Annotated in this window: 52 protein-coding genes, 2 tRNA genes and 1 pseudogene (1 of these 55 cut by a window edge); 32 read left to right on the top strand and 23 right to left on the bottom strand. The window is 62.9% G+C overall.

Going from position 1 to position 54,817, the window contains the following annotated elements; genetic code table 11:
* Positions 1-162 precede the first annotated feature (162 nt).
* Positions 163-3,540, bottom strand: coding sequence for a hypothetical protein (locus NKJ40_RS07850; RefSeq protein ID WP_352465590.1), 3,378 nt, complete (start codon positions 3,538-3,540; stop codon positions 163-165).
* A 96-nt stretch (positions 3,541-3,636) separates the two neighbouring features.
* Between NKJ40_RS07850 and NKJ40_RS07845 the strand changes: the two genes are divergently transcribed.
* From NKJ40_RS07845 to NKJ40_RS07780, 14 genes are all read left to right on the top strand, one after another.
* Positions 3,637-4,104: a peroxiredoxin gene (locus tag NKJ40_RS07845; protein ID WP_352465589.1), complete on the top strand. Its 468-nt coding sequence runs from the start codon at positions 3,637-3,639 to the stop codon at positions 4,102-4,104.
* 115 nt (positions 4,105-4,219) lie between these two features.
* Positions 4,220-5,500, top strand: a complete 1,281-nt coding sequence (locus NKJ40_RS07840; protein ID WP_352465588.1) for a M23 family metallopeptidase — start codon at positions 4,220-4,222, stop codon at positions 5,498-5,500.
* 222 nt (positions 5,501-5,722) lie between these two features.
* Positions 5,723-7,159: an FAD-binding oxidoreductase gene (locus NKJ40_RS07835; protein WP_352465587.1), complete on the top strand. Its 1,437-nt coding sequence runs from the start codon at positions 5,723-5,725 to the stop codon at positions 7,157-7,159.
* Positions 7,156-7,896 carry a FadR/GntR family transcriptional regulator gene (locus tag NKJ40_RS07830; protein ID WP_352465586.1) on the top strand — a complete coding sequence of 247 codons (741 nt, stop codon included), beginning with the start codon at positions 7,156-7,158 and terminating at the stop codon, positions 7,894-7,896. The genes NKJ40_RS07835 and NKJ40_RS07830 overlap by 4 nt, the downstream gene beginning before the upstream one ends.
* 2 nt (positions 7,897-7,898) lie before the next feature.
* Positions 7,899-8,336, top strand: coding sequence for a VOC family protein (locus NKJ40_RS07825; protein ID WP_352465585.1), 438 nt, complete (start codon positions 7,899-7,901; stop codon positions 8,334-8,336).
* A gap of 90 nt (positions 8,337-8,426) precedes the next feature.
* A complete protein-coding gene (locus NKJ40_RS07820; RefSeq protein WP_352465596.1) occupies positions 8,427-9,455 on the top strand; it encodes an ABC transporter substrate-binding protein in 1,029 nt (342 codons plus the stop codon).
* Positions 9,455-10,228: an ABC transporter ATP-binding protein gene (locus NKJ40_RS07815; protein WP_352465584.1), complete on the top strand. Its 774-nt coding sequence runs from the start codon at positions 9,455-9,457 to the stop codon at positions 10,226-10,228. The genes NKJ40_RS07820 and NKJ40_RS07815 overlap by 1 nt, the downstream gene beginning before the upstream one ends.
* Positions 10,225-10,980, top strand: coding sequence for an ABC transporter permease (locus NKJ40_RS07810; RefSeq protein WP_352465583.1), 756 nt, complete (start codon positions 10,225-10,227; stop codon positions 10,978-10,980). Before NKJ40_RS07815 ends, NKJ40_RS07810 begins: the two co-directional genes overlap by 4 nt.
* Before the next feature lie 120 nt (positions 10,981-11,100).
* Positions 11,101-12,267, top strand: coding sequence for an ROK family transcriptional regulator (locus NKJ40_RS07805; RefSeq protein WP_352465582.1), 1,167 nt, complete (start codon positions 11,101-11,103; stop codon positions 12,265-12,267).
* Positions 12,264-13,028 carry an ATP-binding cassette domain-containing protein gene (locus NKJ40_RS07800; protein ID WP_352465581.1) on the top strand — a complete coding sequence of 255 codons (765 nt, stop codon included), beginning with the start codon at positions 12,264-12,266 and terminating at the stop codon, positions 13,026-13,028. The genes NKJ40_RS07805 and NKJ40_RS07800 overlap by 4 nt, the downstream gene beginning before the upstream one ends.
* A 39-nt stretch (positions 13,029-13,067) precedes the next feature.
* Positions 13,068-14,108: a sugar ABC transporter substrate-binding protein gene (locus NKJ40_RS07795; protein WP_292663104.1), complete on the top strand. Its 1,041-nt coding sequence runs from the start codon at positions 13,068-13,070 to the stop codon at positions 14,106-14,108.
* Positions 14,109-14,270: 162 nt separating this feature from the next.
* On the top strand, positions 14,271-15,266 hold the full coding sequence (locus NKJ40_RS07790; RefSeq protein ID WP_031193507.1) for an ABC transporter permease: 996 nt from the start codon (positions 14,271-14,273) through the stop codon (positions 15,264-15,266).
* Positions 15,263-16,048: an SDR family NAD(P)-dependent oxidoreductase gene (locus NKJ40_RS07785; protein WP_352465580.1), complete on the top strand. Its 786-nt coding sequence runs from the start codon at positions 15,263-15,265 to the stop codon at positions 16,046-16,048. The genes NKJ40_RS07790 and NKJ40_RS07785 overlap by 4 nt, the downstream gene beginning before the upstream one ends.
* Positions 16,045-16,692: a GNAT family N-acetyltransferase gene (locus NKJ40_RS07780; RefSeq protein WP_352465579.1), complete on the top strand. Its 648-nt coding sequence runs from the start codon at positions 16,045-16,047 to the stop codon at positions 16,690-16,692. Before NKJ40_RS07785 ends, NKJ40_RS07780 begins: the two co-directional genes overlap by 4 nt.
* A 195-nt stretch (positions 16,693-16,887) precedes the next feature.
* Here the strand turns inward: NKJ40_RS07780 and NKJ40_RS07775 are convergent, their stop codons facing one another.
* Both NKJ40_RS07775 and NKJ40_RS07770 read right to left on the bottom strand, forming a co-directional pair.
* Positions 16,888-17,211, bottom strand: a complete 324-nt coding sequence (locus NKJ40_RS07775) for a hypothetical protein (protein WP_352465578.1) — start codon at positions 17,209-17,211, stop codon at positions 16,888-16,890.
* Between the two features lie 815 nt (positions 17,212-18,026).
* A tRNA-Val gene (locus NKJ40_RS07770) sits at positions 18,027-18,102 on the bottom strand.
* A 216-nt stretch (positions 18,103-18,318) separates the two neighbouring features.
* Here NKJ40_RS07770 and NKJ40_RS07765 point away from each other — a divergent pair.
* A tRNA-Asp gene (locus NKJ40_RS07765) sits at positions 18,319-18,395 on the top strand.
* Between the two features lie 228 nt (positions 18,396-18,623).
* On the opposite strand, the gene rbsK is transcribed toward NKJ40_RS07765, so the two are convergent.
* The 3 genes from rbsK to NKJ40_RS07750 are packed head-to-tail and all read right to left on the bottom strand — an operon-like array spanning position 18,624 to position 21,126.
* Positions 18,624-19,565, bottom strand: coding sequence for a ribokinase (rbsK, locus tag NKJ40_RS07760; protein WP_352465577.1), 942 nt, complete (start codon positions 19,563-19,565; stop codon positions 18,624-18,626).
* A 4-nt stretch (positions 19,566-19,569) separates the two neighbouring features.
* The gene (locus tag NKJ40_RS07755; protein ID WP_352465576.1) at positions 19,570-20,022 is read right to left on the bottom strand and encodes an RbsD/FucU family protein; all 453 of its coding nucleotides are present in this window, start codon (positions 20,020-20,022) and stop codon (positions 19,570-19,572) included.
* 30 nt (positions 20,023-20,052) lie between these two features.
* Positions 20,053-21,126, bottom strand: a complete 1,074-nt coding sequence (locus tag NKJ40_RS07750; protein ID WP_352465595.1) for an ABC transporter ATP-binding protein — start codon at positions 21,124-21,126, stop codon at positions 20,053-20,055.
* 294 nt (positions 21,127-21,420) lie between these two features.
* Between NKJ40_RS07750 and NKJ40_RS07745 the strand changes: the two genes are divergently transcribed.
* The 3 genes from NKJ40_RS07745 (at position 21,421) to NKJ40_RS07735 (ending at position 25,266) form a co-directional block, all read left to right on the top strand.
* Complete coding sequence (locus NKJ40_RS07745) at positions 21,421-23,085, top strand: ABC transporter substrate-binding protein (protein ID WP_352465575.1); 1,665 nt, start codon at positions 21,421-21,423, stop codon at positions 23,083-23,085.
* Positions 23,086-23,213: 128 nt separating this feature from the next.
* Positions 23,214-24,335: a carbohydrate ABC transporter permease gene (locus tag NKJ40_RS07740; RefSeq protein WP_292654234.1), complete on the top strand. Its 1,122-nt coding sequence runs from the start codon at positions 23,214-23,216 to the stop codon at positions 24,333-24,335.
* A gap of 13 nt (positions 24,336-24,348) precedes the next feature.
* Entirely contained in the window at positions 24,349-25,266 is a 918-nt protein-coding gene (locus NKJ40_RS07735) for a carbohydrate ABC transporter permease (protein WP_352465574.1), read from the top strand.
* 50 nt (positions 25,267-25,316) lie between these two features.
* Here NKJ40_RS07735 and NKJ40_RS07730 read toward each other — a convergent pair whose 3' ends face one another.
* Together NKJ40_RS07730 and NKJ40_RS07725 are read right to left on the bottom strand one after the other, a co-directional pair.
* On the bottom strand, positions 25,317-26,060 hold the full coding sequence (locus NKJ40_RS07730; protein ID WP_023674660.1) for a creatininase family protein: 744 nt from the start codon (positions 26,058-26,060) through the stop codon (positions 25,317-25,319).
* Between the two features lie 5 nt (positions 26,061-26,065).
* A complete protein-coding gene (locus tag NKJ40_RS07725; protein WP_352465573.1) occupies positions 26,066-26,632 on the bottom strand; it encodes an SIS domain-containing protein in 567 nt (188 codons plus the stop codon).
* 183 nt (positions 26,633-26,815) lie between these two features.
* Between NKJ40_RS07725 and NKJ40_RS07720 the strand changes: the two genes are divergently transcribed.
* Complete coding sequence (locus NKJ40_RS07720) at positions 26,816-27,838, top strand: aldo/keto reductase (protein ID WP_352465572.1); 1,023 nt, start codon at positions 26,816-26,818, stop codon at positions 27,836-27,838.
* An 88-nt stretch (positions 27,839-27,926) separates the two neighbouring features.
* Here the strand turns inward: NKJ40_RS07720 and NKJ40_RS07715 are convergent, their stop codons facing one another.
* The 4 genes from NKJ40_RS07715 to NKJ40_RS07700 form a co-directional block, all read right to left on the bottom strand.
* A complete protein-coding gene (locus tag NKJ40_RS07715; RefSeq protein WP_023674657.1) occupies positions 27,927-28,199 on the bottom strand; it encodes an HU family DNA-binding protein in 273 nt (90 codons plus the stop codon).
* A gap of 196 nt (positions 28,200-28,395) precedes the next feature.
* On the bottom strand, positions 28,396-30,807 hold the full coding sequence (lon, locus tag NKJ40_RS07710) for an endopeptidase La (protein WP_023674656.1): 2,412 nt from the start codon (positions 30,805-30,807) through the stop codon (positions 28,396-28,398).
* A 283-nt stretch (positions 30,808-31,090) separates the two neighbouring features.
* A complete protein-coding gene (gene clpX / locus NKJ40_RS07705) occupies positions 31,091-32,365 on the bottom strand; it encodes an ATP-dependent Clp protease ATP-binding subunit ClpX (RefSeq protein ID WP_006332719.1) in 1,275 nt (424 codons plus the stop codon).
* Between the two features lie 304 nt (positions 32,366-32,669).
* Positions 32,670-33,299 carry an ATP-dependent Clp protease proteolytic subunit gene (locus NKJ40_RS07700; protein WP_023674655.1) on the bottom strand — a complete coding sequence of 210 codons (630 nt, stop codon included), beginning with the start codon at positions 33,297-33,299 and terminating at the stop codon, positions 32,670-32,672.
* 347 nt (positions 33,300-33,646) lie between these two features.
* Between NKJ40_RS07700 and NKJ40_RS07695 the strand changes: the two genes are divergently transcribed.
* Positions 33,647-34,237, top strand: coding sequence for a hypothetical protein (locus tag NKJ40_RS07695; protein ID WP_023674654.1), 591 nt, complete (start codon positions 33,647-33,649; stop codon positions 34,235-34,237).
* A gap of 3 nt (positions 34,238-34,240) precedes the next feature.
* Here NKJ40_RS07695 and NKJ40_RS07690 read toward each other — a convergent pair whose 3' ends face one another.
* Positions 34,241-35,344 carry an NAD(P)/FAD-dependent oxidoreductase gene (locus tag NKJ40_RS07690; RefSeq protein ID WP_023674653.1) on the bottom strand — a complete coding sequence of 368 codons (1,104 nt, stop codon included), beginning with the start codon at positions 35,342-35,344 and terminating at the stop codon, positions 34,241-34,243.
* 97 nt (positions 35,345-35,441) lie between these two features.
* Here NKJ40_RS07690 and NKJ40_RS07685 point away from each other — a divergent pair, with 97 nt between their 5' ends.
* The gene (locus NKJ40_RS07685; protein ID WP_023674652.1) at positions 35,442-36,689 is read left to right on the top strand and encodes a cytochrome P450; all 1,248 of its coding nucleotides are present in this window, start codon (positions 35,442-35,444) and stop codon (positions 36,687-36,689) included.
* A gap of 25 nt (positions 36,690-36,714) precedes the next feature.
* On the opposite strand, the gene NKJ40_RS07680 is transcribed toward NKJ40_RS07685, so the two are convergent.
* From NKJ40_RS07680 to NKJ40_RS07660, 5 genes are all read right to left on the bottom strand, one after another.
* Entirely contained in the window at positions 36,715-37,065 is a 351-nt protein-coding gene (locus NKJ40_RS07680; protein ID WP_023674651.1) for a cupin domain-containing protein, read from the bottom strand.
* 5 nt (positions 37,066-37,070) lie between these two features.
* Entirely contained in the window at positions 37,071-38,351 is a 1,281-nt protein-coding gene (locus tag NKJ40_RS07675) for an O-acetylhomoserine aminocarboxypropyltransferase (protein WP_352465571.1), read from the bottom strand.
* A gap of 151 nt (positions 38,352-38,502) precedes the next feature.
* Positions 38,503-39,024, bottom strand: a complete 522-nt coding sequence (locus NKJ40_RS07670; RefSeq protein WP_023674649.1) for a CoA-binding protein — start codon at positions 39,022-39,024, stop codon at positions 38,503-38,505.
* 74 nt (positions 39,025-39,098) lie between these two features.
* Entirely contained in the window at positions 39,099-39,521 is a 423-nt protein-coding gene (locus NKJ40_RS07665) for a VOC family protein (protein WP_023674648.1), read from the bottom strand.
* 9 nt (positions 39,522-39,530) lie between these two features.
* Entirely contained in the window at positions 39,531-40,352 is an 822-nt protein-coding gene (locus NKJ40_RS07660) for an enoyl-CoA hydratase (protein WP_023674647.1), read from the bottom strand.
* A gap of 151 nt (positions 40,353-40,503) precedes the next feature.
* Here NKJ40_RS07660 and NKJ40_RS07655 point away from each other — a divergent pair, with 151 nt between their 5' ends.
* From NKJ40_RS07655 to rpsI, 3 genes are all read left to right on the top strand, one after another.
* Positions 40,504-40,968 carry a PaaI family thioesterase gene (locus NKJ40_RS07655; RefSeq protein ID WP_023674646.1) on the top strand — a complete coding sequence of 155 codons (465 nt, stop codon included), beginning with the start codon at positions 40,504-40,506 and terminating at the stop codon, positions 40,966-40,968.
* A 214-nt stretch (positions 40,969-41,182) separates the two neighbouring features.
* On the top strand, positions 41,183-41,647 hold the full coding sequence (gene rplM, locus NKJ40_RS07650; protein ID WP_023674645.1) for a 50S ribosomal protein L13: 465 nt from the start codon (positions 41,183-41,185) through the stop codon (positions 41,645-41,647).
* Position 41,648: 1 nt separating this feature from the next.
* Positions 41,649-42,131: a 30S ribosomal protein S9 gene (rpsI, locus tag NKJ40_RS07645; RefSeq protein ID WP_023717316.1), complete on the top strand. Its 483-nt coding sequence runs from the start codon at positions 41,649-41,651 to the stop codon at positions 42,129-42,131.
* 110 nt (positions 42,132-42,241) lie between these two features.
* Here the strand turns inward: rpsI and NKJ40_RS07640 are convergent, their stop codons facing one another.
* Entirely contained in the window at positions 42,242-43,144 is a 903-nt protein-coding gene (locus NKJ40_RS07640; RefSeq protein ID WP_352465570.1) for a LysR family transcriptional regulator, read from the bottom strand.
* A gap of 94 nt (positions 43,145-43,238) precedes the next feature.
* Here NKJ40_RS07640 and NKJ40_RS07635 point away from each other — a divergent pair, with 94 nt between their 5' ends.
* Positions 43,239-44,123: an aldo/keto reductase family oxidoreductase gene (locus NKJ40_RS07635; RefSeq protein ID WP_352465569.1), complete on the top strand. Its 885-nt coding sequence runs from the start codon at positions 43,239-43,241 to the stop codon at positions 44,121-44,123.
* 30 nt (positions 44,124-44,153) lie between these two features.
* Here the strand turns inward: NKJ40_RS07635 and NKJ40_RS07630 are convergent, their stop codons facing one another.
* A complete protein-coding gene (locus NKJ40_RS07630) occupies positions 44,154-45,212 on the bottom strand; it encodes a glycerophosphodiester phosphodiesterase family protein (RefSeq protein ID WP_352465568.1) in 1,059 nt (352 codons plus the stop codon).
* A 306-nt stretch (positions 45,213-45,518) separates the two neighbouring features.
* Between NKJ40_RS07630 and speB the strand changes: the two genes are divergently transcribed.
* From speB to NKJ40_RS31870, 3 genes and pseudogenes are all read left to right on the top strand, one after another.
* Positions 45,519-46,526, top strand: coding sequence for an agmatinase (gene speB / locus NKJ40_RS07625; protein ID WP_352465567.1), 1,008 nt, complete (start codon positions 45,519-45,521; stop codon positions 46,524-46,526).
* Positions 46,527-46,555: 29 nt separating this feature from the next.
* Positions 46,556-47,482 carry an N-acetyl-gamma-glutamyl-phosphate reductase gene (argC, locus tag NKJ40_RS07620; protein WP_352465566.1) on the top strand — a complete coding sequence of 309 codons (927 nt, stop codon included), beginning with the start codon at positions 46,556-46,558 and terminating at the stop codon, positions 47,480-47,482.
* Between the two features lie 54 nt (positions 47,483-47,536).
* Positions 47,537-47,694, top strand: a pseudogene (locus NKJ40_RS31870) (aminoglycoside phosphotransferase family protein); the annotation flags it as partial.
* Between the two features lie 148 nt (positions 47,695-47,842).
* On the opposite strand, the gene NKJ40_RS07610 reads toward NKJ40_RS31870, so the two are convergent.
* A complete protein-coding gene (locus NKJ40_RS07610; protein ID WP_352465565.1) occupies positions 47,843-48,937 on the bottom strand; it encodes a COX15/CtaA family protein in 1,095 nt (364 codons plus the stop codon).
* Between the two features lie 151 nt (positions 48,938-49,088).
* Between NKJ40_RS07610 and NKJ40_RS07605 the strand changes: the two genes are divergently transcribed.
* Positions 49,089-49,316, top strand: a complete 228-nt coding sequence (locus NKJ40_RS07605) for a DUF2842 domain-containing protein (protein ID WP_352465564.1) — start codon at positions 49,089-49,091, stop codon at positions 49,314-49,316.
* Here the strand turns inward: NKJ40_RS07605 and NKJ40_RS07600 are convergent.
* The gene (locus NKJ40_RS07600; protein ID WP_352465563.1) at positions 49,313-50,371 is read right to left on the bottom strand and encodes a polysaccharide deacetylase family protein; all 1,059 of its coding nucleotides are present in this window, start codon (positions 50,369-50,371) and stop codon (positions 49,313-49,315) included. The two genes, NKJ40_RS07605 and NKJ40_RS07600, sit on opposite strands and share 4 nt — an antisense overlap.
* An 89-nt stretch (positions 50,372-50,460) precedes the next feature.
* On the opposite strand from NKJ40_RS07600, the gene NKJ40_RS07595 reads away from it, so the two are divergent.
* Positions 50,461-51,690, top strand: coding sequence for a GNAT family N-acetyltransferase (locus tag NKJ40_RS07595; RefSeq protein WP_352465562.1), 1,230 nt, complete (start codon positions 50,461-50,463; stop codon positions 51,688-51,690).
* 21 nt (positions 51,691-51,711) lie between these two features.
* Here NKJ40_RS07595 and NKJ40_RS07590 read toward each other — a convergent pair whose 3' ends face one another.
* Entirely contained in the window at positions 51,712-53,961 is a 2,250-nt protein-coding gene (locus tag NKJ40_RS07590) for a GumC family protein (RefSeq protein WP_352465561.1), read from the bottom strand.
* A 255-nt stretch (positions 53,962-54,216) separates the two neighbouring features.
* Here NKJ40_RS07590 and NKJ40_RS07585 point away from each other — a divergent pair, with 255 nt between their 5' ends.
* A complete protein-coding gene (locus tag NKJ40_RS07585) occupies positions 54,217-54,780 on the top strand; it encodes a polysaccharide biosynthesis/export family protein (protein ID WP_254817578.1) in 564 nt (187 codons plus the stop codon).
* A gap of 12 nt (positions 54,781-54,792) precedes the next feature.
* On the top strand, positions 54,793-54,817 hold the beginning of the coding sequence (locus NKJ40_RS07580; RefSeq protein ID WP_352465560.1) for a glycosyltransferase. 1,100 nt of this gene lie beyond the right edge of the window; only the first 25 of its 1,125 coding nucleotides appear in the window; the start codon lies at positions 54,793-54,795; its stop codon lies off the right edge, out of view.

The following is a 54,817-nucleotide window of genomic DNA, read 5'->3' as shown; positions in this document are numbered from 1 at the left end:
GTCATCCGATGCTGGCCTCCACTCCAGCCAGCATCTTGAATCACAAAACAGATAAATCTGGAATCCCCTTTGATTCCGTCAAAGGGGGAACCGCTCTAGGCGCCGCTACGCTGAACAGCACCTCACCGGGCCTTTTCGCCTCACCCGCCTACCCTACCCGCCTCAGCGATACTCGAAGATCGACCGGAATATCCCGGGCGCGATTACCGATAGCGGATTGACGTCGAGGATTGGCTTGTTGGCGTTGCCCCTGAGCCTGTAGGTGACGCCGATCAGGCCGCGGTCGCGGCCGTTGCCGAGCAGCGCGCCGATCAGCGGCAGTTCGCCGAAGATGCGGTTTACGCCATAGGCCGGCATGAACGTGCCGGTCATGTCCATATTGTTGTTCTGGTCGTAGAGCGTGCCCTGGAAGGTGGTGCCGATGCGCGAGCCGCGCAGCACGCCGTTGCGCAGCTTGAGATAGCCGCTGCCCTTGTCGATCTCGCTGAAACCGCGCTCGAACTTCACCCTCGACGTGTCGAGATTGCCTTTGACCGCCTCGTTGAGGCTGCGGCTGTCGCCGGCCGGCGTCGTCGATACGATCGAAGCGAGCTTCGGCTCGTTGACGACAAAGAAATTCCTGGCATCGACCTGGCCTTTCATCGGCCCGTCGCCGGCCCCGGTGAGCGCCAGCGTGATCGAGCCGCCTTCCATATGCTCGTAGATGTTGAGGAAGCGCAGTATGGCGCCGGCGTCGGCCGACTTCATGTTGAGCGTGCGCATGCCGCCGCCGGTCGTGTTGCTGACGGTGATCGCGGCCCCCGAACTTGCGGTGGCGCTCACCTTGAGCCCGTTTACCCGGGAGCCGGCGGCGCTGTAGTCGAGCTTCAGATTCGACAGCACCTCGTCGTGGAAGCCGGTCAGGGAGCTGACGTCGGCGCTGACCGAGATCGCATCGACGCCGGTGGTCTTGGTGGCGGTATCGACGTCGGACGTGAATTGCTTGATCAGCGAGCGTGCGTCCAGCGCGCTGCCGCTGACCTCGACCGCATAGGCCTTACCTGATCGCTTCACCGAGACGGCGACGTCGTCGCCCCTGTTCAACGTGACCTTGCTGAACCGGGCCGAGGACAAGGCGCCGTTGACCAGCACCGCGCTGCCGTCGATGGAGAAGGTCTTGCCGTCGAGTTCGAAATTGGACAGCGTCGTGGTGTCGCCGGTCTTCGCCATGGCGAAGACGACCTTGGCGGGAATGCCGGGGCCCTTGCTCCAGCCAGCCCAGGGAATGTCCAGCCTGGCATTGGTCAGGTCGGCCGACACGTTCTGGTTGCCGGTGCCGCTCTTGTCGATTGCCACCTTGATGGTTCCGGAAAGCAGCGTCGACAGGCCAGGCATGGCGGTGGCGCGCGTCTTGTCGTCGAGCACCAGCGCCACTTTACGACTGCGCGGCGGGCCGCCATCCCTGAGCGGCTCGATCAGGTCGAGCTCGGCCGGAATGCCGTTGAGCAGTGCCTTGGCCGAGATCACCGCCCGGTCGGGCGCGACCGTGATCGAGCCGTCGGCATGGCTGACCGTCTGGCCCTCGAACGGCTTGCCCAGCGACAGGTCCTTGTAGTCGAGCGCCACCAGCCAATCGAGTTTGGACGAGTCGACACCGGACTGCAGCGGAATATCGGCCTTGACGTGGCCGGCCACCGTGCCGGACAGGTCGTCCGGCAGCAGGCCGACATGGCGCATGGCGTTGATCGGGTCAAACGATGCCAGTTCGGCGATTGCCGGCGCCTCGCCGGCGACATCGATATCGAGCGCGCCGATCACCGGCGGATGGTTCGCCGCCTTGACGGTGAGCGTGCCGTTGCTCGCCGCCACGGTGCGGCCGCTCGGCATATAGACGCTGCCCGAGGACAGCGTGACGTCGACGTCGTTGCCGTGGAAGCCGACGACGCCGACGGCATCGCGGATCGGCGGAATGCGGCCGGCCGTGTCGAAACGCGATCCTTCGACCTGGAATCGGCCGAACACTTCATCGGCGGAAAGCGGCACGCCGTTGCCGAGCCGTCCGGGTACGACCTGGAATTGCAGGCTGCCATCGACGACGCGGCCGCCGAACAGGTTCTTAAGCACCCACAGCCTGGCATTGCGCGCCGAAAACCATGGCCATAATTGCTTGACGTGCGAGACCGGCATGTCGTGGACGTTGAGCGCCACCGATATGCCCGGCGCCTGGTTGGCCACGAATGAAACCGAAGCCGTGCCCAGCACTTCGCTGCCCGGTCCGGACCGGACGCCGATCTGCTCAGCGACCAGCTTTTGGCTCGTCGGCTGGTAGACGCCGGCAATACGGGCAATGAAGCTGAGCGCCGGCTCCGGCGAATCCGAAGGCGCCAGGGTCGAACCGTCGCTGGTCAGGTCGTAACGATAGGATGGCTCCTCGCCCGCTGTGCCGGTAGCCGGCTTCGGCCCGATCGAACCGGCGAAATCGAAGGTCGAGCGGCCGGTTTTCACCAGCAATCCGTCGACCTGGATCTTGTTCGACCCGGCGACGAGCGTCGCATCGAGATCGATGTCGGCCGGAAGCAGGCCGCGCGAACCGAGATCGAGCACCGATCCGGTCAGCGACAGGCCAGCGGTCAGCCGCGAGCCGTTGTCGCCGGCGCCTTCCGACCCCGCCAGCTTCAAGGCGATCGCGCCCAATTTGCCACCTGCTGCCGCAGTGTCGGCATCCGCCGCCTGGATACTGGCGTCCAGCGTGGTGATGCGTCGCGTCGCCGGATCGCGGGTGGCGGAAGCGGCGATGGTAAGCGCCCTGCCGTCGACATCCGCGTCGGATGAAAACTCCATGCTTCCCGGTCCCGACTGCGAGACGGAGGCGTCGGCGATGGTGACCGACTTGACCGATCCGGTCTCGGGCAGTGCCAGCTCGACGTTGCGCAGATCGATCTGGCGCATCGAATCCTCGCGCACCGCATCGAGCGCGCGATTGAGATTGGCGAAGACGGCGGCGGAAAGTTTTTCCGGATCGATGAGGCCGTCCTGGTTGCGCAGCCCGGCCGTCCAGTCGCCGCCGGACGGCATCGCCGCCATGACGATGTGCGCGTCGGAAATCCGGGCGCTGGTCAACCGCACCTCGCCCGAAAGCAGCGGGATCAGCCGGATGCCGAAGCGAACCCGGCCGGCATCGGCCATCGGTTTTCCGTCGGCGGTCTTGAGGCTGACGTCGCTGACCTGCAGTGCAATGAAGCTCGACCCGTCAAGCGTCAGCCGTGCCGGCCCGACGGCAACGTCGACATCGAAGCCGGCCAATTTCTCGATTGCCGTTTCGGCTTCCGCGCGAAGCCGCTCCGAGCCGAAGCCGGACACGCCGATCGCATAGACGCCGGCGGCAGCCAGCAGCACAAGGGCGACGAGGCCGGCAAACAGCCGCGCCATCAAACGAACGCCGCGACCGATCGACGCCTGGCCGAGCGGCGGGACGCGGCACGCGGACGGAAAGGTCCCCAGGTCGGTGATCTCGTCACGCCTGAACCTGATCTTCTCGTGCTGCGGCAGCTCCTGATCCACGTAATCTTCCGTTGAAACGAATTCGATCGTGGACGAATCCCCGCTCGACATTATATCGGTGCAGCCTGGCGCGTAACCTCAAACAAGGGCATCGGTATGGCTGACCTCGACGTGGGCGATGTTGCGCCGCAATTCGATCTTCCGCGCGACGGCGGCGGTTCACTCAATCTCGCCGCACTGCTGGGAAAGCCCATCGTACTCTATTTCTACCCACAGGACGACACCACAAGCTGCACCAGTGAGGCGATCGGCTTTTCGCAGTTGAAGCCGGAGTTCGAAAAGGCCGGCGCTGTCGTCATCGGGCTCTCGCCGGACAGCGTCAAGAAACACGACAAATTCAAGGCGAAATACGATCTGAGCGTCGACCTTGTCGCCGACGAAGAGCGCAAAGTGATCGAGGCGTACCATTTGTGGGTGGAAAAGAAGCTCTACGGCCGCACCTATATGGGCGTCGAGCGCGCGACGTTCCTGATTGGCCGGGACGGACGTATCGCCAGGATCTGGCGCAATGTCCGCGTCAAGGGGCACGCCGAAGACGTGCTGGAGGCGGTTCGCGCAATTTGAGAGCTGCGGCAGGCCGCCGCAATTCGATACCCGTTTTGCGCGAAGACAAAACTTTGTTAACCCTAATAATGTGTAATCAGGCTCGTCGTTGGTGTCGTAACGAAAGCTTGGTCCCGTGAACGTAGCCAGTCAGTCAGCGGTCTTCGGCAGACGCAAAGAGCCCCACACGGTCATCATCGCCCGGGGCGACCAGATAAGGCATTTCACCATACGCCCGTGGCTGGCTGCATTTTGCGGCTCGGCGCTGGCGGCGATCGTCATCGGCTACCTGCTGGCGACCTCCTATCTGGTGCTGCGCGACGATCTGATCGGCGCCACGACGGCGCGGCAGGCGCGCATGCAGCAGGCCTACGAAGACCGCATCTCGGCACTGCGCAGCCAGGTCGACCGCATCACCAGCCGGCAGCTTCTCGATCAGCAACTGATGGAAACCAAGGTCAGCGAGCTGCTGGAACGACAGAGCCAGCTCAGCCTGCGTCACGGCCGTCTCGGCCCGATCCTCGAACGAGCCGAAAACGAGGTCGCAACGCCGCCCATGCCGACGGCAAAGCCGGACGAACATGCCGACGCGACCGGCAGCATCCGGCCGATGGCCTATTCCGTCGCCAGCCTTGCTGCCCCCCTTGCCAGCAACGACACGAGGCCGTTCTCGCTGTGGTCGACCCGCGCCAATCCGCTGCCGAGCGAAAGCGCGGCCGACCGGGCAGACAAGCTCTTCGTTTCGATCAACAACTCGCTCAAAACCATCGAGAGCCAGCAGCTCACCCGCATCGCCACGCTGGCCGACAATGCCTACAGGAATGCCGACGCGATTTCACAGGCACTCGCGGCAGCCGGCCTGAAGGTCGACAGCGATTTCGGCAAAAGCGATGTCGGCGGCCCGCTGATACCACTCGACAGCTCGTTGGTCTTCGACAGCAAGGTCAAGGAGTTGGACGAAGCGCTTGACGCGCTGGATCATCTTAAAAAGGAAGCGCGCCGGCTGCCGCTCGCCAACCCCGCGCCCGGCCATAGCGTCACCAGCCCGTTCGGCGTGCGCACCGACCCTCTCCTCGGCACCGCCGCCCTGCATTCGGGGATGGATTTCAGGGCCCCGATCGGCATGCCCGCCAAGGTCACGGCAGCCGGCGTGGTCGTCAAGGCCGGATGGAACGGCGGCTACGGTCGCATGATCGAGGTCGACCACGGCAATGGTTTTGTGACGCGTTACGGGCATCTCAGCGAAATCGAGGTCGCCGTCGGCCAGAAGCTCGATGCCGGAGACATCATCGGCAAGACCGGCAACAGCGGCCGGTCGACCGGCCCGCACCTGCACTACGAGGTTCGCCACAATGGCGAAGCAATCGACCCGCTACGGTTTCTGACCGTCGGCAAGAAGGTCGCGCAGTACCTCTAGGAGCCGGGCTGCACCTCAGACGACCCAGCATTGAGCGGCATCGGGCCTGCGCAGCCAGGCCAAGGCGGCCTCGCGCAAGTATCCTCGGGCGATCGCCCTTCGCTCTATTCTCCCCAGCAAACATTCGGCTCCAACCCTTGAGGGCTTGTGCCCACAGCGTTGACTCCGGCGCAGTTGTAGGATGATATGTATAAGCCTATGCCTTAATCCAGAAGGCTTGTAATGACCGTTCATGGTATCCCGCCTGAAATTCTGAATGCCCTGGAGGGCACCGTCGGAAAAAGCGGCGTGGCTGCCGACGCTGCCGGCATGGCGAAATACCTCCTGGACTGGTCCGGGGATCATCGCGGCGGAGCCCTTGCGGTGCTGAAGCCTGCTTCCGTCAGCGAAGTCCAGGCTGTGGTGCGGCTCTGCGGCACGCTCGGGCTCGGAATCATCCCGCACGGCGGGAACACGGGGCTGGTGGCGGGCGCAATCGACATCGACTCCCGTAGCGCAGTGGTCGTCAGCCTGGAGCGGTTGAACGGCATCCGTCTCGTCGACGCCGACAATTTCATCCTGCAGGCCGACGCCGGCTGCATCCTGCAGCACATCAAGGATGCGGCGGAGGCACAGGATTGCCTGTTTCCGCTAGCGCTCGGCGCACAGGGAAGCTGCCAGATTGGCGGCAATGCGGCCAGCAATGCCGGCGGCACCAACGTGCTGCGCTATGGCATGGCGCGCGATCTCATCCTCGGCCTCGAAGTCGTCCTGCCCGACGGCGAGTTGTGGAGCGGCTTTTCCGGCCTGCGCAAGGACAATCGCGGCTACGACCTGAAGCAGCTCTTCATTGGCAGCGAAGGAACGCTCGGCATCATCACCGGCGTCGAGCTCAAGCTGTTCCCGAAACCGGCCCGGGTCGAGACAGCCTATCTCGGTCTCGCTTCGTTCGAAGCGGCCATCACCCTGTTCAGGCAGGCTCGCCGGGCCTCGTCCGATCTGATTTCTGCCTTCGAGATCATTGGTTCGGAGTGCATCGACCTCGCGCGTTTGATCGACGCAGACGTCGTTTCGCCGGTCGAAGCTCCCGTCCACGTGCTGATCGAACTCTCCGCAAGTGCTGCGGTCGATCTGCGCTCCATGCTGGTCGATTTCCTGGCCGGAGCCATGGAGAGCGGCCTGGTTGCCGATGCCGTCCTTGCTGAAAGCGTTGCGCAGGCCAGGGCGTTCTGGGCCATTCGCGAAGGCTTGGTCGAGGGCCAGGCAAGACGCGGCTACCATGTGCGCACCGACCTTGCGGTCAGGATATCGGACATCCCTGCCCTCATCGATCAGGCCCGCCAATTCGTGGCGCTGGAACATCCCGGTTGGCTGCCGCAGGCCTATGGCCATGCCGGCGACGGCAATATCCATTTCAACGTCCTGCCACCGCCTGGGCTCGCCGAGGGTGAAGCTCGTGCCCAGGGCGCGGAGATCACCGCCGGACTCTACCAGATCGTCGGCGCACTTGGCGGCTCGATCAGCGCCGAGCACGGTATCGGCCGCACCCGCCATCGCACTTTCTGGGCCGGCCTGGCGCCTGCCCATCGCCGGCTCATAACGGCGCTCAAAACAACGATCGATCCTCAGGGGTCAATGAATCCTGGCTGCCTGCTGCCACCGACGGAGACCTTTCCATGAAGCAAAGACTGGCCGCTATCGGCACGGTGGAGGCGCTGCCGCATCGCGTCGCCGCATTCCTCAGCCGCGAGATCGAATCCGGCGAGCTCAATCCGGGCACGCGGCTGCCGACCGAGCAGCAGCTCTCGGAAAAATTCGGCGTCAGCCGCAACGTAGTGCGCGAGGCGATCGCTCAACTCAGGGCCGATGGCATGATCGAAGCCCGGCAAGGCGTCGGCGCCTTCGTGCTGGCGCCGGAGCAGCGCGCGTCGATCCGCATCGATGGCGAGGCGCTGAAGGCGACCGGGAATATGGAGCGGCTGTTCGAGCTGCGTTGCATACTGGAAGCCGAGTCAGCCGCGCTCGCCGCCGAACGGCGCGGGCAGGAGCACCTCGACGCAATCAAGGCAGCGCTCGACCGGATGAGCGGCGAGGAGCGCTGGGAAGAAGGCAGCATCGACGCCGACCTTTTGTTCCATCGCGAGATCGCGCGGGCGACCGGCAACAATTACATCCACACCTTTATCTCTTTCGTTTGCGAGCAGATCCGCCGCTCGATCCACTACGCGCGCCTCACCAATCCGCTGCACGACCTGGTCGAAGTCAATGTTGGGGAGCATGTGCGCATCTACGAGGCGTTGGTCGCCGGAGATCCCACGGCCGCCGAGGCGGCGATGCGCGCCCATATCGTCGGCGCCGCCGACCGCGTCGGCGTCAAGCTGCCGGCATCGCGCGCCGCGCACAGCACAGGGAGCTAGCCATGCCGCTCGGAGGCGCATATGCGATTTCGGACGTCTGCCTGCTCGTCGAAAACATCGAGCGGACGGTTGAATTCTACGTCGAGAAACTCGGCTTTCGCCTGCGGCGTCGCGCCGAGGGCTTTGCCGACTTCCATGGCGAGGGCGTCACGCTGGCGGCGTGGGAGATCGATCACATCAACCGGCACACCGGCGTCTCGAAATTGGGGTCGCCGCGCCAGGCGCACAAGGTCTGTGTGGCGGTCAGGCTCGACGCGCCCGGCGAGATCGACCGGCTCCATGGCGAATTGGCGGCCAAGGGTGTGCCCTTCTACGGCCCGCCGGCGGATTATGTCTGGAATGCGCGCTGCGCCTATTTCACCGATCCAGACGACACGCTTTGGGAATTATACGCCTGGCTCGACGGCGGCCCCGGCGACTACCACGACGAACAGCCGTAGACGACGCCGCGCCACGGGAACGGCGCGCAATGAAGAGACGAGAACGTCTTGCAACAGGAGCGAAAAATGAGTGGGAACAGAGACTACGACATGAACCGCCGCAGCTTCGTGAAAGCCGGCTTCGCCGCCGTCGCGGCAGCTTCGGCCGGAATGCAGCTCGTGCTGACGCCCGGCGCCAAGGCTGCCGGAAAGGTCGTCATCCAGTATGATTGGCTGATGTCCAACGGACAGATCGGCGACATCGCCGCCGTCGCCAACGGCTATTTCAAGGACGTGGGTCTCGAGGTGGAATTCAGCCCGGGCGGTCCCAATGCGGCGACGGTGCCGCCGGTGATTTCCGGGGCCGCACAACTCGGCCAGTTTTCTGAAACACCCCAGCTCTACGCGGCGCGCGCCAGCGGCGTGCCGGTGAAGATCATCGCCTGCGGTTTCCGCACCGGTCCCTATGCCTTCACTTCGAAGCCTGCCAAGCCGATCCGCGGCGTGGCCGATCTCAAGGGAAAGAAGATCGGCATCCAGCCGACGGCGCGCTTCGTCATCGATGAGATCCTGGCCAAGAACGGCATTGATCCGTCCGAGGTCACCGTCGTCAATGTCGGCTTCGACAAGGCGCCGCTGGTGCGCGGCGACGTCGACGCGATTGGCGGATGGATCACCAACACCCAGGCGCTGAGCGTCGTCGGCGACGACAGGATCGATCTTCTGGTACGCGATCTCGGCCTGAACTCCTATGCCGATGTCTATTTCGCTACCGACACCGCGATCGAACAGGATGCGGAAACGCTGGCGAAATTCATCGGCGCCGTGGCCAAGGGCTGGGGCTGGGTGCACGCCAATCCGCAGGAAGCCGTCAAGAAGATGGTCGCGGCCTATCCGGAAATGGACCTCGGTTGGGAGCAGAAGACGATCAATCTGGTGCTGAAACTTTCCTTCGACGGTGCAACCGCCAAGGACGGATGGGGAACCTTCGATCCCGCCTCGATCGAGGAGCAGCTGGCACTGCTGGACAAGGTCGGCCAATACCCGAACGGCCGGCCCGCGGCAGCCGATGTCTACACCACCAAGATACTCGAATTGTCGGCCGCCGACCGACCCAAGCTCGACGCGCCCGCCGCTTGATGGCGAACGCGATCGAGGCCCGCAGACTGGATGTCGGCTATGGCGGCCGGCAGACGGCGGTGAAAGTGCTCACCGGTCTCGACCTGTCGGTCGCGGCCGGCTCCTTCCTGTCGATCCTTGGACCTTCGGGATGCGGTAAGTCGACCCTGCTCCGTGTGGTCGCGGACCTGCTCGATCCGCTCGGCGGCTCGATCAGCGTGCTTGGCGACACACCGCATGCGGTCCGTTCGCGGCGCGACGTCGGCTTCGTCTTCCAGGACTCGACCCTGCTGCCCTGGCGCACCGTGCGCGACAACGTCCGCCTGCCGCTCAATGTCGGACAGGGACGCCTGACCCGGACAATCGACGACCGAACCGACGAGCTGCTTGATCTGATGGGGCTAGCCGGGTTCGGTGAGCGTCTGCCGCACCAATTGTCCGGCGGCCAGCGCCAGCGCGTTGCGATCGCCCGGGCGCTGCTCGGGCAACCCAGGCTGCTTTTGATGGACGAGCCTTTCGGCGCGCTGGACGAGATCACCCGCGACCGACTCAACGACGAGCTTTTGTCGTTGTGGCGGCGCACCGGCGCGACCATCCTTTTCGTTACTCATTCGATCGCCGAAGCCGCCTATCTCGGAGAACGGGTCATCGTTCTCGCCGCCAATCCGGGCCGCCTGGCCAGGGACCTCGACATGCGGCCGTTCAAGCAGGCGGGCAACCGCTGTTCGCGCGAGGATCCGGCGATCGTTGCCGCGATGGCCGAACTGCGCGGCGCGCTGGAACAGGCCTCATGAGGCAGGCGCCCTTGCCATCGGCGCTGGCCGTCGCACTGCCCGTTTTTGGCGCGGCCTCGATTCTGCTCGCCTGGCAGTTCGTGCTGCCATGGCTTGGCGTGCCGGCCTATATCGTGCCGACGCCGACGGCCATATCAAGCGTGTTCCGGAAGAGTCTCGCTTTACTGCTCAGCAATCTCTGGCCGACGCTGATCGAGGCACTGGCGGGATTTGTCGTCGGCAATCTCGCCGGTGTGCTGCTGGCGGTGGTTTTCGTGCACAGCCGCATCCTGCAGGCCGCCTATTTTCCGGTCGTGCTGTTCTTCAACACCATTCCCATCCTGGCGCTGTCCCCGATTATCATCCTGATCTTCGGGCTCGGCATGACGCCGAAGATCGTGATCGCTGCGGTGATCTGCTTCTTCCCGACGCTGGTCAACATGATCCGCGGGCTGGACTCGGCCAGCGACAACGAGCACGAACTGTTCCGGGTGCTATCGGCTACGCGATGGGAGATCTTCTGGAGCCTGCGCCTGCCAAAAGCATTGCCGATGCTGTTCTCCTCGCTGAGAATTGCTTCGGCCACGGCCGTGATCGGCGCCATTGTCGGCGAGTGGATCGGGTCGGACAAGGGCCTCGGCGCGCTCATCATCCAGGCGACCTTCAACTATCAGTCGGACCGGCTCTATGCGGCGATCGTGCTATCGTCGTCCTTGTCGATCGCGATGTTCTCTATCGTGGTTCTGCTGGAGCGACGTGCCATCCGCTATTGATCATGCCGTCGAGCGGCCATCCGCCAGGTTCGCTGTGCGCGGGCTGTAATTTATTTTTGAATTCCATTTGACTGAATAAATCTTCGGTGCCAGTCTGGCCTTCTCTCGAGGGCGCAAGGCATGGCACTGCGGGGAACCAATCAGGAGTTCGGGCGGCCGTATAACCGGCGCATAGTGCTCGAATCGATCCGCCTTCATGGCCCGATCGCCCGTGGCGACATTGCCAGGCGGGTCGGGCTCACCGTGCAGACGGTGTCGACCATCGTTCGCGAGCTGGAAGAACACGGTTACGTGCTGTCGCTGCGCGAAGAGCCCAAGGGCCGCGGCCTGCCGCCGGCAACGCTGCGCATCAATCCGGAAGGCGGCTATGCCGTCGGCATTCACGTCACCCCCCTCGGCATCAATGCCGCGCTGATCAACCTAAGCGGCGACGTCATCGAGAGCACCTACCGCGAAGCCCCAAATGCAACGCCCGACCACGCGTTCGAGCTGATCGGCGCCATGGTGCTCGAATTGACCGCATTGCGGCCCGGTGGCCGCGTTCTCGGCATCGGCATGGCGCTGCCCGGACCGTTCGGCGTGGAGTCCATGAGCTTTGTCGGGCCGACCACGATGACGGGCTGGAAGGATGTGGCGCTGCGCGAGCGGCTGGCCGCCTCGACCGGGCTGCCGGCCTTTTTCGAAACCGACATGGCGGCGGCTGCTATCGGCGAGCGCCTTTATGGCCTCGGCACGGCATATTCCGAGTATTACTATCTCTATTTTGGCGTCGGTCTCGGCGGCGTCATGGTGCATGACGGAGCCGCATTGCGCGGCGCCTGGGGAAATGCCGGCGAGATCGGCCACATTCCCGCTGTGCCGGGCGGCGAGCCCTGCCCGTGCGGCAATCGCGGCTGCCTCGAACGGTATCTCTCGCTCGAGGCGCTGCGGCGCCGTAACATAGCCGACGCCGACTGGGTGAGCGAGATTGCGCCGATCTTCCGCAACGCCGTCACCATCATCGAAAATCTGTTCGACCCCGAAACCATCATCCTCGGCGGGCTGGCGTCCACCGATCTGCTCGAAAGGCTTGCCGGCGCGGCTGCGCATCTGCCCAATTCGGTCTCGGCGCGAAGCGACCGCACGACGCCCCGCGTCAGCGTCGCGCGCGGCGGCCAGCACGCGGTGTTGCGCGGCGCCGCCGCACTTGCCGTTTCCGGGGTGCTGTCGCCACGCTTCGGCCAGATCTTCACCGCCGAACGCGAACGCGGGCGGGATCTCTTGCATAACAAGGGGATCGCAGCATGAGCGAACCGCTGCTGGTGCTCGATAACGTTGCCAAGAATTACGGCGCCATCGAAGCGCTGAAAGGCATCAGCTTTTCGATCGGCAAGGGCGAAGTGGTGGCTCTTTTGGGGGACAACGGCGCCGGCAAATCGACGCTGGTCAAGATCATTGCCGGCGGCCTGGAGCCGACCTCCGGCCGCATGCTGTTCGAAGGCAAGGAATTCCTCGCCAAATCCCCCGCCGAGGCAAAGGCTGCGGGGATCGAGACGGTCTACCAGGACCTGTCGCTTTGCACCAATGTCGACGTGGTCGCCAATTTCTTCATGGGCCGCGAGATCACCACCAAGGTTCTCGGCATTCCGGTGCTCGACGAGCGCGCCATGGAGCAGGTGGTGCAAAAGGCGCTGGCCAGCGCCGGCCCCCGCCTTCCCTCGCTTCGCACCAATGTCGAGCACCTCTCCGGCGGTCAGCGGCAGGCCATCGAGCTTAACCGTTTCGTGCATTTTGGCGGCAAGCTGGTGCTTCTCGATGAGCCGTTCGCAGCGCTCGGCGTCGAGCAGACGCGGCGCGGCCTCGACATGATCCGTCAGGTGGCGAGCCAGGGCATAGGTGTCGTCATCATCACCCATATCATGCAGCAGGCCTTCCAGGTCGCCGACCGGATCGTGGTGATCCGGCAAGGCGTCGTGGCTGGCGATGTCGCACGCAACAAAACAAGTCCCGACGCGGTGATCAACATGATCACCGGAGAGACGCTCGCCGGTGCCGGACCGGCGAGCTGAGGGACAAATGAGGGGTCCGGCGCAAGAGGAGCGAACGACATGAAGAAAATACTTCTTTCCGTCTTCGGTATCCTGGCACTGGCCTTTGCCACGCTCACGCCGGCATTCGCTCAGTCGAAGGGCACCGTCTACTACATGGTGCCGACATTGCTCGATGAGTTCCAGACCGGCTCGGTGAGCGCGCTGGAACTGTTCCTGAAGCAGGTCGGCTACGAGATGAAGACGCTGAACGCCGACAACAAGACCGACGCTCAGCAATCGCAGATGAACGACGTCATCGCGCTGAAGCCGGCGGCGATCATCCTTGCCGCCGTCGATTTCAATGCGCTGAAACCGTCTATCGAGGCCGCCCGTGCCGCCGGCATCCCGGTCGTCGAGTTCGACCGCCAGATCACCTCGACCCCGTCCGACTTCACCTCGGTGGCCGGAACTGTCGAGATCGGCTACGTCGCCGCCGATCAGGCGCAAAAACTCCTGACCGCGAAGAACGGCTCGGTGAAGGGCAAGATCCTGCAGGTGCTCGGCGATCCGGGCGATCCCTACACGCTCGATATCCAGAAGGGTTTCGAGGAGAAGATGAAGGCGTTCCCGGACGTCAAGATCATCTCGCTGCCCGCCATGCAATGGGCAGCGGATGCAGCCGGGACCATCGTGAACGACCAGCTGCTCGCTAACCCCGACATCGACCTGATCTTCAGCCATGCCGCGCATCTTTCGGTCGCTGCCGTCGCCTCGCTCGAGGCCGCCGGCAAGAAACCGGGCGACGTTATGCTGATGAGCTCGAACGGCGCTCCGGTCGGCCTCGACCTGATCCGCAAGGGCTGGCTCAATGTCGAAGTCGAGCAGCCGCTCTACGCCCAGGCCGCGGCGGTCGCCATGTTCATGGACAAAGTGGTCAACAAGCAGGAGATCAAGCCAGGCGAATATGATGTGCTTGGCCTGAAATCGACCCTGACCAAGGAAGCGTGGGGGCCGAACATCAAGATCCCCGGCGCTGCGATCACCAAGGAAAATGTCGATAACCCGGCCTTCTGGGGCAACATGAAGCCGCCGACCGAAACCATAAAGCCGGTCGAATAGCAAACTCGCCAGAAGCTCCGGGCCATGCCGGCCCGGAGCCCAGCCCTGCAGCCCCGGTGCGTTCAAACGGACGCGCACGGGAATGCTGCAGCAATTTTCAACCGCGCTGATCTTTCCGAAAACCGAGTGGTCTTTCGGGGTCGGCGCCAACCGGATCCGCAGATGAACCCCCGCACGCGCCAAACCCTCGAGTTCATCCTCGACAATCTCGTCTGGTTCATGCTGGTCTTCGTGCTGGTGGTCTTTTCCATCCTTATCCCGAACTATTTTCAGCTCGGCATCTTCGCCAACATCATCGAGGCGTCGAGCGTGCTCGGCGTGATGTCGATCGGCTTGGCGCTGGTCATCATCGCCGGCCATATGGACCTGTCGGTCGAATCGGTGGCGGCGCTCAGCGCCATGGCGGTCGGGATCTTGTTCTGCTCGTCGGGCATCGGCCTTGGCATCCAGTTGCAGCCGCAATGGCTGATGGTTCCGGTTTCGCTGCTCATCGCACTTGCCGTCGGCGGCCTCATCGGCGCCTTCAACGGCTATCTGGTGGTCAGGGTGAAGATGAGCGCCTTCATAATCACGCTGGCTTCTTACATCTGGGTGCGCGGCCTGGTGCTGGTCATCTCCGGCGGCCGCTCGGCGCAGGACCTTGCGCCGGCGATCCGCTGGTTCGGCATCCAGCGCCTGGGCGGCCTGCCGCTGACTGCCTGGATCGCCATTGCGTGTTTCGTGGTGTTCTCGCTGATCATGGCCAAGACGCCCTTCGGCAGGCATCTGGTCATGATCGGCGGCAACGAGACGGCGACCTTCCGCGCCGGCATCCGCGTCAACCGCAACCTGGTCATAGCCTTCGTTCTCGCCGGCGCCATCGCCGGCCTTGCCGGTTGGCTGCTGGCAATCCGCACCTCCGGCGCAACCGCCAATCTCGGCGTCGGCCTGTTGTTCAATGCCTTCGCCGCGGTCGTCATCGGCGGCGTCAGCCTGAAAGGCGGCGTCGGCACCTTGCCCGGCGTCTATGCCGGCGTGCTGCTGCTCTCGGCCATCAACACGGCGATCAACTTGATGGGCCTGCCGGCCAACTTCACCCAGGTGATCCACGGCCTGCTGGTGCTCGCCGCCGTGCTGCTCGACGCATTCAAGCAGACCATTCGCCAGAGGCTCGCATGAGCAGCCGACCGCAAGCCGGGCGACTTTTTGGCAAGGTGGCGCTGGTCATCGGCGCTGCGCGCGGCATCGGCAAGGCGATCGCACAGCGCTTTGCCGAGGAAGGCGCAAAGCTGGTGCTGGCCGATACCGAGACCGAAGCCGGACAAGCAACGGCAGATGAGGTCGGCGCCCACTTCATTCGCACCGACATTTCGCAGATGGCCGATGCGGAAGCCGCCGTGGCGCTGGCCCTCGACCGTCACGGCCGGCTCGACATCATGGTGCAGAATGCCGGCATTTATCCCTGGCAATTGCTGGAAAACACCAGTCCCGACGACTGGGACCGGGTCATGGCAGTGAACTTGCGTGGCAGCTTCATCGCCGCGCGCGCCGCACTGGTGCCGATGAAGGCGCAGCACTTTGGCCGCATGCTGTTCACCTCCTCGATCACCGGCCCGCATGTCACCAGCCCCGGCCACGGCCATTATTCTGCGACCAAGGCCGGCATCAATGGGCTGATCCGTTCGGCTGCGCTCGAATTTTCGGGCTACGGCATTACAGTCAACGGCGTCGAGCCCGGCAACATCCTCACCGAAGGCATAGAGCAGCATCGCGGTGCGGCCTTCATCAAGAACATGGAAGACGCCATCCCGCTCGGCCGCCTCGGCAGCCCGCGCGATGTGGCCAATGCCTTCCTGTTCCTGGCCTCTGACGATGCCAGTTACATCACCGGCACGACCATCATCGTCGATGGCGGGCAGCTTTTGCCCGAGGGCAAGGATTTCCGGCTGCTGCCGCCATGATCCTCGATTTCGGCGGCGGTTTCTTCCTGCGCCGGGCGACCGCCGCCGATCACCAGGGGCTTGCGATGATCTGTCTCAAGACCGGCGATGCCGGCAAGGACGCCAGCGGCCGCGAGGACGACCCGGAACTGCTCGGCCTGCTCTACACTATTCCCTACCAGGTGCTCGAACCCGAGCTGGCCTTCATTATCGATAGTCCCGCAGGTGCGGCCGGCTACCTGCTTGGCGCGGCCGATACGGCCGCTTTCAATGCCAGCCTGGCGTCAGACTGGTATCCCGACCTGCAGCGACGTGTCGCCGACCCGGGATCCGACAGCTCACACTGGCGCGGCAGCGATTGGGCGCGGCATCAGATCCACCACCCCGATTTCGCTGTCCCGCCTGCACTGGCGGCCTATCCGTCGCACGGCCACATCGACCTGTTGGCGCAAGCGCGCGGGAAAGGCATCGGCAGGCGCGCGATGGCCTTCCTCGAGCAGCGCCTTGCCGCGAGAGGCTCGACCGGCATCCACCTCGAAGTCATGGCGGAGAACGATGATGCGCTAAGGTTCTACAAGGCGATCGGATTGGAGGTGGTGCAGGTGCCGAAGCGTTGTGTTTATGTGGCGAAACGGCTTGCTCATGCTCCGGCGATTGCAGGCTGAGCTGCGGCAAGCAATCGCTCAGGTTACCGGGAGGCTTATAGAACTACGATGCTGCCGTTCTGCAGCAGCCAGCTGCCCCGCGTGAACACCTTTGCCGCGGGAACGAAACCTTCGTCGGGACCACGTGTTCCACCACAAAAAAAGTCCGCAGCATCAACACGGTGCGGGCTAATTCGAGTGTTAGCGGAGCGTCTACTAGTCCAGCGGAAGCGGAAGGGGAGCATCCGTAACCGTTCCCCCGGCCACAATCGAGAGCACATAAAGCAGATAAATGGCTAACACCAACAGCGCAAGGAATGAACCGCTGGCAAAGACTCCTGCAACCGTGGCGTCGGGATAAGGTTCAACTTTTTCTTTCTTGAAGATATCTTCTTCGTTACCGGTTGTCACAACCCGTTCGCTTGGAAGCCGGTTTTTTTCAGCCTCCTTCGATATCTTATCCGCGAGATCTCCTGCGATCACAGGATCATTCGGAAGATGACTCGTAAGCCACCCAGGAATATTTTCGCTTCCGCCCATGCCCATATGCAAGTAAGATTCAGTTTTCTTTTGTGCTCCTTTAAATTACTGTAAGTTTTAACTTTCGGCAATCGTTTGCCGCATAGCGAGGCATGAGACCAGACTTAAGTCCCAACAGAAAGACCGTTTGAATCAGACTAAAGTCCTAGTAGACCCATCCGCGTCACCCGAACCGTGAAGCATTTGCGAGCGGAGATACGGTAACGACAACGAAACCATTGGTTGTGTTGAGGCTGGTGCTTGCCTGCGGACAACTCAGTATCGAGGGTCCGTGTGCACTACGGGGACCTTAGCGTCGACAAACCACGTGCGTGTTAGCCAACCTCGATACGATCACCCTCGACGCGCCTGCCTTGGCTCTGCGACCTCTTCAGCAGTGAATGTGACGCCTCGATCAGCCGGCGCGATAGGGCGATCGTGTAGCGAAGTTCCTCAATCAGCGCGCTTCCGTGTTCAGTGGTCTGACGAGCACGTGCTGCTGAGATATTATCAGTTCGCGAGGGAATTCTTTCACGTTCCGACCTCCAAGCCATGCCGACATTATCGCGAAGGGTCAACGCCCGGCATTGACTCTTATCCGGGCAAGGAAAGAACCCTGCCCGCCGTCTTTTCGATGCGGCCGGGCGATCAGAGATTGCGCCGGGCGGGTCAGCTTTGGGCCGATGGAGTGTAGCCCGATGCACGCAGATTGGCGAAATGATAAAGGACACCAGATGGTTGCGTCTACCAATCGCCAGTTGGACGAGTCGCCTGCAGTGCAGGCGTATGAGCCTGACGTGGCACGAACATGCCTGGTTGAAACACGTGGCGGAAAATGGTGGGCGATGACGGGCTCGAACCGCCGACATCTTCGGTGTAAACGAAGCGCTCTACCAACTGAGCTAATCGCCCGCTCCGGGCCGGACCTTTAAGCAGTTAGGACCGGCTTCGCAAGGCCAAATGAGCGGCCAGCGGCTTGGCCGGGAGCCGGTTCGGCAACAAAGTTCTGCTTGTCAAAAAACCTTCTGCTGTTTGCTGTTATGCTGTCCGGGTCCGCTTGACACCCGGTGGCTTACCCCTTATCCACCGCCCCAACGACGAACACGGCTGACACGTGCTCGTCCATGCGCGGGTGTAGCTCAGTTGGTTAGAGTGCCGGCCTGTCACGCCGGAGGTCGCGGGTTCGAGCCCCGTCACTCGCGCCATTTCTCCTTGGGGTCACGTCCCCTTGATGTCGGAGAAATGTCGACGTTGATTTGTCAAAACCATCTTCTTTCGTGACCCAGTCCGGGTTCATTGCTTCGAATGGCATCGATCCTCATCCATCGACCTGCCAGCCTGTTGTGGTCCAGCCTGAAGACGATAATCTCTCGGACAGGCGCCGGGTCTAACCCATTCGCTCCCGCTTACAGTCTCATCCCGCAGCGACGGCTTCACTCCCTGGCCAGCAGTGCCTCGACTTCCGGCAGCGTCGGCATGGACGGGGCGGTGCCTGGACGCGTCACCGAGATGCCGGCGACGGCGCAGGCGAAGCGCACCGCCTGCAGGGGTTCCATCCCCCTCGACAGCGCCGCCGCCAGGCCGCCATTGAAGGCGTCGCCCGCGCCGGTGGTCTCGATGACCGGGCCGGCGGCGACCGCCGCGACATGCTCGGAACGATCGGCCGCATGCAGCAGCGCACCCTTTTCGCCGAGCGTCACGATGACCGTGCCAACGCCTTTCTCCAGCAGACTGTCGGCGGCACGGCGGGCATCGTCGATGGAGGACACCTTGATGCCGGTCAGTTCCTCGGCCTCAGTCTCGTTCGGCGTGACATAGTCGCAAAGCGTATAGATGCGGTCCGGAAGCTTTGCCGCCGGCGCCGGGTTGAGGATGGTGGTCACCCCTGCCCCGCGCGCGATCTCCAGCGCCCGCAGCGCCGCCTCGATCGGCTGTTCGAGCTGGGTGACGAAGACGCCGGCCGCGCGGATCAGCCCGGCATTTGCCTCGATGTCGGCGGGCGAGATCAGCATCGCCGCGCCGGGGCTGACGATGATGGCGTTGTTGCCGCTCGTCTCCTCAATGAAGATATAGGCGGCACCGGTGTAGCTTTCCGGCGTGTCGATGACGGCGCTCTTCACGCCGGCCTGCAACCAGGTCTGTCTCGCCATATCGGCAAAGGGGTCGACCCCGAGGCGGGTCAGGAAGGTGACGTCGGCGCCGAGCCGGCCGGCCGCCACCGCCTGGTTCGAACCCTTGCCGCCGGGGCCGAGCGTAAAGGACGTGCCCAGGATCGTCTCGCCCATGCGCGGCTGGCGGGCGGCGCGGTAGGCGGTGTCGGCGACGAAGACGCCCAATATGACAACAGGCTTCATGACGATCGGTCTCGCCGGCATGCCGCTACTCCGCATCTGGTGGCACGACGCCCTTGCGGAAGGCAAAACAGCCATAGAAGCGGCGCTCGCCGGTCTGAATGACGCAATAGGCCTTCTTGGCGCGTTCGTAGAAGGCGTAGCGCTCGACCGAGATCATCGGCCAGGCCTTGCCCTCGGCGGCATCGATCTCTTTTTGCACTTCCTGCTGCACGGCGGGGATGTCGTCCGGCCTGCCGACGATCTCCATGCGCGCGGCGGCATCGTCGACGAAGGTGTCCAGCGGATAGAGCGAAAGCACCGCTTTGGCCACGTCGGCCGCCGACGCATCGATGCGCAGCAGCCGGCCAAGCACAGTCTGGCGCGCCACCGAATCGGACGGGAAATTAGTGTCGGCGATAATCAGATCGTCGCCGTGTCCCATCGCCCGCAGCGCCTGCAGCACATCGGCATTGAGCAGCGGATTGATTCCTTTGAGCATGGTATTCCTCGCGAAGTTTGCTGGGCGAAATCAGAGACGCTTGCCGGTCTCTGCGTCGAAGAGATGCACCTGGTCGAGCCGCGGTTTCAGGTGCAGTGTGTCGCCCGGCTTGAAGTCGTGGCGTTCACGGAACAGCGCCACCATCTCGCCCTCGCCGAAGCGCAGGAACACCAAAGTCTCGGAACCGGTCGGCTCGACCACCGAAATCTTCGCCGGAACACCATCGGGATGGATTTCGAGATGCTCGGGCCGCACGCCGTAGACGACATTGCGGCCATCTTCCACGGCACTGTTCGCCGCAATCGGGAACGGCGTCCCATTGATCTCGACAAACGGGATCTCGACGACGGGCTTGTCGCCCTTGCGCACGACGCCCTTGAGCAGGTTCATCGAGGGCGAGCCGATGAAGCCGGCGACAAACAGGTTGGCCGGCCGGTCGAACAATTCCAGCGGCGCGCCGACCTGTTCGATGCGACCGTCGCGCATCACCACGATCTTGTCGGCCATGGTCATGGCCTCGATCTGGTCGTGGGTGACGTAGATGGTGGTGGTCTTCAGCCGCTGGTGCAGTTCCTTGATCTCGGTGCGCATCTGGACACGCAGCTTGGCATCGAGATTGGAGAGCGGCTCGTCGAAGAGGAACACCTGCGGGTTGCGCACGATGGCGCGGCCCATGGCGACGCGCTGGCGCTGGCCGCCGGAGAGCTGGCGCGGATAGCGCTTGAGGTAGGGGTTGAGGTCGAGGATGTCGGCGGCGCGCTTGACCCGGTCAGTGACCACCGCCGGGTCGGTTTTGCGCAGCTTGAGAGCAAAGGCCATGTTCTGCTCGACCGTCTTGTGCGGATAGAGCGCGTAGTTCTGGAACACCATGGCGATGTCGCGCTTGGCCGGCGGCAGATGGTTGACGACGCGCTCGCCGATGGCAATGGTGCCGCCGGAGACCGTTTCCAGCCCGGCCACCATCCTCAGCAGCGTGGACTTGCCGCAGCCGGAAGGCCCGACCAGCACCACGAACTGCCCGTCGGCGATGTCGACGCTGACATCGTGCAGAACCTTGACGGTTCCGAACGCCTTGGCCACATTGCGGATCGCGACTTGAGCCATCATTCCCCCTTCATTTGCCGTGAAGCTAAACAACGCAAACGGCGAGGGCAAGTCGGTCTCTTATAGATAAAAAACCCATTCACGTTGACACCGCACTTCGTTGTGCGAATAGTGACAACTGCCCGGCTTATGACCCTGTTCCGGGCGCACCGGTACGCTTGTCCGGCACTGAATGCCAAGCGTCGCGGGAGGGAGAATTCGGGCCGCTATTTACGGGAGTCGCTGTCGTTGGGGAACATAATCGGCGCTCCACCATCTGAACCAATTCGCAATTGACCTTCTGGGAGGAACGAGATGAAAGTCAGCCTTTATAACCAACTTGTCCGCGCCGGGGCCACCCGCCGCGACGTGCTGAAGGGAGCGGCCAGCATGGCCGCCCTCGCCGCGGCCTCAAGCGCCGGACTTGGTGCCCTGTCGCGCCCGGCTGCGGCCGCCGACGATCTGCGCGCGCAGATCCTGCAGATCCCGGGCGTCGGCAAGGGTCAGCCGACCGATGCCGATTTCCAGCAGGTCGGCGAACTTTGCCTGGGCGCCACCAAGGCAAATGTCAAGGAAGGCGAATTCGCCGGCGTCGAACTCACCTTCATGGGCCTCAACAACCAGAACCTGCACAATGTGCTGTTTCGCGGCTTCCTGAAACCGTGGGAGACCTATACCGGCGCCAAGATCAACTGGATCGACCTGGCGCAGGCCGACTACAACGCCCGCCTGCAGCAGTCGATTGCGACCGGCACCGTCGATTTCGACATCATCGAAATGGGGGCACCGTTCGAAGGCGACGTCTGCGGCAAGGGTCTCACCTCCGAGATGCCGGACTGGGTCAAGGACCAGATCGACATGAAGGATGTCGTGGCCTATCTGCAGCCGCCGGTGGGCACATGGGACGGCAAGCAATATCGCGTGACCGTTGACGGCGACGCACATAATTTCAACTACCGCACCGACGTGTTCGCCGATGCCGACCTCGTCAAGGCCTGGAAGGACGGCGGCGGAGAAGGCGAATGGGGCGTGCCGAAGACCTGGCAGCAGGTGCAGGCGGTGACGAAATTCCTCAAGGGCAAGCAGGTGAAGGGCCAGGATGTCTTTGGCTATCTCGATGCGCCCAAGCCCTGGGGCGGTTTCGGCTTTTATTTCCTCGGCAGCCGCGCCAGCGCCTACGCCAAGCATCCCGATGACAAGGCATGGCTGTTCGATGCCGACACGATGAAGCCGCGCGTCAACAATCCGGCATGGGTGCGGGCGATCCAGGACGTCATCGATGCCCTGCCCTCCGAGCCTGCCGACCAGATCAACGCCGACCCGAACACCACCGCCTTCCAGCAATTCCTGGCAGGCACCGGTTCGATGGTTACCTGGTGGGGCGACGTCGGTTCGAACGTCAAGACCAACGATTCCTCGGTCGTCGGCGACATCACCGGCTTCTCGATCCTGCCGGGCTCGGACGATGTCTACAACTCCAAGACCGGCCAGTGGGACAAGCTCGCCAGCGGCCCGAACCATGCGCCGAACTGCGCCTATCTCGGCTGGGGCGTCTATGTCATGGCCCGCGTCGACAGCGACGAAAAGAAGAAGAAGGCCGCATGGTCTGCCGCTGCTCATCTCGGCGGCAAGGACCTGTCGCTCTGGTGCGCGGCCTATCCGTCGGGTTTCCAGCCCTATCGCAACTCGCATTTCAACATTCCGGAATGGGTGGCGGCGGGCTACGACGAGGCGTTCATCACCTCGTATCTGAAGTCGGAAGCCGACAGCTACAACCATCCCAACGCAGCGATCGAGCCGCGCATCCCCGGCATCTTCCAATACTACAGCGCCGCCGAGGACATTTTGGCCAACACCTTTGCCGGCAAGATGAAGGCGCAGGAAGGCGCCGACGCCATCGCAGCCGCCTGGGAGAAGCTGACCGACCAGATCGGCCGCGACAACCAGGTCAAGCTCTACAAGGCCTCGCTCGGCATGTAGGCTGAGATCGTGAAACTTGGTCCGGCAGCGCACAGCCGCCGGACCTCCCCTTGACCGACTTGGCCTCGACCGGCTCGGCCGGTCATCGAGCCTCCTGTGAACGGGCAAGACGCGTGGCTGACCGGACCCTGGCTGACCAGACTTTGTCGACAAGTGAATGGCCGGCAGGCGCCGTGCCATCCGACCTGATACCGCGGAGCCGCAAACGGCTTGGCTGGGCGCTGATGGCTGCTGCAACGCTCGGCCTTCTGGCGGTGATTGCGCTGCAGATCCTTTACAAGAGCGATGTCGACGCTATCGGCTTCGAGACCTGGCGGCCGGTGGTCTACGCCTATGTGCTGTGGGGTGTCGCGCTTGGCATCGGCCAGGTGCTGACGCGCGGCGAGGACGGCCAGCGCGCGCTGTTCCTGCTGCCGGCGCTGCTGTTCACCATTGCCATGGTGATCTTCCCGACGCTGTTCGGCTTCTACATCGCGCTGACCGACTGGAACCTCAGTTCCTTCAGCGGCCGGCAATTCAACGGGCTCGACAATTTCTGGCAGATGCTGAACGACGCCTATTATCGCAACGCGCTGTTCAATATGGTGCTCTACGTGCTGGCGGTGTTCGTCGAATATGTCATCGCCTTCGGCCTGGCGCTGCTGCTCAACGCGCAGATTAGGGCACGAAAATTCTTCCGCGTCGTGTTTCTCATGCCCCTGATGCTGTCACCGGTCGCGGTTTCGTGGATGATCGGCAAGTCGCTGATGGAATACCGCTTCGGGCCCGCCGCGACGCTGGCGCGGCATCTCGGCTGGGAAAATCCTGCCTTCTTCTCGAACCCGATCACCGCCCGCATCTCGATCATGGTGCTCGATGCCTGGACCTTCATCCCGTTCATGATGATCATGCTGCTCGCCGGCCTGCAGGCGATGTCGCGCGAGGTGCTCGAGGCGGCGCGTGTCGATGGCGCCACCGCTTGGCAGACCTTCTGGCAAGTCACCTTCCCACTGATGCTGCCGGTGTCAGTGACGGCGGTCATCCTGCGCATCATCTTCAAGTTGAAGCTCGCCGACATCATCATCACCGTCACTTCCGGCGGACCGGGCGGCGCGACCGATTCGGTATCGAGTTTCATCTACCGCGAATATCGCGACCGCTCGAACGTCGGCTACGGCACGATGCTGGCGATGGCCTATTTGATCATCATCATCGTGTTCGTGACCTGGCTGCTGAAATTCGCCAGCCGCTTCGTGCGCAACGTCAACTGATCGGGCCGGCAAGATGAGCGTTCAAACGACCGACTATGCCGCCTCCGAAATCCGCTCGCCGGTGAGCTTCGTCGCCAACCGCGTCTTCATCTACGGCGCGCTTATCTTCTGGGCGTTCATCTGCCTGTTCCCGATCTACTGGACGATAACCACCTCGTTCAAGACCGCGGTCGATGTCACCCAAGGTCACCTCATTCCGTTCGTCGACTTCCAGCCGGATTGGAAAGGCTGGCGTTCGCTCGGCCTGTCGCCGGACTCGATCTTTCGGACGTCGACGGTGCGCGACGAATTCATCAAGCGTTTCATGAATTCGGTCATCACCTCGGTCGGCGCGTCGAGCCTCGCCATCGTCATCGGCAGCCTCGCCGCCTACGGGCTGACCCGCTATCGTTACAAGTTCGCCTGGTTCAGGAACGAGGACATCTCCTTCTTCTTCCTGTCACAGCTGATCCTGCCGCCGGTGGTCTTGGCCCTGCCCTTCCTGGTGCTCTACCGGGAAGTCGGCCTGCTCGACACACGCGTCGGGCTGATCCTGCTCTACACGCTGATGGTGCTGCCGATCGTCATCTGGATCATGCGCGACCAGTTCAACTCCATCCCGGTGGAGTTGGAGGAGGCAGCACTCGTCGACGGCCTATCGATCTGGGGCGCCTTCTTGCGCATCGTCATGCCGATCGCGCTGCCCGGCATGGTCGCGGCCTTCATCCTGGCGATGGTGCTGTGCTGGAACGAGTATTTCTTCGCCGCGCTCCTGACCTCGACCGATGCCAAGACCATTCCTGTCATGGTGGCGAGCCAGACCGGCTCACAAGGCATCAACTGGTGGTCGATGGCAGCGCTTGCCACCGCCGCCATCACACCGCTCGCCGTCATCGGCATCGCGCTCGAGCGCTACCTGATCATGGGCATGACAGCGGGCGCGGTGAAATAACTGCGCCGGCTCTCCCTTCTCCCCTTGTTGTGGGAGAAGGGAAAAGCGCGCTAACCCGAAAGTGTTGCCCGCAAATGCTCGAGGATCATGGCAACCCCTTTTTGCCCCAATTCCGCCGAGGCTTCGGGCGCACTTGCCGTGTACCAGCCGGTGTTGTCGGCGAAGCGGCCGGCATCGACCGCTTCCGGGCACAGCGCCAGCATCAGTGACGTCTCGCCGGTGCCGGCATGGTCGAACGGGTACCGGCTGTGCATTGAAGCCGGCATCAGCGGATGCACCTGCACCCAGTTGAAGAAATTGCTGCCCTCGGCGTGCTCGGCATAATAGTCGGCCATCGCCGGAGAGCCCCACCAGCCTTCGCCACGTTCTTTCTCCAGGAAGCGGAAGATCGCCTGCCGGCCGGCGGCCTTGAAGGCGAGATCGGTTGGCATGCCGGCGGCAAAATTTTCGGTCTGGTGGTGAATGATGGCGTGGATGTTGCGGAAGCCGACGCGCAGCAGGCTATAGAACAGTTCTTCCGCAAATGGCGCCAGCACATTGCCGCCGACCTGCAGCGAACCACTGCCCTCCGGTGCTGCAACAGCATAGCTCGCCGCGCCGTAATGGAAGGGCGGCAGAATGACGATTTCGGCTTCTTTTTCGAACAGTTCCAGGCTCTTGACCACCGCCAGCGTGTCCATGCCGACGGCCATGTGCTCGCCGTGATATTCAAGCACACCGAGCGGCAACACGACCGGCCAGTTTTCGGCGATCACCTTGCGTATCTGATGCGGCAGCATCAATTCGTAGCGCATGACACCTACTCCATATTGGTGTGGCGGGCGCGCATCGCTTCCGGCGAGACGCCGGTCAGATCCCTGAGCTTCAGCACCATCACTTCGAAGAGGACGAACAGCGCGCCTTCGAAAACCGAGCCCATCGGCAGGACGGATGTCTTTTCGGGACCCTGGTCGTCGGCCATGGTCTGAGCCGGGATAAGCAGTGCGAAATCGGCCAGCTTCGCGGCAGTGCTGTCGGCTTGCGCGGTGAGCAGCAGGACTGTGGTACCGGCCTCGCGCGCGACCTGCATCAAGGTCAGCACGGTCGACGTCTCACCCGGGCCGGAACTTGCGAGGAAGACATCGGCCTCGCCCAGCGGCGGCGTGGTCATGTCGCCGACGACCGACACCGGCAGACCGAGATGGTAGAGCCGCATGGCAAAACCCTGGACCTGCAGCGCCTCGCGGCCGCAGCCATAGGTGACGATCTTTTTCGCGCCAGCCAGGATGGCGCAAGCGGCGTCGATGCGGCTTGCGTCGATACGCTCCAGCACGGTGCCAAGCTCGTTCAGCGCAATCCCAAACAGGTTTTCGCCGGCGTCCGTCATAACATTTGCACCAGCTTGCAGGTGCCGGAGAACCATTTGAATATCTTAGTCACCTCTGCCCCGAACAGCTTGTTTTCACTCATGCTATCACCGCGAAAATCGGTGTCCAACGACACGCAGTGCTTTTGATGCGCTACAGCCGTGATAGTGTCACGGCAAATCCAAATGAGGAAACGACAGCATATGAAGACACGGCATTTCGACCGCATCGGTAATGGCGGCATCACCTTCACCGAGCTCGGCTTCGGCACTGCGCCGCTCGGCAATCTCTACCGCGCCGTCTCCGACGAGGATGCCAATGCTACGCTGGAGGCGGCATGGCGGGTCGGCTGCCGCTACTACGATACCGCGCCGCTCTATGGGCTGGGCCTAGCCGAAACGCGACTCAATCCGTTCCTGCGTTCGAAGAAGCGCGACGACTACGTGCTGTCCAGCAAAGTCGGGCGCATCATGCGCGCCTGCCCGCCGGAACAGCGCACCGGCATCGGCAAATTCTTCGACACCCCATCGCGCCGCGAGGTCTACGATTACAGCTATGACGGCGTCATGCGCTCCTTCGAAGCCTCGCTGGAACGACTCGGCGTCGACCGCATCGACATCCTCTTCGTGCATGATGTCGACATCTTCACCCATGGCAGCAAGGAAGCCTCGGACCAGCGCATCCAGGAATTCATGAGCTCCGGCTATTACGGATTGCTAGCATTGCGCGACCAGGGCGTGATCAAGGCGTTCGGCGGCGGCATCAACGAGTGGCCGGTTGCCCAGACGCTGGCCGAGCGCGGCGATTTCGATCTGTTCCTGCTTGCCGGGCGTTACACGCTGCTGGAGCAGGAAGCGCTGCAGTCTTTCCTGCCGCTATGCCAGCAACGCGGCATCGGCATCGTTCTCGGCGGGCCGTACAATTCCGGCATCCTGGCAACCGGGCCGAAGCCCGGCGCCTACTACAACTATTCGGAGGCGCCGCAGGACATCATCGACCGCGTCACCCGCATCGAGGCCGTCTGCAAGCGCCACGGCGTGCGCCTGATCGAGGCGGCGCTGCAGTTCCCGCTGCTGCATCCTTCGGTCGTCTCGGTAATCCCCGGCGGCCAGCGGCCGGGCGAAGTCGAAAGCAATCGCTCGCTGCTCGACGCGAAACCGCCATCGGCGCTGTGGGCCGATCTCAAGAAGGAAGGCTTGATGCGCACTGACGCGCCGACGGCATAGCGCCGCCTTTTCCAACGACGCTGCGGGCACAGAAAAGAAAAACCGGATATACCGGCTTTTCTTTTCTCTGAAAGACTTAAGGAGGCGCTTAGTTGACCGCGTCCTTGAGGCCCTTGCCGGCCGAGAACTTCGGCACGGTGCGCGCCGGGATCTTCACTTCCGCACCGGTCTGCGGATTGCGGCCGGTCGACGCGGCGCGTTGTGACACGGTGAAATTTCCGAAGCCGACAAGCCGGACATCGCCGCCCTTTTTCAGTTCGCCGGTGATGACGGAAAACACCGCATCAACCGCCGACTGCGCGTCACCCTTCGAAATACTCGCGGCATCGGCGACAGCGGACACCAGTTCGTTCTTGTTCATAAAAATTCCCTTCCATGAGAAAACCGGAACACTCGACTCATCCGGCAGGAAACGGACTTTAGAAAGAAGCGCTCCGGCAACCAAGTCGAAAAGCGCCGGGAAAGTCGAAAAAAGCCCGGAAATCCGGGGTTCTTCACATGAAAAAGCCGGGCTCAAGGCCCGGCTCTCTCTTTGTGCATTGCAACTTTAGCAAGAGCTAATGCGCCAGCGATTTACCAGCTTCGTCCCCGACATCGACCACGGCCGGCGCATTGACGGGTTCAACCCACTGGATCGGTTCCGGCATGCGCACCAGCGCATGGCGCAACACTTCGCCAACCCGTGAGACCGGAATGATCTCCATGCCGCTCTTCACGTTCTCCGGAATCTCCGCCAGATCCTTGGCGTTCTCTTCCGGGATCAGCACCTTCTTGATGCCGCCGCGAAGTGCGGCAAGCAGCTTCTCCTTGAGGCCGCCGATCGGCAGCACCCTGCCGCGCAGCGTGATCTCGCCGGTCATCGCCACATCGGCCTTGACCGGGATTCCGGTCAGCACCGAGACGATCGCCGTCGCCATCGCCACGCCAGCCGACGGTCCGTCCTTGGGCGTTGCGCCTTCCGGCACGTGGACGTGGATATCGCGCTTGTCGAACAGCGGCGGCTCGACGCCGAAATCGATGGCCCGCGAGCGGACGTAGGACGCCGCCGCCGAAATCGATTCCTTCATAACGTCGCGCAGATTGCCGGTCACGGTCATGCGGCCCTTGCCGGGCATCATGACGCCTTCCACCGTCAACAGCTCGCCGCCGACTTCCGTCCAGGCGAGCCCGGTGACCACGCCGACCTGATCGTCGCTCTCGACCTGGCCGAAGCGGAAGCGCGGAACACCAAGATAATCGGCAAGATTGTCCGCCGTGATGTTGATCGTCTTCTTCTTCGTCTTCAGGATCTCGGTCACGGCCTTGCGCCCGAGCTTCATCAGCTCGCGCTCCAGGCTCCTGACGCCCGCTTCACGGGTGTAGGTCTGGATGATGCCGCGGATCGCGTCCTCGCCGACGGAGAATTCCTTCGGCTGCAACGCGTGGTCGCGGATCACCTTGGGCATCAGGTGACGCTTGGCGATCTCGATCTTCTCGTCCTCGGTGTAGCCGGCGATACGGATGATCTCCATGCGGTCCATCAAGGGCGCAGGGATGTTCAGCGTGTTCGCCGTCGTTACGAACATCACGCTCGACAGGTCGTATTCGACCTCGAGGTAATGGTCCATGAACGTCGAATTCTGCTCGGGATCGAGCACCTCGAGCAAAGCCGATGACGGATCACCGCGGAAATCCTGGCCCATCTTGTCGATCTCGTCGAGCAGGAAGAGCGGGTTGGATTTCTTCGCCTTCTTCATCGACTGGATGACCTTGCCGGGCATCGAGCCGATATAGGTGCGGCGGTGACCACGGATCTCGGCCTCGTCGCGCACGCCGCCCAGCGCCATGCGGATGAACTCGCGGCCGGTCGCCTTGGCGATCGACTTGCCGAGCGAGGTCTTGCCGACGCCGGGAGGTCCGACGAGGCACAGGATCGGCCCCTTCAGCTTCTTCTGACGGCTCTGCACGGCGAGGTATTCGACGATGCGGTCCTTGACCTTGTCGAGGCCGAAATGATCCGTATCGAGCACGTTCTGGGCAAAGGCCAGATCCTGCTTGACCTTGGAGTTCCTGCCCCACGGGATCGACAGCAGCCAGTCGAGATAGTTGCGCACGACGGTCGATTCAGCCGACATCGGCGACATCGTCCGCAGCTTCTTCAGTTCGGCTTCCGCTTTTTCGCGGGCCTCCTTGGAAAGCTTGGTCTTCTTGATGCGCGCCTCGATCTCGGCGGCCTCGTCGCGGCCGTCCTCGCCCTCGCCGAGCTCCTTCTGGATCGCCTTCATCTGCTCGTTGAGATAGTATTCGCGCTGCGTCTTCTCCATCTGGCGCTTGACGCGCGAGCGGATGCGCTTCTCCACCTGCAGCACCGAGATTTCGGCTTCCATGAAGCCCATCGCCTTCTCCAGCCGTTCCTTGACGGACAGCGTGGCGAGCATCTCCTGCTTCTCGGGGATCTTGATGGCAAGATGCGAAGCGACCGTGTCGGCGAGCTTGGAATAGTCGTCGATCTGGCTGGCGGCACCCACCACTTCGGGCGAGATCTTCTTGTTCAGCTTGACGTAGTTCTCGAAGTCGGTGACGACGGAACGGGCCAGCGCCTCGACCTCGACCTCTTCCTCCTCCGGTTCGACCAGCGCCGCAGCACGGGCTTCATGGAAGTCGGGACGGTCGGTGAACGCGACGATTTTCGCGCGCGAGGCGCCTTCGACCAGCACCTTCACGGTGCCGTCCGGCAGTTTCAGCAATTGCAGCACATTGGCGAGCGTGCCGATGTCAAAGATGGCATCGGGCTCCGGATCATCGTCGGCGGCATTCATCTGGGTCGCAAGCAGGATCTGCTTTTCCTGACCCATCACTTCTTCCAGCGCCTTGATCGACTTTTCACGCCCGACGAAGAGCGGAACGATCATGTGCGGGAACACCACGATGTCGCGCAGTGGGAGGACTGCGAAGACGCCGTCGCTGGGAGCCTTGGATAATTTGGCCATTGTCCAACCTTTCATGTCGCGGCCGCCAATCGGCCAACCGCGAATCTCATATTAACGACCGGGGATCGTTCCGCCTACCACCGTTTGTGACGGGAGTTTTACAGCACAGAATTCGGCACCACGGCCTTCTGCCATTAGTTGGAGGCACGGGGGGTAAAGATCAAGGGTCAACACGGTCCGTCCCTCCAATCCGCAGCCATTACGCGGCGCCGTACGCGGTCTGCGACAGCAAAACGGCGCCCTGCGGCGCCGTTTCGGAAAAAAAATCCATTGCCGGCTCACGTCAGGCGCTGACGTTGCCCTTCTTTTCCTTCTGCTCGGAATAGATGTAGAGCGGCCGGGCGTTGCCTGACACCACCTCTTCCGAAATAACCACTTCGCGCACGCCTTCCAGCGCCGGCAGCTCGAACATGGTGTCGAGCAGGATCGCTTCCATGATCGAACGCAGGCCGCGCGCGCCGGTCTTGCGCTCGATGGCGCGCTTGGCGATCGCCGAGAGCGCGTTCTCGTGGAAGGTCAGGTCGACATTCTCCATCTCGAACAGCCGCTGATACTGCTTGACCAGCGCGTTCTTCGGCTCGGTCAGGATCTGGATCAGTGCCGGCTCGTCGAGATCCTCCAGCGTCGCCAGGACAGGCAGACGGCCGACGAACTCGGGAATGAGGCCGAACTTCAAGAGATCCTCAGGCTCGACCAGGCGGAAAACATCGCCGGTGCGGCGATCCTCGGGCGAAGCGACGATGGCGCCGAAACCGATCGAGGTCTTCCTGCCGCGATCCGAGATGATCTTGTCCAGGCCGGCGAAAGCGCCACCGCAGATGAACAGGATGTTGGCGGTGTCGACCTGCAGGAATTCCTGCTGCGGATGCTTCCTGCCGCCCTGCGGCGGCACGGAGGCGACAGTGCCTTCCATGATCTTCAAAAGTGCCTGCTGCACGCCCTCGCCCGAGACGTCGCGGGTGATCGAGGGATTGTCCGACTTGCGCGAGATCTTGTCGATCTCGTCGATATAGACGATGCCGCGCTGGGCGCGCTCGACATTGTAGTCGGCCGACTGCAACAGCTTCAGGATGATGTTCTCGACGTCCTCGCCGACATAGCCGGCCTCGGTCAGCGTCGTCGCGTCGGCCATGGTGAAGGGGACGTCGATGATACGGGCCAGCGTCTGCGCCAGCAACGTCTTGCCGCAGCCGGTCGGGCCGATCAGCAGGATGTTAGACTTCGCGAGTTCGACGTCGTTGTTCTTGCCGGCATGGGCGAGGCGCTTGTAGTGGTTGTGGACGGCCACCGACAGCACGCGCTTGGCGTAAGGCTGGCCGATGACGTAGTCGTCGAGAACCTTGAGGATTTCCTGTGGGGTCGGCACGCCCTCTCGCGACTTCACCATCGAGGTCTTGTTCTCCTCGCGGATGATGTCCATGCACAGTTCGACGCATTCGTCGCAGATGAACACCGTCGGCCCGGCGATCAGCTTGCGCACTTCGTGCTGGCTTTTGCCGCAAAACGAGCAATAAAGCGTGTTCTTGGAATCACCGCTGTTGTTGCCGACCTTGCTCATTTTCCTGTCCTTTCATGGCCGCCCGCCGATGGTCTGGTTGAAAGGGCGCATATTCAATCTATCGCGGGAATCCGCTGCCGCCAGTGCCCCGGCTCCCGCAACGCATTCCGTACGAAACACAAATCGGAAAACGGGGCAATGATTCGAACAACCCCACGCAAAGCTAAGCCGTCGAAAATCAACATAGCCTTAACGTAGGCAATTGCACCCGTCGAGGGAACAGCCAATTGTGGCCGAAATGCCGCAAGCTGCGCCAAAAGCGCGTGATCCCGCCACTCATTGCCACCGCAGGGCCACCGCGGGCCTATAAGGCAATACCTTCGACCGGCTCACGTGACGAAATGACCTTGTCGATGAGGCCGAAATCCCTGGCCTCGTCGGCAGTCATGAAATGGTCACGGTCGAGCGTTTTTTCAATCTCATCGTAGCTCTTGCCGGTGTGCTTGACGTAAACCTCGTTGAGGCGACGCTTCAGCTTGATGATGTCCTGGGCATGGCGCTCGATGTCGGAAGCCTGGCCCTGGAAGCCGCCGGAAGGCTGGTGGACCATGATGCGGGCGTTCGGCGTGGCAAAGCGCATGTCCTTGTGGCCCGCCGTCAAGAGCAGCGAGCCCATCGAGGCGGCCTGACCGATGCAGAGCGTCGACACGGCAGGCTTGATGAACTGCATGGTGTCATAGATCGCCATGCCGGAGGTGACGACGCCGCCGGGCGAGTTGATATAGAGGTTGATTTCCTTCTTCGGATTCTCCGCCTCGAGGAACAGCAGCTGCGCGCAGACCAGCGTCGCCATGCCATCCTCGACCGGGCCGGTGATGAAAATGATGCGCTCCTTGAGGAGCCGCGAGAAAATGTCGTAGGCCCGCTCGCCGCGATTGGTCTGTTCGACCACCATCGGAACGAGGTTCATGTAGGTTTCGACGGGGTTCTTCATGGACTATCCCTTTTTGAGGATGGGATTCCGGCGCCGGAGATTTGCAATCGGGCAGAATCGGTTCTGGATCGTTATTGTGTAAATAGGATGCCGGCTCACCCTAGCGCAAGGCCGCCTCTCCTAGCCATCCGGTTAAGTCGAATCAAGGTTTCCAAACCAGTTTCGCCTGTCGCCGTGCCGGCAGCCCCTCTCCTGCCGTGGGAAGGGGCGCTCATGCTTGGCCGTTGTTTAGCAGTTTCTTAACCGCATCGCTTAACGAAAAGTGGTGAAACCGCTTTTTCCGGCCACGGCTTACCCTACAATTCAACGTTGAACTCGCTTCACGCAGTTCAAACAGGGGGAGTGCGATGATCAAGAAAGTTGCTTCCTTGGCCCTTACCGGCATCAGCGTTCTCGGCATGGCGTCCGAAACGGCTGCCGGCGGACGCTCGGTCGAATGCTACGAGCAGGTTAACCGGCCGGCCGTCTACGACACCGTCTACGAGGATGTGCTCGTCAGCCCAGCCGGCCAGCAGGTGCAGTATGAAGCGCCGATCTACGGGACGCGTGAGCGCGTGGTGCAGATCGCGCCGGCGCGCGTTAGCTACGAGACCGTGCCCGCCATCACCCGCACCATCTACCGGTCCGTGAGGGTCAATGACGGCGGCTATTCCTGGGAATGGCGCATCATCAATGGCCGCAAGGTGCTGTGCAAGGTCAGGCACAAGGCGCGCTATGAACGCATGGCCGAGATCGTCGTGGTTGAGCCGGAACGCCGGCGGCGCGTTGTCCTCCCCGCCGAATACGAGAGCGTCGCCGAAGAGGTTCTCGTGCGGCCGGAGCAACGGCGCATCATCGACATTCCGGCGTCCTATCAGACAGTGGCCCGCCGCGTGGTGGTCAGGGAGGGCTCATCCAGCTGGCGCCGCGTGCATATTCCGAGGCATTGCCAGTATTAGCGCTCAGGCCACCTCCGCCCTGAGCCATTTCTTCAGGCCGTCGACATCGCCGTTGCCGACGTAGGCCGCAACCCTTCTGCCGACTGCCGCGCCGAACTTGTAGCCGTGGCCGGAGCAGGCCGAGACGACCAGGCATCTGCCTTTCTGGTGAGCCAGGAATTTCTCGTCGGCGGTGAAGGTGTAGGCGCAGGTGACCACCTCGGTGACCTTATACTCCTCGATATGGGCAATCGGCGGTGAAAACAGGTTGCGGATCGCCTCGCCCTCGCCCGGCACCGGCTGACGGTTCCAGTCTGCATCGCTGGTCGGCACCCTGTGCAGGCCCGAGCCGAATTTCATGCCGGCGCCGCCTGTCGGCGGGATGGCGTAGCCGTCGACAGTGCCGCCGATGTTGAGGACGACCGGTGCTGCCTGCCAGACCGCTTTCAGGTCCGCCGGCGGTTCGACATAGGCGAGCGCGGTGCGCCAGGTTTTCAGCTCGCCATCCAGCTCCGGGAACAGTTTTAGCACCCAGGCGCCGGCAGCGACGACGATCCGGTCGGCCTGCATCGTTTCGCCGCCCGCCAGCACGACATGCCCGGCCTCGGCGTCGATCTCGACCACCTTGCTGTTCTCATAGACATTGGCGCCGTTCGCGCGCAGCCACCTGGCGAGGCCGGCAGCGATCTTGCGGCAGTGCAGCGCGCCGCCGTCCGGCGAAAAATACGCATAGCGGAATGAACCAGGTTCTAGGAACGGCCAGCGTTCGACCGCGGCATCCGGCTCGAACAATTCGAACGGGTAGTTCCCGGCTTCCATGCCTTCTCGGTATTCCTCGGCCTCGTCTCCCGGCTGGCGCGAAATGCAGATGAAGCCGCGCGGATCGAGATGGCTTTCACGGAGATCGGCCCACATCTCATCCCAGGCTTCATAGGCTTCGGTGATCAGCCGGCCGTAGCCCGTTCCGGCCCGGTAGGCGCGGCGGATGATGCGATGATGGTCGCCGGAGGCGGCGAGCGGATTGGGGATCGGTCCCTGCTCGACGATCGAGACGAGGTGCCCGGCCTTGACCAGCGACCAGGCCGTGGAAAGCCCGGCAATGCCTGCACCGACCACGATCACATTCATGAAAACCGTCCTTCCGCAACCGCTTCGGCGGCTCACCTCACGGGAGGGCCAACATACGGTCTGGCACCAGACTGGCAAGCCGCGCTAATGATCTGGCATGACCGAATTGAAGCCGCCCTATCTTGCCTTTGATCCAGCCTCCCGCCGCCTGCGGCTCGATCCGCACGAACCGGCTTTTTTCCAGGACCCATATGAAGCCTACGCCTTCCTGCATGGCGCATCGAACGCCTTCTTCTGGGAAGAATTTGGTTTCTGGTGTTTTGGCGGCTTCGACGACGTCAACCGACTGCTGCGCGATCGCCGCTTCGGCCGCCAGAACCCGGCCGGCATTCCGGACAGCCGGGGCATCGGCCAGGACCGCACGCATCTCAGCGCCTTCGACGGTGTCGAGGCCAATTCGATGCTGGAGTTGGAGCCGCCCGTCCACACACGGCTCAGAACGCTGGTCAACCGCGCCTTCGTCTCGCGCCAGGTCGAGCGGCTCAGGCCGCGCGTCGAGACGTTGGCCAACGAACTGATCGACCGTTTCGAACCAGGGGAAGTCGACCTGCTGACGGCCTTCGCCGCTCCCTTGCCGATCACCATCATTGCCGAGATGCTAGGCGTGCCGGTCGAGATGGGGCCGCAGCTGCTCGACTGGTCGCATCGGATGGTCGCCATGTACATGCATGGCCGCACCCGCGAGACGGAGGACACGGCCAATCGCGCCGCGCGCGACTTTTCCGATTTTCTGCGCGGCTACGTCGCCGAGCGGCGAAAGAGGCCGGGCGAGGATCTTCTGTCGCTGCTGATTGGGGCACAGGAGGACGGTCAGAAACTGTCGGAGGACGAGCTGGTATCCTCGGCCATCCTTTTGCTCAATGCCGGCCATGAGGCAACTGTCCACCAGACCGGCAATGCGGTGCGCTCGATCCTTGCGCAAGGCGGCGACCCGCGCCGCTTCTTCGCCTCACCGGAAGCAACAGCCGCGACGGTCGAAGAGTGCCTGCGCTTCGACGCGCCGCTGCACATGTTCACGCGCTATGCCTATCAGGAGGTCGAGGCCGGGCCGGGGATCATCGTCCAGCCTGGCGAGACGATCGGGCTGTTGCTCGGCATGGCCAATCGCGACCCTACTGCGTTTGCCGAGCCCCTCGCCTTCAGGCCGGACCGTGCCGACCAGAAGAACGTATCGTTCGGCGCCGGCATCCATTTCTGCATCGGCGCGCCGCTCGCCCGGCTCGAACTGCAGGTGTCGCTGAAAACCTTGTTCGACCGGCTACCGCAGCTGCATCTTGCCGAACAGCCGCGCTTCCGCGACACCTATCATTTCCACGGCCTGGAAACGCTCGCCGTACACTTCTGAGCATTCGGTCCGGCGCGATGCGAGATCAAAGCTTGATCACATACTCCTTGCGAGTCGTTTCAAGCACTTCCCAGCTCCCCTTGAAACCCGGCCTCAGCACGAAACTATCGCCGGCTTTGACGGTGCGCGCCTTCCCGCCGTCTTCGGCGATCACCGAGACTCCCGACAGAATGTGGCAAAACTCCCACTCGTCATATTCGATACGCCATTTGCCCGGCGTTGCTTCCCATATGCCGGCATAAAGGCCGCCGTCCTGTTCCTCGACGTTCCAGGTGCGGAACTTCGGATCGCCCGAAATCAGGCGACCCGGCGCCGGTGCGCCAAGTTCCGGCTCGACGATGTCGACGCCGACGGACAGAAGTTTCGGCGTGGTCATGGCGATCAAACCTTGGCGAGGGCCTGTTCCAGATCGGCAACGATGTCGTTGACATCCTCGATACCGACCGAAAGCCTGACCGTGTCCGGCCCTGCCCCGGCATTGATTTTCTGCTCGTCTGAAAGCTGGCGATGCGTTGTCGATGCCGGATGGATGACCAGCGACTTGGTGTCGCCGACATTGGCCAGGTGCGAGAACAGCTCGAGCGCCTCGACGAACTTGATGCCCGCCGCGTAGCCGCCCTTCAGCCCGAAAGTGAACACCGCGCCGGCGCCGAGCGGCGAGTACTTCTTCTGCAGCGCATTGTTCTTGTCGCTGGGCAGGCCGGGATAGGACACCCAGGCGACCTTGGGATGGTTGGAAAGCCATCCGGCGACCGCCGCCGCATTGTCGCAGTGGCGCTGCATCCTGAGCGGCAAGGTTTCCAGACCGGTCAGGATCAGGAAAGCGTTGAACGGCGAAATCGCCGCGCCGATATCGCGCAGGCCGAGCACGCGAGCAGCGATGGCGAAGGCGAAATTGCCGAAGGTCTCGTGCAGGACGAGGCCGCCATATTCGGGGCGCGGCTCCGACAGCATCGGATATTTGCCCGACTTCGACCAATCGAAGGTGCCGCCGTCGACAATGGCGCCGCCGATCGAGTTGCCGTGACCGCCGATGAACTTGGTCAGCGAATGCACGACGATGTCGGCGCCATGTTCGATCGGCCGCAGCAGATAGGGCGAGGCCAGCGTGTTGTCGACGATCAGCGGCAGGCCGTGCTTGCGGGCAATGTCGCCGATCTTCTCGATATCGACGAAGACGCCGCCCGGATTGGCCAGGCTCTCGATGAAGATTGCCTTGGTCCTGTCGTCGATTTGGCTCTCGAAGGTCGAGATGTCATTGGTGTCGGCCCAGCGCACCTGCCAACCGAAATTCTTGAAGGCGTGGCCGAATTGGTTGATCGAGCCGCCGTAAAGCTTTGTCGCTGAAACGAAATTGTCGCCGGGCTGCATCAGATTGTGGAAGACCAGCACCTGCGCGGCATGGCCGGAGGCGACCGCAAGGCCTGCCGTGCCGCCTTCGAGTGCCGCGAGGCGCTCTTCCAGCACTGCCTGAGTCGGATTCATGATGCGGGTGTAGATGTTGCCGAACGCCTTCAGCCCGAACAGCGAGGCGGCATGGTCGGCATCGTCGAAGACGAAGGAGGTCGTCTGGTAGATCGGCGTCGCTCGGGCGCCGGTCGCCGGATCCGGCTTGGCGCCGGCATGGACGGCGAGCGTGTTGAAACCGGGCGTGCGGGCCATCGAAAACCTCCCTCAATGGTGAATGGTGAATGGTGAATGGTGAATGGTGAATGGTGAAGTCGGCCAGCCCCACCCTGATTGCAAGCGGCTCATATGCCGCCTTGCCCGCCTTCCAGAAAAATCCTTCTATTCACCATTCACTATTCACTACCTACTTCTGGCGAACGCCGAAGCTCTGGAATCCCGGCCGCATCAGGGGCTTCTTCGACGACAAAACGCCGGAATTGACGCCGGTCCAGCCGATCTCGCCGGACAGCTTGCCATATTCGATCTTGGGGCAACGGTTCATCACCACCTTGATGCCGGCGACTTCGGCGCGCGCGGCCGCCTCGTCATGGCGTATGCCAAGCTGCATCCAGATGACCTTCGGCAGCGGATCGAGCCGCAGCACCTCGTCGACAATGCCGGGCACGACAGCGGAAGCGCGAAACACGTCGACCATGTCGACAGATCCTGGAACGTCGGCGAGTCTGGCATAGGTCATCTGGCCTAGAATCGCCTTGCCGGCCTGGCCGGGATTGATCGGGAACACCGAAAACCCTTTGCCGAGCAGATATTTCAGCACGAAATAGCTCGGCCGCACGTCATTGGCCGACGCGCCGACCATGGCGATGGTCTTCACCGAATTGAGGATGCCGGCGATATAGGCGTTGTCGTAGGCGTCGTGGTTCATGCCTCGTCATACAGCGCTTCGGAGTGAGGTGCCAACAGCCGCGTCAGTGGCTTGCAATGGGCCAGGGAAAGCCGTCAGCCGGGCAGCGAAATCGATCCGTCTTCCGCGATCGGAAAAGCCGGATTGTGCGCCACTTCCCAGATGTGCCCGTCGGCATCGGCGAAATAGCCGTACCAACCGCCCCAGAATGCGCGGCCAGCCGGCTTGACGATACGGCCGCCGGCCCTCTCGGCCATCGCCAGCACTGCATCGACCTCGGCGTCGGAGCGGGTGTTGTAGGCAAGGTAGACCGCCGACGGCGCTTTGCCGAAGGTCACGCCTGAATCCTCTTCGGCGCTTTGCCGCGGGAACAGGCCGAGAATGGCGCCGCCCGTCTGGAAGAAGGCAACGCCCTCGGTGATCCCGGCATGACGGGTCAGCCCCATGCCCTCGTAGAAGCGCACCGCGCGGTCGAGATCGTCGGTAGCTATGGTGATGATGGAGATGCGCGGTTCCATATCCGCCTCCTATTCCTCCGGCCATTCCGGCTTGCGCTTGCCGATGAAGGCGCCAATGCCCTCTTCCGCGTCGCGCGCCAGCATGTTCTCGACCATGACGCGCCCGGTGTAATCATAGGCCTCGGCCAGCCCCATTTCCGCCTGCTCATAGAAGGCTTCCTTGCCGATCTTGACGACCAAGGACGATTTGGACGCAATGGTCTGCGCGTATTTGGTGACAATCTGATTCAGATATTCGCGCGGCACGACGCGGTTGATGAGACCGAATTCCTTGGCGGTTGCCGCATCGATCGTCTCGCCGGTCAAAAGCATTTCCATGGCGTGCTTGCGCGAGACGTTGCGCGACAGCGCCACCATCGGCGTCGAGCAGAACAGTCCGATATTGACGCCAGGCGTGCAGAAGGTCGCCTCGTGCGAGGCGATGGCGAGATCGCAGCTGGCAACCAGCTGCAAGCCGGCCGCCGTCGCCAGGCCGTCGACTTCGGCGATCACCGGCTTAGGATGGCGAACGATCGCCTGCATCAGTGAAGCGCAGGCGGAAAACGTCTTTTCGAAGAAGCCCCTGCCGCGATCGGCATCGGCGCGGTGCGCGCTCAACTCCTTGAGGTCGTGTCCGGCGCAGAACACCTTGCCGACCGCCCCGAGCACGATGACGCGGACGGATTTGTCGGCCTTGGCGCGGTCGAGTTCCGCCATCAGCGCCGCCATCACTGCAAGCGAAAGAGCATTGGCCGGCGGATTGGCAAGCGTCAGGCGCAGCACGCCCTTGTCCAGCCTGGAGACGACCGGCCCTTCGGCAACGGCAGGTTTGATGGCAACGATTTCGGCCATGGGGTCATTCCTCCGCGATTCCGGATCGGTGATCGACTAATCTAGTATGCCGGTCTCGCTTCGTCCAACACCCCGCTTCTGCCATAATGAATGGCTGTTGCCAGAAACAGCACGCTACGCTCATACAGGCAGGCGCAAACGAGGGACCGACATGCCTGCCCAAAGCAACCTCAAGCCGGTGCTGACGGCTGCTGATGTCAACGCGCTGATGGCGACCGTTTTCCCGCAACTCAACGACCAGTTCACCTTCTATGAGGCGTTGGAGGTGTTTCCAGGCGGCTGTGTCGTGCGACTCAATGCCGACGAGCGCCATTTGCGTCCCGGCGGCACCGTGTCGGGTTCGGCGCTGTTCACGCTGGCCGACATAGGCGGCTATGTCTGCGTGCTCTCGCATGCCGGACCGGATGCGCTTTCGGTCACCACCAGTCTCAACATCAATTTCGTCCGCAAGGCCGAGGCCGGGCCGATCGACGGCCATTGCCGCATCCTCAAGCTCGGCAAGAGCCTGATGGTGTTCGATATCGACATCGTCGCCGGCCCGGAGGGACACACAGTAGCGCACGCAACGGGCACCTATTCGATCCCGCCAAAGCGGATTGATGGTGTGGTAAAATAATACCTTTCACCCAAGGCATTGTTTTTGCTGGATTTTGATAGCTTGCCGACATTTCACGCGCCTTGACGCAGTCGCCGTCCTCTCCTATAAGCCCTCACGGAACAGCGGCCCGCAAAGGCCGCCGTTTTGTTATTGGCGGCGGGCAAGCGCCTTTCGCCAATCCAAGCAACAAGAAACGCCTTCTTTTGAAGGTCCGAACCGAAAGCAACAATCCATGGCAACCTTTTCGCAGAAGCCTGCGGATGTGGTGAAGAAGTGGGTGCTGATCGACGCCGAGGGTCTCGTCGTCGGCCGTCTCGCCACTGTCATCGCCAATCATCTTCGCGGCAAACACAAGCCCACCTTCACCCCGCACGTCGACGACGGCGACAACGTCATCGTCATCAATGCCGACAAGGTGGTGTTCACCGGCAAGAAGTTCACCGACAAGGTCTATTACTGGCACACCGGCCACCCCGGCGGCGTCAAGGAACGCACCGCGCGCCAGCTGCTCGAGGGCCGCTTTCCCGAGCGCGTCGTGGAGAAGGCCGTCGAACGCATGATCCCGCGTGGCCCGCTCGGCCGTCGCCAGATGAAGAATCTCCGCGTCTATGCAGGCACGGAACATCCGCATGTCGCCCAGCAGCCCGTCGTCCTCGACGTGGCCAAGCTGAACGCCAAGAACAAGAAGGTTTCGTAAGATGGCTGAGCTTTCCTCGCTCGCAGAACTCGGAACTGCCACCGGCAATACCAACACCCAGCCGGCAGCACCCGTCCATGTCCAGAAGCTCGACAAATCGGGCCGCGCCTATGCCACCGGCAAGCGCAAGAACGCCATCGCCCGTGTCTGGGTGAAGCCCGGCTCCGGCAAGATCGTCGTCAACGACAAGGTGTTCGCCGAATATTTCGCACGCCCGGTCCTGCAGATGATCCTCAACCAGCCGATCATCGCTGCCAACCGCGCCGGCCAGTACGACATCGTTGCCACCGTCATCGGCGGCGGCCTTTCCGGCCAGGCCGGTGCCGTGCGTCACGGCATCTCCAAGGCGCTGACCTATTACGAGCCGGCGCTGCGCGCCGTACTCAAGAAGGGCGGCTTCCTGACCCGCGACAGCCGCGTCGTCGAGCGCAAGAAGTACGGCAAGGCGAAGGCCCGCCGAAGCTTCCAGTTCTCCAAGCGCTAAGCGCTGCGCAATTGCACGCTATCGAAAGGCCGCCTCCGGGCGGCCTTTTCTTTTCGTGCAAAGCCATCACCCACCCGCGCCTGCCGCGCGGTTCATGCCTGGCACAGACCTCAGGTCCTGCCGTCCTTGATAAAGTCGATGAACGCCCGCAGCGGCGCCGGCACGAGGCGCCGGCCGGGATAGTAGAGGAACGGCCCGGAAAAGCTCTGCCACCAGGGTTCAAGCACCGGTTCGAGCGCCCCGCTCTCGAAGTGAGGGCGTAGCCAATCCTCGAACAGGCTGACGATGCCTGTGCCGGCGATGGCTGCATCGACCTTGAGGTCGGTCGCCCCGCCCAGTGTCACGAGAAGCGGCCCACTTGGGTCGACCCGCACCACCTCGCCGTCGCGCTCGAATTCCCACGGCGGCATCGCACGGCTGGCAAAGCGGCCGCGCAGGCAGGCGTGGCCGAGCAGGTCGCGCGGGTGCTGCGGGCGGCCGTGACGATCCAGGTAGACAGGGCTGGCGGCGGTGGCGAAGCGCTGCACGCGCGGCCCGATCGGCACGGCGATCATGTCCTGCTCCAGCCGCTCGTCATAGCGGATGCCGGCGTCGCAGCCCGCCGCCAGCACATCGACAAAGCTCTCCTCGGCGATCACCTCCAGCCGGATGCCGGGATAGGCGGCAAGGAACCGCGGGACGATGCTGGGCAGGACCAGCCGCGCCGCGCTGACCGGCACGTTGAGGCGCAGCGAGCCGGCCGGCCTGTCGCGAAAGCCGTTCACGACGTCCAGCGCTGATTCCACCTCGGTCAAGGCTGGACCGAGCCGCGCCAGCAGACCTTCGCCGGCTTCCGTCAGGACAACGCTGCGGGTCGTCCGATTGAGCAGCCTGACACCGAGCTGCGTCTCCAGGCGCCGCACCGCCTCGCTCAAGCCGGACGCACTGCCGCCGCTGGCGCGTGCCGCATCCCGAAAACCTTTGGCGCGCGCTACGGCCACGAAGGCGTTCAGATCCCCGAGATCAATCTGCATTGTTCGTCATTCCGCACAGCCCGTGCGAATTGTACCCAATTATCATGAGATCGGACAGCGTCTATCTGTGCACCATCCCTGAAGGAGAAAGACCATGTCCAGCGTCGACCAGTCCGGCACATTCATCCTCGGCGACCGCAAAGTGAGACGGCTCGGCTACGGCGCCATGCAGCTCGCAGGACCCGGCGTCTTCGGCCCACCAAAGGACCACGACACGGCATTGGCCGTGCTGCGCGAAGCCGTTGCACAAGGCGTCAATCACATCGACACCAGCGACTTCTATGGCCCGCACGTGACCAACCTGTTGATCCGCGAAGCGCTCGCACCCTATCCCGACGACCTCGTTATCGTCACCAAAATCGGCGCCCGGCGCGGCCAGGATGGATCGTGGTTGCCGGCCTTCTCGGCCCAAGAACTCACCCAGGCCGTGCACGACAATCTGCACAATCTCGGACTCGACGTGCTGGAGGTGGTCAACCTTCGGGTCATGTTCGACGCGCATGGCCCCGCCGAAGGGTCGATCGAGGCGCCGCTCGCCGCACTCGCCGAGCTTCAGCGACAGGGCCTAGTGCATCATATCGGACTGAGCAACGTCACCGCTGCGCAGATCGCCGAAGGCCGCAGGATTTGCAAGATCGTCTGCGTGCAGAACCAGTACAATCTGGCGCGTCGGGGCGACGATGCCTTGATCGACGATCTGGCCCGCGACGGCATCGCCTATGTGCCGTTCTTCCCGCTTGGCGGCTTCAACCCGTTGCAGTCGTCGACCTTGTCCAAGGTCGCGGCACGCCTCGGCGCCACGCCCATGCAGGTCGCGCTCGCCTGGCTGCTTCGCCGCGCGCCCAACATTCTTCTGATCCCCGGCACGTCTTCCGTCGCGCATCTCAGAGAGAACCTCGCCGCGGGCGATCTCGCGTTGCCCGAAGATGCGCTCGAGGAATTGGACAGTATTGCCGGCAATGTCCCCGCTCACGCGTAGCGCGGCAGTCGCTCTGGTTCGTGCCTGGAGTTAGTTGATGCTGGCCGTATTGGCCGGCTCGGCAGGTCGCTTCTCACCGGCATAGGGCACGCGAAAACCGTTCGCCGCCAGCCAACCGATCGCGGCCTTCGGTTCGTCGGTCTGGATGATGGTCGCGCCGCGCTCGACCCAGAAGCCGTAGGTCTCGCGCGGCAGGCTGGCCGCGACCGCCAGCTCGTCGCCGCGGCCGCCGGCGAGGAAGCCACCCGGCTTGTTGACGATGGCGTAGGTGTCGGCCCAGATGTGCCAGTCGCCCCTCACCGCCAGCGCGCGCATGTGGGGGCTGAACAGCGGACCGCCGGTCTCGGTCAGCGTCTCTGATCCTGAGCGCCAGTTGATCATCTCGACCGCGCGCACCGGGAAGGCCCGGCTGACTTTCTCGGCAAACATGGCGTCGCGAACCGCATCATCGGCGATGATCGGCATGAACTGGAAGCCGCTGCCGATCGCGTCCATGGCAGCCTTGACCGTGGCGATCCGCTCCGCGTTCCACAGGTTCTCCTTGACGATCACCTGTTCGGCCAGGCCGAGGTCGCGCGCAACCGCGACCATGCCGACGAGGCTTTCGGTATCGAGCTTGTTGTCGAGATTGATGAGGATCCTGTCCCTGGTCGTCATCAACATTTCGCGCAACGTCGAGACCGTCTCTCCCGTAACGGCGCCGGTGCCTTCGATCACCAAACGGCAGGTCTTGAGTTCGGCCAGCGTGCGGTTGACCACCTCACCCTTGCAATTCGTCGTGCGGTCGAGCCAGCTGTCATGCATGACGACGAACTGTCCGTCCTTCGAACGTCTGATGTCGACCTCGACGATTTCGGCGCCCATTGCGATCGATGCCTCGACGGCGGCGATCGAGTTTTCGGGATAGAGCGTCTTGCCGGATTGCATGCCACCGGCACGGTGCGCAGCCACCATCACATGATCGCGCCATTGGTTGGCGTGCTCGAAGCGGTCGATAATCTGCCTGGCGCGCGTTTCGCCTGCCGATGCATGGCCAAGGGAGACCGCCAGCGCCGTGGAAAGCAGAAGGCTCAGCCAAATCGTTCGCATGAGACAAGTCGTTCGCATGAGAATCGCTCCGTACCGGGATCGCACCCCGGTTAAGCGATGCCCGTGACAGGCAGGTGAACGAAGCCGGCTTGCAAAATGCCGGAAAATCAGGTCAGCGCCAGCCGAAGCAGCCGTCGGCGGCTACTTTCGGGTTGTTTGCCAGGCAATCTCCTGGCCAGCCATGTGGGGTTTGCCTGGCGAGCAAGGATTTGTGACCGGATCGAATGGCCATGATCCTCCGCAGGGGTCGCAATTCTGAGAATTATGTCCAATAAGGTTGCGCGTCGACGCACAGGAGATCGCTTCATGCCGCCAAGGACCATCGATCACGCCTTCACCACCCGCTCCAGGACGGGTGCGTCGTTCGAGCCGACCTATGCCGGCGCGCTGTCGTTCATGCGGCGCAAATATTCGAAGGACGTGAAGGGCGCCGATGCAGTGGTGTGGGGCATTCCCTTCGACGCGGCGGTCACCAATCGACCGGGCGCGCGTTTCGGACCGCAGGCGATTCGCCGCGCCTCGGCCATCCTCGACAACGACCCGCAATACCCGTTCTCGCGCGACCTGTTCGAACGTCTCGCCGTGGTGGATTATGGCGATTGCCTGCTCGACAGCGGCAATCACCAGAAGACGCCTGCTACAATCGAGCGCGAGGCAGCGAAGATCCTGAAATCCGGCGCCTTCCTGCTATCGCTCGGCGGCGACCATTTCGTCACCTGGCCGCTGCTCAAGGCGCATGCCGCCATCCATGGCCCGCTGGCCCTAGTGCAATTCGACGCACACCAGGACACCTGGCCCGACGACGGCAAGCGCATCGATCACGGCTCGTTCGTCGGCCGTGCGGTCAAGGAGGGCATCATCGACCCCGACCGCTCGATCCAGATCGGCATTCGCACCCATGCGCCCGACACGTTCGGCATCAAGATACTGTATGGCCATGAAGTGGAGGAAATGCGGGCGTCCGACATCGCCTATGCCATCGTCGACCGCACCGGCGGCAAGAAGACCTACGTCACTTTCGACATCGATTGCCTGGATCCGGCTTTTGCGCCCGGCACCGGAACGCCGGTCGCAGGAGGCCCGTCTTCGGCAAAGATCCTGTCGGTGCTGCGCCAGATCAACCAGGTCGATATCGTCGGCGCCGACGTCGTCGAGGTTGCGCCAGCCTATGATCACGCCGATATAACGGCAATTGCCGGCTCGATGGTGGCCATGCACTATCTCGGGCTGCTGGCGGAACGAAAGGCCCGGCTCGAGGAAATGAGCCAGGGCAATCACAGCGTTGCCGCATTGAATCAGGCAAGCGGCATATAGCTTTGAGACAGCAGGAATTTTGACAGGCAATGAAACCGAAAATCTTCATCGACGGCGAACACGGCACCACCGGCCTGCAGATCAGGGCGCTGCTTGCCGAGCGCGGCGACCTGGAAATCATCTCCATCCCGACCGAGCGCCGCAAGGAAACGGCAGCGCGCGCCGAGTTCCTCAATGCCGCCGATGTCGCGATCCTCTGCCTACCGGACGCGGCCGCCAAGGAAAGCGTTTCGCTGATCGCCAATGACACCACCAAGGTGATCGACGCCTCGACGGCGCATCGTGTCGCCGACGGCTGGGAATATGGTTTCGCCGAAATGGACAAGGACCAGGCGAAAAAGATCGCTTCGGCGAAGCGCGTCGCCAATCCGGGCTGCTGGCCGCAAGGACCGATCGCGACGCTGCGGCCGCTGGTTGCGGCGGGGCTGCTGCCGGCCGATTTTCCGGTCACCGTCAACGGTATTTCCGGCTATTCCGGCGGCGGCCGGCCAATGATCGAGGATTATGTCGCCAAGGGCGAGGATGCGCCGGAATTCCTGCCCTATGGGCTGACGCTGCAGCACAAGCACGTGCCTGAGCTCAGGACTTATGCCAAGCTTTCGCACGATCCGATCATGCAGCCGGCGGTTGGCAATTTCGCGCAAGGCATGATCACGGTGGTGCCGCTGCAACTCGGCGGCCTCGACCATGTACCGACCGGCGCCGAGCTTCACGAGGCGATCGCCGACCATTTCGCTTCCATCGATGGTGGCGTGGTCGAGGTGGCGCCGTATCTGCATCAGGAACGCATGCCTGACATCGATCCGGAGATCTACAACGGCACCAATCGTATGAAGCTCTATGTCTTTGCCAATGACGACAGGGCGCAGGCGCTGTTGCTTGCGGTCTACGACAATCTCGGCAAAGGCGCCTCGGGTGCCGCCGTGCAGAACATGGACCTGATGCTCGGCCTCTGAATGGATGTGCCGGCATTTCCAAAGCGCTGGAAGGTCGGCGCCCGAACTCATCGCCGAAACGTTCAGCAGCCGCATCTGGAAGGTTGCTCGCGAGGTCGCGGAACGGGTGTTGTCCAACCTGCATGTGCGGCCGCTGCATGGCGACCTGCATCATGACAACATCATGCACGGTTCCGCGCGGCTGGCTGGCGATCGATCCGAAGGGCGTTCTTGCCGCAACGCTCGGCCAGACGGCGCCCGCCATACTGGACCACGCGATCGCCTATGGCTGCTTGTCGGCTGCATGGCACCATGAAGATCGCAATGCAGTCGACGAAAACCGCGAGCTGGCGATTTCCGCGGCAATCCGGCGGGTGCTGCTCAGCCTCTGAGAGCAATCTCGTGGGGCAGCGGGTAAGCGCCCTTGGTACCGCGCCAATGCGCGGCGGCGAAGCCCAGCAGAACCAGCGCGAATGCCTGATGCGTCAGGGCCATGTGCAGCGGCACCTGCATCAATAGGGTGCCGATGCCGATCGACGCCTGCACCACGACAATCAGGAACAGCAGCGTCGCGCGTCGGGCATGCGTCGTGCCCGGCAGACGCCGGCGTGTCGCGATCATGTGCCAAAGCGCGACCGCGAAGATCGTGTAGGCGCCGACCCGGTGGACGAACTGCACCGTCTTCGGGTTTTCGAAGAAATTGCGCCATGCCGGCTCGAGCAGCAGCAGGTCGCCGGGGAGCAGCTTGCCGTCCATCAGCGGCCAGGTGTTGTAGCTCAAGCCGGCGTCTAGCCCTGCGACCAGCCCGCCGAGATAGATCTGGACCAGCGCCAGCAGCACCAGGAAGCCGGCCAGCCGTTGCGTCGAGCGGTCGGCGGCAGGTTCCGAGTGCGGCGCCAGCCCACGCGCGACCACCATGGTCGCCGTGAAGATTAGCGCCGCCAGCGTCAGATGCGTCGCCAGCCGATATTGGCTGACCGAAACCCGGTCAACCAACCCGGACGCCACCATCCACCAGCCTATCGCGCCCTGCAGCCCGCCGAGCAGGAGAATGCCCGACAATTTCGTGCCGAGGCCGCGCTCGATGCGGCGCGTCGCCCAGAAGAACAGCAACGGCAGGGCGAAGACCACGCCGACACTACGCGCCAGGATGCGGTGCACCCATTCCCACCAGAAGATCGATTTGAACGCCTCGATGCTCATGCCCTTGTTGAGTTCGGCATATTGCGGGATCTGTTGGTAACGCAGGAACTCCTCCTGCCACTCGGCATCATTAAGCGGCGGGATGACGCCGTGCATCGGCTGCCATTCGGTGATCGACAGGCCGGAATTGGTGAGCCTTGTAGCGCCACCGACCAGTACCAGCGCAAACAGCACCAGGAGCACGACATAGAGCCAACCGCGTACCAGCGCGCGGTTGCGAAGGTCGCGATCGCGGGCGGCGAAAGGCGCGGCATCGGATATGGCAGCAGCCATGGCTTTGTCCCGGCAGTTGAAGTCGCGGATTGGTGAACCATCGCAACCCGGCTTGCAAGACCGGGCGGCGCGGCACGCCGTCGCGCCGTTTCTGGCTGCTTGCGCGCATCGATTGTTCGGCCTAAGCGATAGCGATCAACGAGATCGCGCCATGCCCATTCGCCTGAAAAAGCTGATCGGAAGCTTCCTGCTGGTAGTGCTGGTCGTCGTCTATGCGCTGGTCGCCTCGATCGTGGCGGTCGCCCAATTGTCGCAGTCCGGGCCGCTGGCGCACTTCATCTTCTTCCTGCTCAGCGGGCTTTTGTGGGTGCTGCCGGCGATGGGCATCATCAAATGGCTGATCCTGGAGCCGCGGCCGAAGAGCCGAGGCAACAGTTAGATCGTCACCACCGTCTTGCCGGCATTGGCCAGGGGCGTCGTCACGCCCGACAGCATGGTTCGGATGTGGGCGACGCTCTGATAGCGGCCGTTGACCGAAATGCGCGGCAGGGCATGCAGGAACCCGGCATGCTCGGCGCGGAGTATGCCGTGGCGGGTCGTCACCGCCGAGGCATAGCCGGCATCGCGGACTAGGCCCACTTCGCGGCGGCCGACGGCGCTGGCATAACCGTAGGGATAGGCGAAATGGCGCGGCTCCTCGCCGAGTTTGGCCTGCAATATGCGCTTGACGTCGCCGATCTCATGTCGCGCGTCGCTCTCGGAAAGCCGCTTCAGATTGCAATGATTGACGCTATGCGCGCCGATCGTCACCAGCGGGTGCGCGGACATGGTCCGGATCTCGTCCCAGTTCATCAGCGTGCTTGGGCGCGGACCGCCCAACTCGATGCCGTTCGAGCGCGCCAGATCGCGCAACACCGCACGCTGGTCCTGCTCGCGCACCTTCAGCGTCAGATGAGCGTGCAGGCGCGCATTGGCCTGGACCTTTTTCCCTGGACTCGAGCAGTCGATCGTCACCGGGCCATCCGGCGTCGTCAGCGTCAGGCGATCGCGCGCATTGACGATGTCCTCGACCACGTCCCACCACAAATCGGCAGCGCCGTCGATCAGTCCCGGCGCGACGTAGATGGTGATCGGCGCGCCGTGTTTCTCCAGCACCGGCAGCGCCTCGGTCATGTTGTCTCGGTAGGCGTCGTCGGCGGTGATCGTCGCAAACTGGCCGTCCTTGTCGCCAGCCTTGATGCGCTCGATCGCCTCGTCCAGCGTGACGAAACTGTAGCCGTTCGCCTTCATGTCGGCGATCACGGTGTCGAGAAACCCAGGCGCGATGTTCAAGTGGCGGTTGACGCCGTTCGGCCTTTCCGGTGTCGCGGTGACCCGATGCAGCATCAGGATGGCGCCGAGGCCGCCGATAAACGGCTTGGCCAGCGGAGCGAGACCGGAATAACGGGCGAGATTGAGCGCCAGTTTGCGGATTGCCTCGCCCCCGTCGATCATTCATTCACCTTTTGCGCCTAAACTCATCAAGCATGGAATGCGCCTGCGCGGACCCCCAATCGCGACGAATACGCCCTAAGGATTGAGGTATGGTTGACGCCACCGCGTCATTTGACGGCAATCGGCTGGCAAGCAGCGAGGCATCGCCGTGTGCCTTGCCGGCCGGCAAAGCCGGCCTGTCAACCTCCGTCGCGGATGGTGCGGCGCTGGCAGTGTACGCCGAATTCTGCCGTTCGGCGCTTTTTGCCCCGGCGCAGAGCGCAGGCTGGATCCTGAACTGGGCCGCACATACCGGCGCCGACGTTGTCGTTGCGACGCTGCGCGCCGACGACAGGCCGGTTTTCTCGCTGGCGCTGGAGGTCACTCGCAGTGGAGCGTTCCGCGTCGCCCGCTTCATGGGCGGCCGCCATGCCAACGGCAATTTTGCCGCCGCCGACCCGCAATGGCTGGCGAGTGCCGATAGCGCGGCGATCCGTACTATGCTGGCTGCGATTGCCAAGGCGCGGCGCGACATCGATCTTGTCGCGCTAGAGCGGCTGCTGCCCGATTTCGACGGCGTACACAACCCGCTCTCCGCCTTGCCGCATTTTTCGAGCCCCAATCTGTCGCTGGCCGCTGGCCTTGCAGGAGGGTTTGATGCACTGCTCACCCGGGTGAGTGGCAAGCGCAGGCGCAAGAAGCATCGCTCGCAGGCGCGCAAGTTCGAGGCCGTCGGCAGCTGTCGCCGCATCGAGGCGAAGACTGCGGACGAGGTGAACAGGCTGCTCGACGCCTTTTTCGAGATGAAGGAATTCCGCTTCCGCAAGATGGGCATCGCCAATGTTTTCGGTGAGGCGGAGGTGCGCGCTTTTTTCCGCTCGCTGTTTACCGACGCGCTCCAAGAGGAAGATCCGTCCTTCGTGCTGCATGGGCTGGAAGTCGCCGGCAAGCTTCGTGCAGTCACCGGATCGAGCCGCTCGGGCAAGCGGCTGATCTGCGAATTCGGGGCGATCGCCGAGGATGACCTCGCACATACCAGCCCCGGCGACTTCCTGTTCTTCGAGAACATCCAGGAAGCCTGCGAGGCGGGTTTTGAAATCTATGATTTCTCAGTCGGCGACGAACCCTACAAGCGATTGTGGTGCGACCTCGAAACGCAGCATTTCGAGGTGCTGGTTCCGCTGACGCTGAAGGGTCGTGCGCTGGCGCTTGCGCTCAGGCACGGCGCAAGCCTGAAGGCATTCATCAAGCACAGCCCAATGGTCTGGAAGCTGACCAAGCTGCTGCGCCGCAAAGCCGTGGGGCGGACAGCACCGGCCGCAGGCGAAGACGACAGCTGATTTCGATTTGAGAAAACTGCCTCAGGCGGCCGAGCGCCGTCCCGGCATTGGCCCCGGCGCCACATGGCCGATCGGCGTGACCAGCGTCAGGTCGGGATAGCCACTCTCGATGAGCGCGACCGCGGCCTGCGTCACCTCGTCGTCCGGCTCAAGCATGGAGAGCAAGACCTCGGTCCCCTCGCCCACCAGGCGGCTGATGCCTTGCGCGTCGGCCGGCCCGCATTCGACCACGACCAGATCATAGGCGGTGGTCAGCGACTGCATGATGATCGGCAGCCGGTCGGCGGCGCGCATGGCGCGAACCGGATCGGCTGTGCCGACGGGAATAACGTGGCAGTCCGAATAGAGATCGGGGTGGATCACATCGCTGAACTGCGCTTGCGAGGCGAGCAGATCGGTAATGCCCGGAAACAGCCCGCTGTCCAGCATCGGCCGCGAGGCGGCACCCGAAGCGGTGAGATCAAGCAGCAGCACGCGTAGCCCGGCGTCAGAGACCGCACGCGCCACCAGCACCGCCGAGGCGGCCGCCTCGTCGCCTTCCGGCGACACGAATATGGCGCGGGCGGCACCGGTGGCGATCAGTTTTTCCGCGGCCTTGTCGATGTCGACCTCGCCGAGGACAGAACGTGCCGGTTCAATGTCTGCAGCAGCCATTTCAGAGTACTCCGGTTCGATTTTCTCGGCAGCCGCTTCCGCCACCGCGACGGGTTCCGGCTCCATTTTGGTTTCGATAATCTTGTCGTCGTCGGCCTCATCGATTTCGGCGGCTGCCGGTTCGGGCCGGGCAACCGGCGGGGCGGGCTCGGCCATTACGCGTTCGGCCTGGACAGCCGGCATCGCAACCTGCTCGATGCGCTCGAAATGGGCACCGGCGGCCGGACGCATGGCGCGGCCGGAAAACAGTTCCTGCAGCAGCGTGACGATCGCCATGATGAGCAACGAGCCGACAAAGGCCGCACTGACAATCGGACCAATCTTGGGGAAATAGGGTTCGGCCGGCACCTGGGCCTCCGAAAATACGCGAGCGTCGACGGGCAGGTAGTTGCGATCCTTGCGTGCGGCCGCCTGGAGATAGCTCGACGAATAGAGATCGAGCTGCTGGCGCTTGGTCGCGGCATCACGCTGCAGCGCATCGAGTTCCACCTGCTCTTCGCCTGCGCGGGCGGACGCCGCCTTCAGCGTGTTGACGTCGGCCATGAGTTGAGCCTCTCGCGCCTTCGCCGTCTCGGCCTGCGCCATCAGACCCCTCATGATCTTTTCCGCTTCGTTGCGGATCTGGCGGTCGAGATCGGCGAGCTGCGACTTCAGCGCGCGGATGCGCGGATGGTTGTCGAGCAAGGTGGTGGAAAGGTCGGCGATGTTATTCTTGAGTTCGACTTGCCGCTCGCGCAGGCGCTGGATCAGTTCGGAAGACAACACCTCCGGAACGGCATCCAGCGAGCCGCCATTACGCAACGCCCTGCGCACGCTGTCGGCGGTCGCTTCCGCCGAAGCGCGGTTGGCGCGGACCCGTGACAGTTCGCTCGACAATTCGGACAGCTGCTGAGTGGCAAGCACCGAATTGTTGCCGCCCATCAAAAGATCGGACTGGGCACGGAATGCGGCAACCTTGGCTTCCGCCTCCTTCACCCGATTCTGCAGATCCGCGATTTCCGGCGCCAGAAAGTCGGTGGCGGCGGAATTCGATTCGAGCTTGGCGTTGCCCTTGGAGGCGATATAGGCGTTTGCAATGGCGTTCGGGATCGCGGCGGCAAGCTTTGGATCCTCCGACGAGAACTCGATTGCTATCGCGCGGGTTTTTTCGACGCCATAGACGTTGAGCTTCTCATGCATTGCGTCCAGCACGCGCTCTTCCAGCGGGATCTCGAAGGGATCGCTTTTCAAGCCAACGAGGACAAGGGTGCGGCTCAGCGCCGACATCTTCAGCGCCTCGTCGAATTCGGGCAATTTCGCCAGGTTGAGCTTCGCCGCCACCTGTTTGAGGATGTCAGGGGACGAAATTATCTGAACCTCGGTGGCCACAGCCTCTTCGTCGGGAATCGACCGCTCGTTGCCGTTGGTACCGGCTGGCCGCGTGAACTCCGATTCTCGAGGCCCGATTTCCAGCTTGGCTGCCGCCTTGTATTCGGGCGTTGCAAGCCAGGCGAGCGCAAAGGCCAGGCCGGTTACAACCAGCGCGACGACAAGGATGCGCAGCCAGTTTCGCGCCAGGCTGGCGAAAAGCTGCCTGAGATCGACGTCGACATCTGCGGCCGCGGATTGAACGGACATGCATCCCTGCTCCGGTACTGAGTCAGCATGCACCGTAAACAACTATGGTAACTCAGCCGTTAATATCGCGGTAAGAACCTGTTAGGCTCTACTAACAAGCCGCAAACAAGAGGCTGAAAACCATCTGCATTTGCCAATCCGGCCCGCATCGGCCGCGCGCCTTTACCGGCCATTAACCCTAACAGGATGATAACCGAGCTCGATCGTTAAGGTTTGCCGCAGAGTCGCCGGCTATTCAAAGGTACGTGTCCGCTCATGAAAAGCACTGCTCCCCTTTTCCGCGCGCTGCTTGCCGTATCTATGCTTTCGGGCTGCTCCAGCTACCGGCCGACGCCGGCCGCATTCCATGAAGTGCTCGACCAGCCCTATCGCCTCGGTGCCGGCGACCGCGTCCGCGTCACCGTGTTCGAGCAGGAAGGATTGACGAACACCTACAGCGTCGACCAGTCCGGCTATCTCTCGCTGCCGCTCGTCGGCAACGTGCCGGCGCGCGGCCATACCGCCCAGCAGCTTGAGGGCGAGATCGCCGAGAAACTGCGCCAGGGCTATTTGCGGGATCCCGACGTTTCAGTCGAAATCGATCGCTACCGACCGATCTTCGTCATGGGTGAAGTGGGCGCGGCGGGCCAGTATTCCTACGTTCCGGGCCTGACCGTGCAGAAAGCCGTCGCAATCGCCGGCGGGTTCACGCCGCGCGCCAACCAGGAAAGCGTCGACATTACCCGCGACATCAACGGCAAAGTGATAACTGGACGCGTGGTGACCTCCGACCCGCTGTTGCCCGGGGATACAGTCTACGTTCGCGAACGCCTGTTTTGACGTGCTGACCAAGTGGCGGACACACTCAGGATCGTCC

It is taken from the genome of Mesorhizobium sp. M0119, assembly GCF_040322615.1.
Lineage (GTDB): Bacteria > Pseudomonadota > Alphaproteobacteria > Rhizobiales > Rhizobiaceae > Mesorhizobium.
The sequence above is the reverse complement of the archived record's forward strand: the minus strand, read 5'-3'. Positions and strand labels throughout refer to the sequence as shown.

Bases quoted from the DNA above. Each gene is read 5' to 3' on its own strand.
- NKJ40_RS07600 (WP_352465563.1), bottom strand. From the start codon at position 50,371: ATGATCGACGGGGGCGAGGCAATCCGCAAACTGGCGCTCAATCTCGCC.
- NKJ40_RS07795 (WP_292663104.1), top strand. From the start codon at position 13,068: ATGAAGAAAATACTTCTTTCCGTCTTCGGTATCCTGGCACTGGCCTTT.
- NKJ40_RS07700 (WP_023674655.1), bottom strand. From the start codon at position 33,299: ATGAAGAACCCCGTCGAAACCTACATGAACCTCGTTCCGATGGTGGTC.
- NKJ40_RS07720 (WP_352465572.1), top strand. From the start codon at position 26,816: ATGAAGACACGGCATTTCGACCGCATCGGTAATGGCGGCATCACCTTC.
- NKJ40_RS07595 (WP_352465562.1), top strand. From the start codon at position 50,461: ATGGTTGACGCCACCGCGTCATTTGACGGCAATCGGCTGGCAAGCAGC.
- NKJ40_RS07835 (WP_352465587.1), top strand. From the start codon at position 5,723: ATGACCGTTCATGGTATCCCGCCTGAAATTCTGAATGCCCTGGAGGGC.
- NKJ40_RS07695 (WP_023674654.1), top strand. From the start codon at position 33,647: ATGATCAAGAAAGTTGCTTCCTTGGCCCTTACCGGCATCAGCGTTCTC.
- NKJ40_RS07730 (WP_023674660.1), bottom strand. From the start codon at position 26,060: ATGCGCTACGAATTGATGCTGCCGCATCAGATACGCAAGGTGATCGCC.
- NKJ40_RS07745 (WP_352465575.1), top strand. From the start codon at position 21,421: ATGAAAGTCAGCCTTTATAACCAACTTGTCCGCGCCGGGGCCACCCGC.
- NKJ40_RS07785 (WP_352465580.1), top strand. From the start codon at position 15,263: ATGAGCAGCCGACCGCAAGCCGGGCGACTTTTTGGCAAGGTGGCGCTG.
- NKJ40_RS07585 (WP_254817578.1), top strand. From the start codon at position 54,217: ATGAAAAGCACTGCTCCCCTTTTCCGCGCGCTGCTTGCCGTATCTATG.
- NKJ40_RS07735 (WP_352465574.1), top strand. From the start codon at position 24,349: ATGAGCGTTCAAACGACCGACTATGCCGCCTCCGAAATCCGCTCGCCG.
- NKJ40_RS07830 (WP_352465586.1), top strand. From the start codon at position 7,156: ATGAAGCAAAGACTGGCCGCTATCGGCACGGTGGAGGCGCTGCCGCAT.
- clpX (WP_006332719.1), bottom strand. From the start codon at position 32,365: ATGAGCAAGGTCGGCAACAACAGCGGTGATTCCAAGAACACGCTTTAT.
- NKJ40_RS07670 (WP_023674649.1), bottom strand. From the start codon at position 39,024: ATGAACCACGACGCCTACGACAACGCCTATATCGCCGGCATCCTCAAT.
- NKJ40_RS07845 (WP_352465589.1), top strand. From the start codon at position 3,637: ATGGCTGACCTCGACGTGGGCGATGTTGCGCCGCAATTCGATCTTCCG.
- NKJ40_RS07610 (WP_352465565.1), bottom strand. From the start codon at position 48,937: ATGGCTGCTGCCATATCCGATGCCGCGCCTTTCGCCGCCCGCGATCGC.
- NKJ40_RS07605 (WP_352465564.1), top strand. From the start codon at position 49,089: ATGCCCATTCGCCTGAAAAAGCTGATCGGAAGCTTCCTGCTGGTAGTG.
- NKJ40_RS07685 (WP_023674652.1), top strand. From the start codon at position 35,442: ATGACCGAATTGAAGCCGCCCTATCTTGCCTTTGATCCAGCCTCCCGC.
- NKJ40_RS07815 (WP_352465584.1), top strand. From the start codon at position 9,455: ATGGCGAACGCGATCGAGGCCCGCAGACTGGATGTCGGCTATGGCGGC.
- NKJ40_RS07655 (WP_023674646.1), top strand. From the start codon at position 40,504: ATGCCTGCCCAAAGCAACCTCAAGCCGGTGCTGACGGCTGCTGATGTC.
- rbsK (WP_352465577.1), bottom strand. From the start codon at position 19,565: ATGCCGGCGAGACCGATCGTCATGAAGCCTGTTGTCATATTGGGCGTC.
- NKJ40_RS07640 (WP_352465570.1), bottom strand. From the start codon at position 43,144: ATGCAGATTGATCTCGGGGATCTGAACGCCTTCGTGGCCGTAGCGCGC.
- NKJ40_RS07805 (WP_352465582.1), top strand. From the start codon at position 11,101: ATGGCACTGCGGGGAACCAATCAGGAGTTCGGGCGGCCGTATAACCGG.
- NKJ40_RS07725 (WP_352465573.1), bottom strand. From the start codon at position 26,632: ATGACGGACGCCGGCGAAAACCTGTTTGGGATTGCGCTGAACGAGCTT.
- NKJ40_RS07690 (WP_023674653.1), bottom strand. From the start codon at position 35,344: ATGAATGTGATCGTGGTCGGTGCAGGCATTGCCGGGCTTTCCACGGCC.
- NKJ40_RS07675 (WP_352465571.1), bottom strand. From the start codon at position 38,351: ATGGCCCGCACGCCCGGTTTCAACACGCTCGCCGTCCATGCCGGCGCC.
- NKJ40_RS07680 (WP_023674651.1), bottom strand. From the start codon at position 37,065: ATGACCACGCCGAAACTTCTGTCCGTCGGCGTCGACATCGTCGAGCCG.
- NKJ40_RS07790 (WP_031193507.1), top strand. From the start codon at position 14,271: ATGAACCCCCGCACGCGCCAAACCCTCGAGTTCATCCTCGACAATCTC.
- lon (WP_023674656.1), bottom strand. From the start codon at position 30,807: ATGGCCAAATTATCCAAGGCTCCCAGCGACGGCGTCTTCGCAGTCCTC.
- rpsI (WP_023717316.1), top strand. From the start codon at position 41,649: ATGGCTGAGCTTTCCTCGCTCGCAGAACTCGGAACTGCCACCGGCAAT.
- NKJ40_RS07780 (WP_352465579.1), top strand. From the start codon at position 16,045: ATGATCCTCGATTTCGGCGGCGGTTTCTTCCTGCGCCGGGCGACCGCC.
- NKJ40_RS07810 (WP_352465583.1), top strand. From the start codon at position 10,225: ATGAGGCAGGCGCCCTTGCCATCGGCGCTGGCCGTCGCACTGCCCGTT.
- NKJ40_RS07635 (WP_352465569.1), top strand. From the start codon at position 43,239: ATGTCCAGCGTCGACCAGTCCGGCACATTCATCCTCGGCGACCGCAAA.
- NKJ40_RS07820 (WP_352465596.1), top strand. From the start codon at position 8,427: ATGAACCGCCGCAGCTTCGTGAAAGCCGGCTTCGCCGCCGTCGCGGCA.
- speB (WP_352465567.1), top strand. From the start codon at position 45,519: ATGCCGCCAAGGACCATCGATCACGCCTTCACCACCCGCTCCAGGACG.
- NKJ40_RS07775 (WP_352465578.1), bottom strand. From the start codon at position 17,211: ATGGGCGGAAGCGAAAATATTCCTGGGTGGCTTACGAGTCATCTTCCG.
- NKJ40_RS07750 (WP_352465595.1), bottom strand. From the start codon at position 21,126: ATGGCTCAAGTCGCGATCCGCAATGTGGCCAAGGCGTTCGGAACCGTC.
- NKJ40_RS07755 (WP_352465576.1), bottom strand. From the start codon at position 20,022: ATGCTCAAAGGAATCAATCCGCTGCTCAATGCCGATGTGCTGCAGGCG.
- NKJ40_RS07590 (WP_352465561.1), bottom strand. From the start codon at position 53,961: ATGTCCGTTCAATCCGCGGCCGCAGATGTCGACGTCGATCTCAGGCAG.
- NKJ40_RS07825 (WP_352465585.1), top strand. From the start codon at position 7,899: ATGCCGCTCGGAGGCGCATATGCGATTTCGGACGTCTGCCTGCTCGTC.
- NKJ40_RS07630 (WP_352465568.1), bottom strand. From the start codon at position 45,212: ATGCGAACGATTTGGCTGAGCCTTCTGCTTTCCACGGCGCTGGCGGTC.
- argC (WP_352465566.1), top strand. From the start codon at position 46,556: ATGAAACCGAAAATCTTCATCGACGGCGAACACGGCACCACCGGCCTG.
- NKJ40_RS07800 (WP_352465581.1), top strand. From the start codon at position 12,264: ATGAGCGAACCGCTGCTGGTGCTCGATAACGTTGCCAAGAATTACGGC.
- NKJ40_RS07660 (WP_023674647.1), bottom strand. From the start codon at position 40,352: ATGGCCGAAATCGTTGCCATCAAACCTGCCGTTGCCGAAGGGCCGGTC.
- NKJ40_RS07665 (WP_023674648.1), bottom strand. From the start codon at position 39,521: ATGGAACCGCGCATCTCCATCATCACCATAGCTACCGACGATCTCGAC.
- NKJ40_RS07715 (WP_023674657.1), bottom strand. From the start codon at position 28,199: ATGAACAAGAACGAACTGGTGTCCGCTGTCGCCGATGCCGCGAGTATT.
- rplM (WP_023674645.1), top strand. From the start codon at position 41,183: ATGGCAACCTTTTCGCAGAAGCCTGCGGATGTGGTGAAGAAGTGGGTG.